Genomic DNA, 57,671 nt, shown 5'->3' with positions numbered 1-57,671 from the left:
CTGGTTCTTCCACATCTTGGTGTGAGCGCTCGGGATCTGGTCCCAGGGGAACACTTCGGACATATACGGGTCGATGCGCCGTTCGATCATCAGCTTGTTGGCTGCAGCCGCCTGTTTCAAATGGGCGAAATGCGAGCCCTGCAGGCGCTTCTGGTGCATCCACATGTAGCGGACGTCGAAGGTGCAGTTGAAGCCGGACGTTCCCGCGCAGATCACGACCATGCCGCCCTTCTTGCAGACGAAGGTCGAGATCGGGAAGGTCGCCTCTCCCGGGTGTTCAAAGACGATGTCGACATTGTTGCCCTTGCCGGTGAACTCCCAGATCGCCTTGCCGAACTTGCGGGCTTCCTTGAACCACTCGCCGTACTCGGGCGAGCCGACCGTCGGTAACTGGCCCCAGCAGTTGAAGTCCTTGCGGTTGATGACGCCTTTTGCACCGAGGTCCATGACGAACTGGCGCTTGTCCTCGTCGGAAATCACGCCGATCGCATTGGCGCCGGCCGCCGTGATCAACTGGATCGCATAGGAGCCGAGGCCTCCGGAGGCCCCCCAGACGAGCACGTTCTGGCCCGGTTTCAGTTCGTGCGGATGGTGCCCGAACAACATGCGGTAGGCGGTGGCGAGCGTCAGCGTGTAGCAGGCGGCCTCTTCCCAGGTCAGATGCTTGGGCCGCGGCATCAGCTGCTGGGCCTGCGCCCGGGTGAACTGCGCGAAGGAACCATCCGGTGTCTCGTAGCCCCAGATGCGCTGGGTGTTGGAGAACATCGGGTCGCCGCCGTTGCATTCCTCGTCGTCGCCGTCGTCCTGGTTACAGTGAATGACAACCTCGTCGCCGACCTTCCAGCGCTTCACCTTGTCACCGACGGCCCAGACGATCCCCGACGCGTCGGACCCGGCGATGTGATAGGGAGCGCCATGGCCGTCAAACGGGCTGATCGGTTCGCCGAGACCGGCCCAGATGCCGTTGTAGTTGACACCTGCCGCCATCACGAGGACGAGCACTTCGTGGCTGTCGAGTTCCCAGGTCGGCACGACCTCCAGCTGCATGGCATCTTCCGGCGCGCCGTGACGCTCGCGCCGGATCGCCCAGGCGTACATGTTTTTCGGGACGTGACCGAGCGGCGGAATTTCACCGATTTCGTAAAGGTCTTTCACCGGAGCATCCTCAAATGTTCGGTTGTCATTGGCTTCAGCGGTTGCAGTCATTCATCCCCTCCCAGGGTTTTGCTTGGCTCGCGATTTCGCAACTGCACAAGGCATGTTTGGCTCAAATTCCTATTTTGCGCAACTATTGTTCAAAATGGCGCTTCGATCTATACGACTATTGCTTAACTTGCGTTTTGATGCCAAGCATATTTTGCATTGCACAGAGAGATTTCGCATGCGCGTAATGTCAGGCAAGCTCCACCGGACCGGGAGATCCGGGTAAAATGGGGATCAAAGAAGAAGAATAAGACTGTCAGAAGAACGTCTTAGGAGGACTATCGGCATGAGCCAGACGGGTGAAAATGGCAAGGAACGGGACCGCCCGTGGATTTTCCGGACCTATGCGGGTCATTCCACGGCGGCGGAATCGAACAAGCTTTACCGCGGAAACCTTGCCAAGGGTCAGACCGGATTGTCCGTTGCCTTCGATCTGCCGACGCAGACAGGCTACGATCCGGACGACATGCTGGCGCGCGGCGAGGTCGGCAAGGTCGGCGTGCCGGTCACGCATCTGGGTGACATGCGCACGCTGTTTGACGAGATCCCGCTTGAGCGCATGAACACGTCCATGACGATCAACGCGACCGCGCCATGGCTGTTGTCGCTCTATGTAGCGGCGGCTGACGGGCAAGGGGCCGACCGGAAACTTCTCTCCGGCACCACCCAGAACGACATCATCAAGGAATACCTGTCCCGGGGCACCTATGTTTTCCCGCCGGCGCCTTCGCTGAAACTGACGACGGACGTCATCGCCTGGACCTATTCCAACATGCCGAAATGGAACCCGATGAATGTCTGCTCCTATCATTTGCAGGAAGCAGGTGCGACGCCGGTTCAGGAACTGTCCTTCGCGCTCGCGACCGCGGTTGCCATTCTGGATTCCATGAAAGCGAGCGGGGCGATCCCGGAAGAGGACTTTCCGAAGGCCGTCGGGCGGATTTCCTTTTTCGTCAATGCCGGCATGCGCTTCATTACCGAAATGTGCAAGATGCGCGCCTTCACCGAACTCTGGGACGAAATCTGCCGCGAGCGTTATGGCGTCGAAGAAGAGAAGTACCGGCGCTTCCGCTACGGCGTTCAGGTCAATTCCCTCGGGCTGACGGAGCAGCAGCCGGAAAACAACGTCTACCGGATCCTGGTGGAAATGCTCGCCGTCGTGCTGTCGAAGAACGCCCGTGCACGGGCGGTGCAGCTCCCGGCATGGAACGAGGCGCTGGGTCTTCCACGGCCGTTCGACCAGCAATGGTCGCTGCGGATGCAGCAGATCATGGCCTACGAAACCGACCTTCTGGACTATGCCGACATCTTCGATGGATCGGTGGAAATCACCAAAAAGGTCGAGGCGCTCAAGGCGGAAGCCCGCGAGGAGCTTGCCAGGATCGATGCCATGGGCGGCGCCGTTGCCGCGGTCGATTCAAGCTACATGAAACGGCAGCTCGTGGAGTCCAATTCCGCGCGTCTTGCCGCCATCGAAGCCGGTGATCAGGTCGTTGTCGGGGTGAACCGCTGGACGGAAACGGAAGCATCACCCCTTGCTGCCGGAGAAGACGGCGCGATCCTGACCGTGCCCGAGCATGTCGAGGCCGAGGCGATCGAAAAGGTCAAGGCCTGGCGCGATGCCCGTGACGACGCGGCCGTTGCCGCCGCGCTGTCAGAGTTGAAATCAGCAGCGCAGGAAGGCCGCAACATCATGGAACCCTCCATCGCGGCGGCCAAGGCAGGTGTCACGACCGGGGAATGGGGCAGGACGCTGCGCGAGGTTTTCGGAGAATACCGGGCCCCGACCGGTGTCGGACAGTCCGCGCGCGATGATGCGGGCGATCTCGCCGCGGTGCGGGCCGACGTCAACGCCGTTTCCGAAACACTCGGACGCCGGTTGAAGTTCCTTGTCGGGAAGCCGGGTCTCGACGGCCATTCCAACGGCGCGGAACAGATTGCCGTGCGGGCGCGCGACTGCGGTATGGAAGTCGTTTATGAAGGCATCCGCCTGACACCGGCCCAGATCGTCAATGCGGCGGTGGAAGAAGATGTCCACGTGATCGGTCTTTCGATCCTGTCCGGGTCCCACCTGGCGCTGGTGCGCGATGTCATGGACCGTCTGAGGGCGGCCGGCGCCGATGATATTCCCGTCGTTGTTGGTGGCATCATACCGGACGAGGATGCGGCGCAACTGAAGGCCATGGGTGTTGCCGCAGTCTATACCCCAAAAGACTTCCAGCTGACGGATATCATGGCCGATGTTGTCCGGATCGTCGGGGCGAAAGGAGCGCGTGCGGCCTAGATCATACGCGGCAACGTGCACACGGCAGTGATTCGGGGGTCCATTTCCTGAAGTGATGCAAGAGGTTAACGGATCGTAAAGATTTGTTAACGCTTCCTTGAGACCCTTGACGAAGTCCTGCCAGAAGGCGGGGATTCTCTGATGGCCAGGAGGCCGGAATGGCGACGACGATCGAAAGGCCGCAATCGGCCCAGGTCGTGGCGCATGCGACAGAGTATCCTGCGGACAGGGACGGTGACGGCACCGGCTATGATCGCAGAGGCAAGCGTAACGACGCAGAGCGGCACGACACCGACACTGACACCGGTTACTCTACGGACGAACCGGCCGTCCTCATTGATGCACATCACCTGGAAAATCACGCCCTAGATGGTGTGGCCGCCTATCGTGCAGCCGCGTTGCAGGCGCTGGAGCCGCTCGTAGACCACGGGCCTGTGCATCCGCTCCGGGGTGTCCAGGAAGGGATTGGGCCCGACAATATCCGTCACGCTTACGAAGATCACGGCGAGGCGGACGAGTGGCACGAGATTAACGTGGCAACGTGAACATTGCCACTTGTTGCCGGCTACCCCGCAGGTGTTGGTTCCAAGGCCAATCAGACCCTGAATGGCAGCGTAACAAGTGTGCCTTCGACGCGTCCGCTGTCCCTGACCACCTCGACTGTCTCACCCGCCCGGACCTCAACCGATACCAGTGCGTAGCCGATCATGCGCTTGAGCCGGTAGGACCAGGCCTTGTGCGTCATGTGTCCGACCTTCTTGCCGTGTTTCAGGATATCCAGCCAGATTGACTGGTCTTCATTTTCCTCGACATCTCCCAGCATGATCCCGAGCTGGTGTCTTTTCACGCCATTGGCCTTGATCCGTTGCAGAGCCTTGATACCGATCACGTCATCCTCGACGCCCAGATCGACGAACTTTTCCAGCCGGACCTCGAAAGGGTTGGTGGTTTCGTCCGTGTCCGTACCGAAATTCAACAGCCCGCTTTCGGTGCGCTCCGACGGATTCGGATACCCCGGTCCGATGCCGAACGGCTTGCCCGCTTCCCTGACGATTTGCCAGAGCCGGTCGCCCTTGGTGCCCTCCATCAGGTAAAGTTCGAAGCCTCCCTGCTTGGACCAGCCCGACCTGGCAACCTTGAGTGGAATTCCCTCGATTTCGGCGTCGCCAAACCAGAAATACTTCAGCTTGCGCACCCAGTCGCCGAACAGGGCGGCGACAACGTCTTCGGCCTTTGGTCCCTGCACGGCGAGCGGAGACACATCCGGTTCGCTTACGGTCACATTCAGCCCGCGCTCGCCGGCAACGCACCGCGCCCAGAACCATATGTCCGAGTTGCCGATGGACAGCCAATAGCAGTCTTCGTCGATCTTGAGCGCAATCGGATCGTTGATCAGAACGCCATTGTGATCGCAGACCGCAACGTATTTGCCCTGGTTGACCTCCTGAGCTGACAGATCTCGCGTACACAGAACCTGGGCAAGGCGCGCTGCGTCGGGTCCCTTCAGCTGCACCTGACGCTGCGCTGCCACGTCCCACATCGACACACCGTTGAGCAAGCGCCAGTACTCGGCCTCCCGGTCACCATAGCCGCGCGGGATCAGCATGCGGTTGTAGGTGAGCAGCGTTTCTGCGCCCTCCGCAATGGTCGAAAAGTAATAGGGCGATTTCCTGAACCGGCCTGCTGAGACGATTTCGGCCATGCATCCTCCCGTCATGTATGGGGCGAGATCGCAGTATTGCCGAGCCCAGAGACAGGCGCCATGACGTTTTCGCCCCGTTGGCGCACAGGGCCTGTCTTGAAAACACGCATATGCCGATTTGCCTATGCAGGGTCCGTCGATTTTGCTTGAACCGCTTGCCGGAATGCCCCATATCCGCCCGAATACGTATTGTTACGTATCTCGTTGCAAGCTGGCAAATGGCGGGATGCGCGTGGGTTAAGGGCAAGACGGTCTTGGCAGACACAATTCTCTCATTGGCGGCGGAAAACCTGCTGTCGCCGATCATCCTCTTTTTTGCGCTTGGTCTCGGTGCGGCGCTGGTGCGCTCGGACCTGTCGGTGCCCGAGGCGGCGGCAAAGGCACTGTCAATCTATCTGCTTTTTGCGATCGGCTTCAAAGGCGGCGTCAGCGTGAGCGCGCATGGGGTCGATTCAACACTCCTGCTTGCGCTCGTTGCCGGCCTGATCCTGTCCTTTGCAATCCCCTTTACCGCGTTCGGTCTTCTGAAGGTCATGACGCGCCTCAGTGCCGTTGATGCCGCCGCAGTCGCCGGGCACTACGGGTCGATCTCGATCGTCACGTTCGTCGCCGCGACATCGGTGCTACAAAGCCAGGGCATTGCCAGCGAAGGGTATCTTGTCGCCGTTGCAGCGGCCATGGAAGCGCCAGCGATCCTGTCCGCGCTCTGGCTGGCCGCCAAGTTTTCCTCGCCCGACACCAATGCGGAGCGGGCGAAAGGAACCAAGGGCCTGTTACGCGAGATTCTCCTGAACGGGTCCATCGTCCTGCTTGTCGGGTCGTTCTTCATCGGCTTCCTGTCCGGTCCGAAGGGCCTCACCGAGATCGAAAGCTTCATCGTGTCGCCCTTCAAGGGGGTTTTGTGTCTGTTCCTGCTCGACATGGGGCTGGTTGCCGGGCGCGGCCTGCGCAGCAGTGCCGGGCTCCTCAGACCGGGCCTGATCCTTTTCGGGGTGCTGATGCCGATGATCGGGGCGGTTGCGGGTCTAGCGGCGGGAAGCCTGATCGGTCTGTCGGTCGGCGGAACCATGCTGCTCATGACCTTGAGCGCGTCGGCATCCTATATCGCGGTGCCGGCGGCGATGCGGGTCGCGTTACCGGAAGCCAATCCGTCGATCTATCTGACAATGTCGCTCGGGATTACGTTCCCGTTCAACCTGACCCTCGGAATTCCGCTTTATTTGAGCATTGCCCAGGCTACGGGAGGATAAGCCCATGGAGATGAAAGACGCGAAACGGGTGGAAATCATCATTGAAGCGCCAATGGAAACCCGGCTGACAGACACGCTCGACGAAGCCGGCGTCACCGGATACACGATCCTGCCGGTGATGGGCGGCAGCGGTCGATCCGGAAGATGGAGCCGTGAAGGACAGGTTTCCCGGGCCGGGGGCATGGTGGCCATCATCTGCATCATTCGACCCGAGAGGCTGGACGAGCTGCTTCAGGCGGCGTTTGAAGTGGTTGAGCGCCATATCGGCGTCGTGACCGTTTCGGACTGTTCTGTGCTGCGCGCGGAACGCTTCTAGCGTGCCGCAGCAGAACAGGGCCTGAAGGCTTACACCGTTTCGGGCAATTTGCATTCGCAGGCCCAAGTGATAAGAACCTCCTGACAGGCGACAAGACCTGTTTGCAGTTCAGGAGGCTTCAAAATTGACTTTTCCCGCATCCCTTCTGGAAGGTTATGGCCACTACCTGAACAAGGGCTTCGTCCGCTACAAGGAAACCCATGAGCGCCTTGCGGTCTACGGTCAGAAACCGGATGTCCTTGTCATTTCCTGCTGCGACAGCCGGGTAACACCCGAAGGCATCTTTCACGCCGGTCCGGGCGAGTTGTTCGTCATCCGCAATGTCGCAAATATCGTGCCTCCTTACGAGGAAACCGAAGGTCAGCACGGCACCAGCGCAGCGATCGAATTCGCGGTGAACGGCCTGAAAGTCGGGCATATCGTCGTCATGGGCCATGGCCAGTGCGGGGGGGTGAAGGCGTTCCGCGAGCACGCCAACGACCCGATGGCGACGGGGGAATTCATCGGCCGCTGGATCAAGCTTCTTGAGCCGGCCGCGATTTCCATGGCCTGCATGCCCATCGACAAGGCCGACGATCCGCAACTCGCAATGGAATATGCCGGCATCCGCCATTCTCTCAAGAACCTGCTCACCTTTCCGTTTATCGAAAAGGCGGTCACGGATGGCGGTCTGCTGCTGCACGGTGCCTGGTTCGATATCGGCTCCGGCGAACTCCGCCTGATGGACCCGGAGAGCGAGCGGTTCGAAGCCGCCCTGCCGGACGCACTGCCTGCCGGTGCGTGACAGTCAACGGGAGTTTCCGATGCAGATTGACCCGGGTCTTTACCAGCGCCTTGCGGCCTACAACAGCTGGATGACGGATAAAGCTTATCTGGCCGCGGCGAAGATGAGCGATGAAGAGCGCAAGGCCGACAAGGGTGCGTTTTTCAAGTCGGTCCATTCGACGCTCAATCACATCCTCTTTGCGGACCGGGTCTGGATGAACCGGTTCTCCGGGTCGTCCCACGTCGTGAACGGCATGGGCGTCGATATCTTCGATGATTTCGAGGCGCTACAGACCGCGCATCTTGAGATGTGCGGTGAGATTTCGGCCTTTGCCGATGCGCTCACCGCCGAGTGGCTCGCCGAGCCGATGACCTGGACGCGCAGCACCGACAATGTCACGCGCTCGCGGCCCCGCTGGCTGCTGGTGACGCACATGTTCAATCATCAGACCCATCACCGCGGCCAGCTGTCGACCCTTCTGATGCAGTCCGGGATCGACATCGGTGTCACGGATCTGCCGTTCATGCCGGACCTGCTCGAGGCATCCGGTATCTGAGCCTCTCCCGAACCTCGGATTCAAGCCGACTTTCCGCTGACTTATGTCCAGCTTGCGACCGGATCGCCGAGTTCCGCGCGGTTGACCGTCAGTCCAAGGCCGGGGGCGTCCGGAGCAAGCACGCCGCCATCGGCAACGGGTGCCTCAAATTCCGCGAGCTGCGTCGTGACCATGTCGCGGCAGTCGAGGATGCATCTGAGATGTCTTTCCGGAACCGTTTGACCGAGATGCGCGATCGCGGCGAACGCGATGGTCGAACCGACGGTATCCTGGACGCTGAGCGTCAGACCTGCCGCCCGGGCCATGTCCCGCTGACGCCGGCCGGGTGTGAGACCGCCCGCCTTGGAAATCTTCAGACCGATGCCGTCGCAGGCATCCAGCGCGATGGCCTGGGCAAGGTCGGTGTCGGCCTGCATGAGCTCATCCAGGATGACCGGGACGCGGCAACGGGACCGCAGCGACAGCGTTTCCCGCCAGCTTGCGCAAGGGGCTTCCAGCACGAAGTCGAGACCGGTCGGCAGAAGGGTCAGTAGCCTGAGGGCTGTTTCCGGAGTAAGGCCGCCATTGGCATCCACCAGATAAAACTCTCCCGGCTGCCGGTCGGCCAGGGACGCCTCGATTCGCGCCGCGTCGAGGGCCGGTCCGCCCTCTCTGTCCAGGGCGCCGATCTTGACGGAATGCCCGCGATATCCCCTGTCCCGATGGCGCGAAACGTTCTGCCGCATCCTCTCCGGCGTATCGGCGGGGATGGAGGACATCACAGGCATGCGCCGGCCTGTGGACCCGCCCAGAAGCATCCAGCAGGGCAATGCCGTGGCCTTGCCGAGGATATCCCAGGCCGCGACGTCGAGAGCCGTCCTTGCGTGAAGGTGACCGGCAAGGACCGTGTCCATGACGTCGTAGAGCCGCTCGACCTGCCTCGGATCCTCACCGATAAGATGCGGCGCGATCTCGGCAATTCCCGCACGCACACCAAGGGCGTGGGCCGCGATGTAGCTTGACCCGAACGGTGTGCTTTCGCCCCAGCCCTCAAGGCCGCAAGCTGTTTCCATCCGCACGATACTGGCATCGAAGGCGTGAAATTCGCGCCCGCCGGACAACGTGTAGATGCCCCCGGAATACGGCAAATCCGCCTGAAAGAGATCGATGCGTTCGATTTTCATGCTTGTTCCGCCACGCGAAGGGTTGCCCCGGATTGCAGCACATTTCCAGGCGCGATGTCAGGCCGGTATCTTCTGGAGATGAGGATAACTCTCGACGAAACGCCCGTATTTGTGTGCGCCGCAGGTCACGGCTTCGTAGCGGGCCGGATTGTCGGCATCGATGCAGGAGGCGAGCGGTGCGAACTCCGCGTCATAGTCGGCATCGATGAAAAACGGGATGGAATACCGTTCGCGCCCGCTCGTGTTGACGACACGGTGAAGGTTGGCAAGGTAGCGGTCGTTGGTCAGCCTTTGCAGCAGGTCGCCGATATTGATCACGAAGGTGCCGGGGATCGGCGTTCCCTCGACCCATTGCCCGTCCCGGTTCAGGACCTGCAGCCCGCCGACATCGTCCTGCGCCAGGATCGTCAGATTGCCATAATCGGTGTGCGCCCCGATGCCGATAATGCTTTCATCGACAATGCCGGTCTGCGGCGGGTAATGCAGCAGACGCTGAATGCTGATCGGCTTCTTCAGCTTGGCCTCGAAGTAATCAGGGGCAAGGTCAAGGCTGCGCGCAATCCCGGACAGGATCGTCATGGAAAGGCGTTTCATCTCCTCGTGGTAGTGATAGACCGCGCCACGAAAGCCGGGAAGTCTGGCTTCGTCGGGCCAGAGATTTGGTCCGAAGAAGGGGCAATCGGCTTCCGACTCCGGACCGAGGTCGAAACACTCCTTCAGGTCCCTTGTCTTTTCCGGATCCGTGTTTTCGCCGAACGGCTCGATATAGCCGCGAAGTGTCTGACCCGACCGGGACACATGCAGCGCCATCTTTTCGGCGTCCGGCAAATCGAAAAACGCTCGTGTCTGACTGAAGGCGTTGTCGACAACCGTATCGGCAATGCCGTGGTTCTTCACATACATGAACCCGGCATTCGCAAGTGCCCAGTTGATTTCGCCGGCAACCTTGTCCGGGTCGCTTCCATCCAGGAGCGGTGCAAGGTCGACAACCGGTATCTTGTCGAAGGACTGGCGTTTGGCGTGCAAGGCATCGTCGAGTTGCGGGATCTGGTCGTTCGGCATCGGGTTTCCTGACAGGGGACGCTTGAGATTGGCCATGGTTTCCGGAAACAGGTGCCTTGGCAACGTCAATAAATTTTCTGCTGGCTTAGAAAAAGTAATGCAATTGAGACAGCTAAGTCTTACGATCAATGTGATTTGCAATTGCTTTGCATGAGGTCAGTTTGCCAAAGCGTCCCTATGATCTGCCGCCCTTGAATGCGCTTCTGAGTTTCGAGGCTGCCGCGCGCCATGTCAGTTTCAAGGCGGCGGCGGCAGAGTTGAACGTGACGCCTGCTGCTGTCAGTCACCAGGTGAAATCGCTGGAACATGACCTGAAATGTGCGCTTTTTCACCGGCATCACCGGGGCGTGGAACTCACGGAAATCGGCGCTTATCTGTTCGTGGCGCTGCAGCGGGGGTTCGAGGAAATCGGAGATGCGCTCGATCAGCTTCGTGCCAGGGTCTCAAGAGCATCTGTTACCGTGGGGGCCACCACGGCAATGAGTGCGCTATGGCTGACGCCGCGCCTGGCGCAGTTCTGGAAATCTCATCCGCACATATCCGTCTCTCAAATCGTCAGTGACACCGGTGAGGGCGGCGGCGACTGCGATTTGAGCATTCACTATGGAGACATGTCCCGCGAAACCGGGCCGTGCCGGGCTCTGTTCCATGACCGGATTTCGGCCTTGGGGAGCCCGCGTTTCGCCGAGCAGAACCGGCTGGAAACGGTTGCGGACCTTGCCGCGCTCCCGCTGATCCACCTGGATTCGGCGGGGACCGACTGGACGGACTGGCAGGACTGGTTTGCCGCGCTTGGCTATTGCGGAACGTTGCGCAACGCACATCGGGTCAACAACTACGTCATCGCCTTGCAGGCGGCGCAGGACGATATGGGTGCGGTTCTGGGCTGGGAGGGGCTTACAAGGCCGTTCGTGGAAAGCGGCAGGCTGGTGAAGCTTGTGCCCGAAACGGTGTCCTCGCCGCGCGTATACTTCGTCAAGCTGCACCCGCACGCGTCGGAACAGGCCAGGCTTGTGTTCAAGTGGCTGGCGGACGGGCCCGGCTCCTGAAGAGTCAAAAAAAACACGGGGGCAAAGTGCCCCCGTGCCGGATCTGCGTCTGCGGACGTTTCCTAGGCAGCAGCCACGTTGCGCAGGAAGGTCTCGACTTCCTGCTTCAGCTCTTCGGTCCGCGAGTTCAGCATCTCGGAGGCATCCAGAACCGATTGCGAGGACTCCGATGTCTCGTTCACCGTGCCGGACAATTCGGACATGCGCGAGGATACGAAGGTCGTTCCCTCGGCCGCCTTTTGTGCGTTCTGGGAGATCTCACCGGTCGCCGATCCCTGTTCGTTGACGGCGGCGGCAATGGTGCTGGTGTAGGAGTTGACCTCTTCCATGATGGTGGTGATTTCGGCAATCGCGCTGACGGATTCCTTGGTGGCATCCTGAATTGCAGTGATCTGTGCTCCGATTTCTTCCGTCGCCTTGGAGGTCTGCGTGGCGAGTTCCTTCACCTCGGCGGCAACAACCGCAAAGCCCTTGCCGGCCTCACCGGCGCGGGCCGCTTCGATCGTCGCGTTGAGCGCCAGCAGGTTGGTCTGCTCGGCAATCGCCTGAATAAGCGTGACGACTTCCCCGATCTTGGACGCGGAAGACGCCAGCCCCTCGACCTTCTCGTTGGTGACGCGGGTCCCCTCGGTCGCCCGGCTGACGACTTCCGTGGTCTGTGCAACCTGGCGCGAGATTTCACCGATCGATGCCGATAGTTCTTCCGCGGCACTTGCGACTGTCTGAACGCTGGACGTTGCATCGTCCGCCGAATTGAGTGTCTCGATCGCACCGGACGCGCTCTGGCCGGAGAGGTCGGACAGACGGCCGGCGGTGCCGCCGAGGTTCTGGACGGTATCGTTGACCGAGTTCAACACGTTGGAAACGTTGTTGCGGAAGTCCTCGATCAGGGTCTGAACGACGTTCTGGCGGTCGAGAGTTGCAGAGTCGTTTTCGCGCTGCTGCGCCGCGAGCGAAAGGCGCTCCGCCGCGCGGTTCTTGAGCCCGTTGACGGCCTGCGCCAGCATGCCGATCTGGTCGGTCCGGTCCTTGAAGGGAACTTCGTCATCGAGATTGTCCTGGGCGATCTGCGACGTGATTTCCGCAAGCGCGGTAACCGGGCGCAGTTGCCGGCGGATCGCGAAGATCAGCAGCAGAACGGAAATGACGACCACGGGCAGTGCCAGCATAGTGTAGTCACCCATCAGTTCCCAGACATTGGCCTCAACGGCGGCTTTCTCCACCCCGGCGTAAAGAATACCTGTGATCTTGCCGGTGCTGTCAAAGATCGGCTGGTAGACGGTGAAGTAATCCTTGCCGAGAATGGTCGCCTGTCCGTGGAACGTGTTACCGCTCATGATCACGGGGTAAACCGCGCCGTTCTGGCCAAGCGGGGTTCCGACCGCTCTTTTGCCGTCGCCCTTGATGATATTGGTGGTCTTGCGCCAGAAGTCCTTCGTTTCCGGGTCCCACTGGAAAACAGTTGCGGTTTCACCGGTCATCCGACCGATGGAATCGATCATGGTGTGATCGTCTTTGAAAACCGGAAACTCGGCCAATTCGATGCGTGTCACGTCACCGGTGCTTGTCCAGTTGACCTTTGCACCCTCGACGCGGTCCTGGAAGATCGTCGCCGCAACCCGGAGGTTGACGTCCTGTTTCTTGATGGCGGCGGTCTCGGCCTGACCGAGCGCGACCTGGTACAGGATGATGCCGACGACGAACATGGAAATTGTCAGGACACCGGCGGAAACAATAGCCAGCGTCGACGTCACGCTCAGGCGAGCGAAAAGACTTTTCATGGAATACCCCTTTTGCCTCTCCTTAGGGGATGTACGTAATTAAAGTAAATTTTGAGCAAACGTATTCAGCTCTAAGTCATTAATTTCAAAGGTCTGTGGAAAAAATTCATGCCGACTTTCATGAAATTTTCTCGTGAAAAATACTGATGTGCCAGGCGAAGGAAATCAGCGTCGACCGTCGCGCAAGCCTTTCAAAACGCAAATAGAAGAGCGCTGCCGGCAACGACGAGAAACGCACCGGCCCAGGCACCCAGCGCCGGAAATTCCCCGGTCCGCCACCACATCATCGGCAGCATAATTGCAGGTGTCGTTGCCGAGAGCGTCGCAATGATGCCGACTTCGCCGCCCGACAGTGCGAACAGCAGCAGCGTCATTCCGAGGCCCATTCCGAGCATGCCGGAGAACGCGATGATGCCGACGATGGGAACCGTGAAGCGGCCCGCCGGTTTGACCCAGTTGAAGGGAAGCCGCATGAGAATCACAAGTCCCATTGCCGCGACACCAACCCGGATACTTGATGCGGCCACCGGGTCCACTCCCGCTTCCATCACAGGCCGGGCAATGAGGGAGCCGATAGATTGCGACAGGGCTGCGACGAACCCAAGCGCGATGCCGATCCAGACCGGCCCTCTGATCGTTTCCCACTTGTGTAGCTGCGATTTGCGTTTGCCGAAACGAATCGCAAGCAGGACGCCGGCGAAGATCGTCATGATCCCGATGGATTGCATGCCTGTCAGCGTCTCATCAAGTATCAGCCAGCCGAGGATCGCGGACAGCGGCGCATTCAGGGAAAAGAGCATCGCTGTGCGGCGCGGACCCATCCGGTTCAAGGTCAGGAAAAGGGCCGTGTCTCCGGCAAAAATGCCGATAAAGCCGGACAGGACCAGGGGTATCAGATGGTCGTTTCCGATCGTGCCCCAGCCACCTGCGACCGCAACCCACAGGCACAGCATGAGTGTCACCATGACCATGCGCACGCAATTGAACGCGATCGCGCCCAGATGCTGTGCAGGGCCGGCGGAGAGCAGTCCCGTCAATGCCCAAAGCGTGGCCGCGCCGAGCGCAGCGGCTTCGTAGATATACATGGCTTTGTTCTTTTACGCTGCGCCAGGGTGCGCAGGAGGTTGCCCGGTCCAGGCTGTTTCGAAAAAGTCCCGCTCCAACACGCTCATTTGCCTGAAGAGGCCGGCCAATCGCTCTTGCATTTCACCGGTCAGGGACGGGCCGATCCGGTCCAGTTCCAGCCGGATCCAGTTGACGAAGTCCTCGAAGCCCGCGACCGCGTGGAGGTCGATCCATTCAGCGAGATAGAATTGCGCCGGCTTTGGCTTTTGTGCTTCGCGCTTGCCCCAGGTGAGATAGCACCATTCCGCGCACAAGAGGCACGTCAGCCCTTCCGGATAGGTGCCGTCGCCCGACGACTTGAGAAGCAGGTCCGCGAAGGATCGGGTCACCGGTCCCTGCGCCGCACGCATATAGGTTTTCTGAGCAACGCCAAGCGCTTCGAAAGAGCGCAGGAAGTAGTCGTTTTCCTCCGACGTCAACAAGGCGAGAAAGGCCGACAGGCGAGACTTGGCCGGCATGTCCGGAGCCTTGGCGACGAGGAAACCCAGGGTCGAGGCCAGATCCGTGATGAACGTATAGTCCTCTATCAGATAGCGGGCATAGGCCTCATCCGGCATGGTCCCGTCACCGATCGCATGTGTGAACACATGACCGGTGGCCTCGGACCAGAAGGGTTCGGCCCGCAGCGCGAGCCAGTCGGTGAACCGGGCTTCGGATACGCTGGTCCTATAGTCGTCAAACGACCGGGTGAATGGCGCAGGCATGGGCAAGCGGCGCTTTCTGAAATGTCGGCGGGAAACTGGCGGGCGCTTCGCGGCGCCCGCCGAAAGAGATCACGCGGCAGCTTTTTTCGGAGTGATCAGGCCGCGGTTCACGAGGACTTCGGCGATCTGGATCGTGTTCAAAGCCGCACCCTTGCGCAGGTTGTCGGAGACGACCCAGATGTTCAGACCGTTTTCGACTGTCGCGTCTTCGCGGATGCGCGAGATATAGGTCGCGTCTTCACCAGCGGCTTCGTACGGCGTCATGTAGCCGCCGTCTTCATGCTTGTCGATCACGAGGCAGCCCGGCGCTTCACGCAGGATGCTGCGCGCCTCGTCGGCGGAAATCTCGTTTTCGAATTCGATGTTGACGCTCTCGGAATGGCCGATGAAGACGGGAACGCGGACGGCCGTGCAGGTGACCTTGATGCCCGGGTCGAGCATTTTCTTGGTTTCCGCCAGAACTTTCCATTCTTCCTTGGTGTAGCCATCTTCCATGAAGGTGTCGCAGTGCGGAATGACGTTGAAGGCGATCCGCTTCGGGTACTTGTTCGGCTCGATCGGGTCGTTCACGAAGACAGCGCGGGTCTGGTTGAACAGCTCTTCCATCGCTTCCTTGCCGGTGCCGGACACTGCCTGGTAGGTCGACACGACGATCCGCTTGATCTTCGCATGCTCGTGCAGCGGCTTCAGCGCCACGACCAGCTGTGCCGTCGAGCAGTTCGGATTGGCAATGATGTTCTTCTTGGTGAAGCCGGTGATGGCATCGGCATTCACTTCCGGAACGATCAGCGGCACGTCGGCGTCGTAACGCCACGCCGAGGAGTTGTCGATCACGACACAGCCCTTGGCGGCGATCCTCGGTGCCCATTCCTTGGAAACGGAGCCGCCGGCGGACATCAGGCAGATGTCGGTGTCGGAGAAGTCGAAATTCTCCATCGCCTGAACCTTCAGCGTCTTGTCGCCGAAGGATACTTCCGTGCCCTGGGAACGGCGCGAAGCGAGGGCGACGACGTCATCGGCCGGAAAGCCGCGCTCGTCCAGAATGTCCAGCAGTTCCCGGCCAACATTGCCCGTAGCGCCTGCAATTGCGATCTTGAAACCCATTTTCGGTCTAGTCCTTGTCCGTCTCCCCGCTTCACCGGCTGCCCGGAAGAGGGCTCGCCGGCTCTCGGCGCCTCCCATCCCCGGGGAGGCGGGATGAGCGGCACCGTCAAGCGGTGGTCTTGGTTGTCTTTGTTGTGTGTTTGAAAGCGGTTACGGCAGCCGAACGGGTCTCGCCGCGCAGGAATGTCGCGCTGGCAAGAGCCTTGGTCATCATATCCAGAATGTCGGCGCTGAGCCGGTTCATCGGGTGCTCGCAATCGTCAAAACTTGAGACGGCGGTGTTTTTGCCCGGAAATCAGCCGAAGTCAACACGCAAACCTGCGAATCGGAAAGATGACGGTCGAATTGTTGCCCAAACGCTGCGATTGGCGTGGCCGGGTCAGCTTTCGAACAGTTTTCCGGGGCCGGACCCTGCAGTTTTCAGGCCTGCCAGGGTCATCATGTGCCAGGCAAGAGCGAGGTTCGAGCTGATCACCGGCTTGCCCAGTCTTTTCTCGCACGCTTCAATTACCGGAAAGGTGCGCAGGTTGGTGCAGGAGGCGAACACGGCCTCCACTCCGGTGTCTTCCCCGATCGCCTGAACGGCCTGCTCGACGGATTGCGGGGAAATGCGCGCGACTGTCGCTTCCTCGGACTGACCGAATGACCCCACCTTGAGCGGATCCAGACCCGCATTTCGCAGGAGATCAACGACCGCTTCCGAGATTTCGGCGATATAGGGCGTTACAACGCCGACCCTGGTCACGCCGAGATGCTTCAGCGCGGTGATGACCGCTGTCGCGGGATTGGTCACGCGCGCAGTGGGATGTGCCTTCCGGATGGCGGTTTCAACGGCTTCTGAGCCAATCACCGTCGATGCGGAGGTACAGGCATAGCCGATCACGTCGAGGGGGCGGTTGCCGGGAAGCAGGGCGGCCGTGTCCGTGAGGCTGGCCTTCATGCGCATCAGCGTTTCCCCGTTGACTTCCGGGCCGCTCGGGATGCGCGCGTGGTAGAGCACCACGTCATTCAGATCGAAGAGCGGGCGGAACTCCTTTTCAATCGTCTCGTCGGCCTGAAGCACGATCAGGCCGAGCGCCGCCCGTGAGCCAAGACCCTCGTCGCATTCGAATTGCAGTTGCAAGCGCTTCTCCCGGTGTGTTTTCCCTAAATGAGCGGTATGTCTTCCGGTGCCGGCGTGCTGAGGAACTCGGGCGGCCCGTCCCGCACGACAATGTTCTCCTCATGCACCATCATCTTGCCGTTTCCAAGATCGATGCTCGGCTCCAGCGTCATCACCATGTTTTCCGTCAAACCGGTCGTGTCAAATCCGGTGATGGACGGCATTTCGGTGAGTTGCATGCCAAGTCCGTGACCCAGTCTGCCGACGTCGCCGTCGTCCTGGCCAAGGACGGCGGTCATGGCGCTGAAAAGATCCGCGCAGGTTTGTCCCGGACGGGCGATGTCAGCGGCTGCCTTCACGGCGCGGACAAGTTTCTCATGGGCGGTACGGACCTCATCACTTGCGCTGCCGATCGCAAAGTTTCGGTCGAAGTCACAGAAATAGCCGTTCTTCGTCGCCCCGGTGTCCAGCATGAGGATGTCGCCTGCCTCAAGTTGCCGGTCCGTCGGCGGAGAAATGACGTCACCGTAGCCGCCCTGTCCCGCGCCTCCCACAAGATAGGGGACATCGTCAGCGCCCTGGCGCAGCAATTCGATCCGGAACGTGCGGAAGACCTCCTTGAGTGATTGTCCCTCGTGGAAAAGGGTTGCGGCATTGGCAAAGCCGGCCGACCCGATCCCGCAAATCTCCCGCAGCAGAGCGATCTCGCGTTCGGATTTCACCATGCGCAGCTTCATCATCAGGTCGGAGGCATCAACGAATTCCGGGTTTGCAAGGCGGGCGGTCAGTGCCCGGAAGTCGCGGAGCGGCATGCGCATTGCGCTTTCGCGGCCCATCGGCATGCCGATCTTGCCGTAACCCGACAGGCAGTCTGCCAGAAGCGAAACGCCATCGTCTGTCGGGTGAGGCGCTGAAAATGTCCGGATGTCATCGATCCAGGTCGATGCCATCAGGTGCGCGCCGATCTGGGGGATGACGGCAATCGGTTTCCCGGATGCAGGCACGACAAGAAACCATGGGCGAGTCGGGCTTTGCCAGAACAGCGTCCTGAACCCGGTGAAATACCGCACTTCCGCCTCGGTGGTGAAGAACAGCGCGTCGAGACCGTTTGCCCTCATCGCGCGCTGCGCCCGCTCCAGTCTTTCTTCAAACTCGGCTTCCGGAAAATCGGGTTCAGCCATGTTCCGGGCCTTCCGAAAGGTAGCAAAGGATACGAGACTGCGCGGTCAGGCCCAGGTCTTCGAATTGGCCCCTGGCATGATGAAGCGCCGCGACACCGGCTGCTCCCGACGGTGTGGTGGCGAGGTCGTGATCCTTCAGCCAGGCAACGGTCTCGTTCGCCTCTTCATCCGTGATGATGGCGAAGCGGTTCGCCTCCCGGGCGAGAAACTTCAAGGCCAGATGGGAAGGCTCCTTGCAATCCAGGCGGCCCATGTTCGAAACCGGGCCCGGAGCGAGGACAGGTTTGCCGGCTGCAATGCTCGCCTGTAGCGCGGGGGCAGCCTCCGGTTCCACGACCACAATGGTTACGTCATCTCCCCAGCTTGTGCGTGCGCTGGAGGCGCAGCCCGCGGCGAGGCCGCCAACACCAGCCTGCAGAAAAACGTGGGTCGGCGGCTCCGGGATCTGGTCTTCGATCTCGGTTCCCATGATCAGATAACCTTCCATCACGTCCCGTCCGGGCGCCGTCATGCCGGGCCATGTGCTGTCGGACAGAAGTTGCCAGCCGTTTTCGTCCGCCTGCCTTGCGGCCTCGGCCATGCTGTCTTCGTAGATCGCCCCGGCGCGGACGACCCGCGCGCCGCGCTCCCGTAGTCTGTCCGCAAAAGCCTCCGGCACGGTTTCAGAAACGAAGACCACTGCCGCAGCGCCGAACATCCTGGCTCCTTCGGCGAGAGACAGCCCGTGATTGCCCGCGCTGGCGCAGACGAAGGTCGTGCCGTTGAGCGCGGATGCCGGATCGCTGGCCGCACCCGTCTCGATTTTTGCGAAGGCCTGCTTGGCGATCGCGTAGGCTGCGCCAAGCGCCTTGAAACTGCCGAGACCCAGACGATTGCGTTCGTCCTTTATGTAAAGAGCGCCGATCCCGAGTTCCGCCGCGCGTTCGGGAAGGTTCAGCAGCGGAGACGGCGTGATGCCGGTGACGCCGGCAAAGAAGTAGCGCTCCGGACCCAAAGATCGCGAAATGTCGCCGGAGGCCAGCTCCGGATTGGTGCCCAGGCCCTTGCCGAGCCACGCGTTCGCGAATGTTTTCATGGGGTTCTTTCTCCGTCCGATAGCGCAGATCAACAGGTCGGACGGAGGAATACAAGAGCGCTTCAAAAAATGCGGCAATCTGAACAGGCCGCGTCTGAGCCCGTCCGAAAATCTTCCACTTGTAATATACCAAGAAATCAAGATATCATGAATTATGGATATAAATGATGCATTGAGCGCGTTTGGTGCGCTGAGCCAGAAAACCCGCCTGGATGTGTTCCGGCTTCTGATCAACGCCGGCCCGGAGGGCATGAGTGCGGGAGACGTTGGAGAGGTTCTTGGCGTTCGCCAGAACACCATGTCGGCCAATCTTTCGATTCTCCTGCAGGCCGGGCTGGTTCGAAACGAGCGCGACGGGCGTTCGATCCGATATTTTGCAGATCTGGATGGAACGAAAGATCTGCTGACTTTCCTCATGGCCGATTGTTGCGGCGGTCATCCCGAGCTGTGTGCCCAGGTGATGGAAACAGTCGAGTGCCGAAAGTAATCACGTATTTCGGGAGATTTTGATGTCCGGCGAAACCTATAATGTCCTGTTTCTGTGCACCGGCAATTCGGCGCGCTCGATCATCGCGGAAGCGATCCTGAACCGGGACGGGCGCGGCCGTTTCAAAGCGTTTTCGGCGGGGTCGCTCCCTGCCGGATATGTCCATCCGGAGGCGCTGGCGCTCTTGAAGAAGTTGAACTTCAAGACCGAGGATTTCCGGTCAAAGGACTGGTCCGAGTTCGCTGAGGCCGGTTCGCCGGTGATGGATTTTGTTTTTACCGTCTGTGACAATGCAGCCAAGGAAACCTGCCCTGTCTGGCCCGGGCAGCCGATGTCCGCGCATTGGGGGGTTCCCGATCCGGCTTCCGTCCACGGCAATGAGACAGAAAAACGACTGGCGTTCAGTGACACGTTCCGCATGCTGAACAACCGCATTTCGATCTTCATCAACTTGCCGCTGTCATCGCTCGACAGGCTTTCACTGCAGGAAAGGCTCGACGAAATCGGAAGCAAAGCGCCTGCCTGAAGATTTCCTCAGGCCGGCGCCTTGGCTTCCGGTTGTGGCCGGAGCGTGAGCAAAGCCAGAATGAACGCGATGAAGGCGCACGCGGCGACCGCCCCGACAAGGGGCAGTGCCGTCCTGTCGAAAAACGGGCTGCAGATCAGGATCATGACTCCGCCGGCCACCATCTGAAAGGTCCCGCCGAGGGAAGACGCCATTCCGGCATGCTCGCCGTGTTCTTCCAGAGCCATGACCATTGTCGGGGCGATCACGAGGCCGAGGCACGCGTTCCCAAGGAAGAACATCGCCATCAGGACCGGAAGGTCATCGAAGCCGAGCCAGACAAGTGCGAACAGGGACGATGTCGCCAGGGCAAAACCGCACACGGCCCAGAAGGCGACGCGGCCCATTCCGTATTTCTGGCCCAGGCCGGCGGCGAATTGGGAGGCTGCAAAGAATCCCACCGCATTGACCGCAAAGACAAAAGAGAATTCCGTCGGCGAGAGCGCATATTGTGTCATGTAGACCAAGGGCGCCGACGCGATGAAGACGAAGAAGCTCGACAGCGCAAAGCCGCCGATCATCGTCAGTCCCATGAACCTGAAGTCTTTCATGAGAAAGATGGAACTGCGCAGGAGAACCGCCGGTTTTACGGGTACCCGCCGGTCCTGCGGCAGCGTTTCGGGAAGGCGCAGGGCTGTGAAAATCATCGCGGCGAGTGCGATCAGACCCAGAGCGCCGAAAATCATGCGCCAACTGGCCACGGAAATGATCATGCTCCCGGTGAGGGGGGCGAGAAGCGGGGAGATGCTGATCACCAGCATCACCAGCGCCATCAGCCGTGTTGCTTCCGTGCCTGTATGCAGATCCCGCACCACGGCGCGGACGATTACCATGGGGGCTGCCGCTCCCAGCGCCTGCACGAACCGTCCGAGCGTGAGCATGGTTATGTCTGTTGCCATCGCGCAGATGACAGACCCGGCGATAAAGACCGTCAGTCCGATAAAGATCGGCGGTCTGCGTCCGGTCCAGTCCGCGATCGGGCCGTAGATGAGCTGTGCCAATCCGAAGGCGATGAAATAGACGGTGAACGTCATATGAGCGCCCGCGTCGTCGGTCCCGAGGTCGCGTACGATCTGGGGCGTTGCGGGCAGGTAAAGGTCAATGGCAAACGGCCCAACGGCTGCCAGCAGCCCAAGAACAAGGGCGGCACGGACGAATCCGATCTGCATGTGAGTTATCCGAGATTGAAATGCGCGCAATCCGCGCAAGAAATTTTTCGTGTTGCAACGTGAGAGAAATGACGGGTGTTGTCCAGTCAATTCTGAAAAGGCAGCCCGCCGGAAGGTGCATATTTTATTCGTGTGGCTGTCATGCAACCTTCATGGAAGTGTCACCGTTTCTGTAATTTCGCCGACTAGCTTGCGCCCACCTCACACCAAAAATACTGGGAGCTAGTGCAATGTCAGATCCTCGCGGATGTTTCCTGAAGAGCGTCAGCCTTGCCGTTCTGGCCGGTCTTGGAACCGTGTCGGCGGCACAGGCGGACTACTTCGAACGGATCAACACCTATCCGGTCTACAAGACCCTGCCGGAAGGTGCCGACAAGGCGACGGAGACCGTTGCGGAAATCATTTATGCTTCCAAGGACGGACGTACACTCGCCTTCACCGACAGCCCGGGCGATGCGATCGTGTTCGTCAACGCCGCGAACCCCCTGAACATCCAGCCCATGGCGCGGGTCGATCTGGGCGGTGAACCGACATCGGTTGCCATGGGCGAGAAGGCCGCCTACGCCGGTGTCAACACCAGCGAAGACTATGTGAACCCGGCCGGTCACCTGGCCGTGATCGCGCTTGACGGCATGGGCATCACCGCGACATGCGACGCCAAGGGACAACCGGACAGCGTTGCCGTTTCCCCGGATGGCAAGTTCGTTGCGATCGCGATTGAAAACGAGCGCGACGAAGATCTCAACGACGGTGTCATTCCGCAAATGCCGGCCGGTCATCTGGCGATCTTCGATCTCGATGAGACCGGTGCACCGACCAACTGCGATGCCGTGCGCATCGTGGACCTGACCGGTCTTGCCGAGGTGGCACCGTCCGATCCGGAGCCGGAATTCGTTTCCATCAATTCTGCCAACCAGGCCGTGGTCACGCTTCAGGAAAACAACCACATCGCTATCGTCGATCTTGCGTCCGGCGATGTCGTTGCCAGTTTCTCCGCAGGTGCCGCGACAGCGGAGAACGTTCCGGTCAAGAAGGCGCGCATGAGCGATGCCTCGGGCAGCAGCGAGAATGTCCTGCGCGAACCCGATGCCGTCGCCTGGATCGACAACGAGCGGTTCGTCACCGCCAATGAAGGTGATTATGAAGGCGGCTCGCGCGGCTTCACGATCTGGAACACGAAGGGCGAGGTCCTGTTCGACAGCGGCAATCAGATGGAACATCTGGGCATGTCGCATGGCCACTATCCGGCCAAGCGTGCCCACAAGAAGGGCACGGAGCCGGAAGGCGTTGCCGTCGGCACGTTTGGTGGTGATACGCTGATCTTCGTCAATTCGGAACGCGGCAACTTCGTGGCCGTCTACAAGGATACGGGCGGCGAGCCGGAATTCGTCCAGTTCCTGCCGACCCATGTCGGCCCGGAAGGCCTGCTGGCGATCCCGAACCGGGACCTGTTCGTCGTCGCCAATGAGGTCGACAGCGCGGAGGACAATGTCCGCTCGCATATCTCGCTCTACAAGTTCGGTGCCGATGCGCCGTCCTATCCGTCCGTCGTTTCAAGCGTCGACCCGGAGAAGGGCGCGCCGATCGGCTGGGGCGCGATCTCCGCGCTTGCGGCGGATCCTTCGGATGCCCACAAGCTTTACGCCGTCAGCGATAGTTTCTACGACGATGCCCGGATCTACACGATGGACATCTCGGCAACACCTGCGAAGATCACGTCCTACGTGACCGTCACCGGGTTCGACCAGGAGAAGCTGGACCTGGAAGGCATCTCGGTCGCCAGGGGCGGCGGTTTCTGGCTGGCTTCCGAAGGTCATCCGAAAAACGAGCGCGAGCACCTGCTTCTGAAGGTCGGCACCGACGGTGCGATCGAGGAGCAGATCACCCTGCCGCAAAGCCTGATCGATCAGGCGAAACGGTTCTCGTTCGAGGGCGTTGCGGAGTTCGAGATGAACGGCCAGTCTCTTGTTGCCGTCGCCGTTCAGCGCGAATGGAATGACGATCCGAAGGGACACACCAAGATCGGGATCTACAATCCTGCCGAAAAATCCTGGGGCTTTGTCCACTATCCGCTCGATGCTCCGAAGAGTGCCGCCGGTGGCTGGGTCGGCCTTTCCGAAATCGTTTCCATGGGCGGTGGCGACTTCGCCGTGCTGGAGCGGGACAACAAGGGCGGTGAGGATGCGGCGATCAAGCAGATCACGGTGATCTCGCTGAAGGATGTCGTTCCGGCTGCACATGGCGATACCCTGCCGGTCCTGAAGAAGCGCTACGCGATGGACATTCTTCCGGCAATGGCTGACGGCAAGGGCTGGATCCTCGACAAGCCCGAAGGACTCGCGATCACGGCTGGTGGTCAATTGATCCTGGTGACGGACAATGACGGTGTCGATGACGCTCCGGGAGAGACTCAGCTTTTCAACCTCGGCCCGGCATCGCGGCTGAATTAAGCCGGACATTCGGTTCCTTACCGGTGAACCCGGCTGCCGCGGCAGCCGGGTTTTTTTGTTGCGGGTGCCGGTCAGGAGAGGCTCATCCCCGACCGGAGAGCGTTACGGCTGCCCAACGACGCCGCGCTGGCCCTGAGCCGGGGCCTGCTGCGAAGCGCTGCCCGGTTCCCGGATCACGTGCGGGACGACGCAAACCTTTGCCGTCATCCTGCGGCCCGGCTCAGTCGGCGAGACGGCCTCCGATTTCCCTCTCCCTGGGGAGAGGGTCAGGGTGAGGGGGTAGATTTCTCGAATAAATGTCGGCGCCTTTCCCCTCACCCGGCCTTTCAGGCCGACCTCTCCCGGCGGGAGAGGTAACAGCATCGGCAGTAGGAGCGATTTTCAATCCACCAGCCTCATCCCGAGCAGCGCGAAAGCGCGTCTCGAAGAAAGGCCGTCAATACAGGAAGCAACGTGACGGCACCTGCTTGCTTTACCGCCGTCATCCCGGACGAACAACGTGAGATCCGGGATCGGTGAGCCGCAGCGTTGCCTGCTGATCAGAGAGACACCGGCCCCCCGGTCCCGGCTCGCGCTGCGCTTGGCCGGGATGACGGCGGTGAGGTGTTTGGAGATCACAAATACGGGCGCTCCATCTGGAGGAATAGCAAAGACCTGCCCCATCAGGAGAGGTAATTGCGCTGATGAGTGGTCCTGCGCTGACGCAACTCCTTCATTGCGAAGGAAGGGCAGGGCGATCCATCGGGCACCTTCGTTCGCCGCCCCGGACCTGAGCCGGGGCCTGCTGCGAAGCGGTGCACTGGTCCCGGATCACGTCCGGGACGGCGCAGTTACACAGGTCTGACCCCCGGGGGCATCGCGCCATGCAGACCAGCCCGGCAGGCGGGCGGTCTTAGCAAATCGGCGCGCTTTCGCCGGATTGGTGGCCGTTTCGAATTTATTGGTATTTTCGGACTAGGTTTTTTTTCAATGCGTTCCAACGCGATTCGGGAGACTTCCTTTGACCATCCGCAAACGGCTTTTTCTTCTGGTAGTTGTGCTGACGGTGCCGATCGTTGCCTGTGCCGGCTGGATCATCCTGTCGGCTTACAAGGACCTCGCGCGGGACGGCGCGAAGCTCGCAAGCCTGCCCGCCCTTCAGGCGCTATGGCAGGACTCCGTTCTGAGGGACGCCGAGAGCCTGCCACCCAGCGTCCTTGCCGACTACCCGGACTGCACGCCTGAAGAGCCTGCAGGTTCAGCCGCCGGAAGACTGAGGCAGGCGCACAGAGCCAGCGCCTGCATCGGCGAAAAGTCCGGTGTCGTGGCCAACAGATCCCAGGAGACCAATTTTCTGGCAGGCCTCGTTGCCGGCCAGCTATCAGACCTTGTCGTGCGCACCAGTGCCCTCGTGCGCAATGGTGAAAGGGTTGCCGAAAACGCACAGCTCAGACACGCCGACACCATGTCGGTTCTGGTCGGAGCGGGGCAGTTCAAGGTGCTCGCGGATACGATCAGCGCAGCAACGCGTGCGGACCAGGGCGCACTGACATCGAGCGAGGAGACGCCGTTCAGCAAGGCGGCGAAGGCTTACCGGCAGGCAAACGGCAAGTTTCAGGGAGAAATGGCGCGTGTGGCCAAGCAGGTCGGCCAGGGTGCCGACGGGACGCAAATCGATCTGTCACCGCTGCGTGCGCGTTTCGGCGAGTTCCTTGCCGCGATCGATGGATTGCAACAGGTCAGCACGGCGGAACTCGGAGCCAGACTGGAGACGATGGTCTGGCAATCGAAGCTGCGCATGTGGGGTGTAGCCATTGCCCTCGGTGTCGTCTTTCTGCTTGCGTTCGGCATTGCCTGGCATTTCAGCAAGTCCATTCTCTACTGCATTCATGCCCTTAACAGCGGAATCCGGAATCTTGCCGACTCTGACGGCCTCGACAACGAACTTCCATTTACGTATGGGCATACCGAGATTTCGGACATCGCCCGGGCGGTCGGATACTATCGCGACCGAACGATTGAGCTGACCGAAGAACGGCAGCGTCTCGAAGGGCAGGCCGCGGCGGAACGCCAGGAGCGTGTCGAAGCACTGATCGAAGGGTTCAGAACCCGAATGACCGATCTGCTGCGCGAGGTGAACGACGCGCTCGCAGACATGAAAAACACGTCCGGAACGCTTGAGGATGTTGCCCAGAACGCCGATCAGCGGGCACGGGACACGGCTGCCGCGTCCTCCGGCGCTTCACAGAATGTCGATGCGGTTGCCGAGGCGGCGGAAGTGCTGGCAAATGACATAACCGCCATCAGCCGTCAGGCGCAGGACGCGACGGATCTCGCGCAGGCGGCAAACCAGAATGCCGCCGCAGCGAACGCCGAAATCGAGAGCCTTTCGGAAATCTCCAGGTCAATCGGGGAAATCGTTTCCCTGATCAACGCGATCGCGGATCAGACAAACCTGCTGGCGCTCAACGCGACCATCGAGGCGGCACGTGCAGGCGACGCGGGCAAGGGGTTCGAAGTCGTCGCCGGCGAGGTCAAGACCCTCGCAGGTCAGACGGCTTCGGCGACGGAGCAGATCACCGGTCAGGTTGAACTGGTTCAGGAGCGCACCGACCGCGTCGTTGAGGCGATCGAGAAGATCATTTCCGATATTGGCGACGTCACGAACTGCACAACGCAGATCGCCGGCGATCTGGAAAGCAAGCGGCAGTCGACGGATGCGATCAAGGGCAACGTTCTTGAAGCGGCAGATCAGACACGTTCGGTTGTCGGCGACATGGCGCAGGTGGAGCAGATTGCTCAGCAGTCGAGTTCTGCGGCTGCCGACATGGGAAGCCGGACCAGCGATGTGGTCAAGCGGACCGAGGATCTGCGCAACGAGATCCGGGATTTCCTGAACGACGTCGCTGCAGCTTAGAGTATCGGGCACACGTACCGCCCGCTGCTCTAGCCGGGCTCTACGTTTCACCCAGTTCGCTTCGCAAGATAAAATCAGCGCATTCGCTCGTCAGATCCCGGAAGCGTGCGCGTTGCCGGACATAGAGCCAGACCTCGCGCTTGTCGGGCAGATCCGGGATCGATCGGAAGGCGGTCGAGTCCGGAATGAAACGGGCGACGGTTTCAGGGAGCACGGTGACCCAGTTTCCGGTCCTGACCATCGTGATCAGTGAATGGGTGTTGTGGATCGTGACTTCGGTGTTGCGGATCGCGTCCACGAGGCTCGGCGTCTTGATCAGGTCGCACAAGGCGTTGCGGATGAACGGGGCCCTCGTGACATCTGCAATCCGGGGTGGGATGCTGCGGGTCATCAACGGATGATCGGCGGCACAAACGAGACCGAACCTGTCCTCGAACAGCGGCGTTGACGTGACCCCGTTGAGTGGATGATGTCCCGACGCGATGCCGATATCGGCCTTGCCCTGGGCAAGCGCGTCCAGCACCTGTTGCGTGTCCGTGTCCCGGAGTTCGACCTTCACGCCCGGAAACATCCGTGTCATGTGTTCCAGAACGGACGGAAACAGGATAGCCGCGACCGAGGGAACAGAGACGATGCGGATCAGCCCCTGCGAGGCGTCCGCTGCCGCTTCAATGCTGCGAACGGTCTGTTCGAACTGGCGCACTTGCCTCAGGGAAAGCTCAAACACCTGCTCGCCGAGAGGAGACAGGCGGTTTTTGCGCTCGCCCTCGAACAGTCTCTTGCCGAGATGGTCTTCCAACTGCTTCAGCGTCATCGATACCGCAGACTGCGTCCGGCCGAGCCGGTCAGCTGCCTCTGCGAGACTGCCTGTCTGGGCCACGGTGCAAAAGCAGCGGAGCATTTCGATCTTGATGGACACAGTTCAGTTTTTCTGAAATCAGATTAAGTTCTTTGAGTTTGACTGATGTCACGCCGGATGTCCATGCTGATCTCGCAACAGATTTTCTGGACCTGGAACCCCACGTGACACACCTCAACCTGATTGCCGGCACCTGGCAGGCCGGGACAAGCGAAATCGAGAACCGCAATCCGTCCGACCTGAGCGATTTGATCGGATTGTTCGCGCAGGCAGGCCCGGATCAGCTTGATCTTACGCTGGAACGTGCGCGCAGCGCCCAAGCCGAATGGGCCTCTTATGGACTGGAGCGCAAGCAAGCGGTGCTGATGAAAATCGGAACCGAATTGATGAGCCGCGCCGAGGAGCTCGGGACGCTGCTCTCGCGCGAAGAAGGCAAGCCGCTTGCGGAAGGCAAAGGTGAGGTCTACCGGGCGGGGCAGTTTTTCACTTACTATGCGGGCGAATGCCTGCGCCAGATCGGCGAGAATGCCGACAGTGTCCGCGACGGGGTCGAAATCGATGTGCGGCGCGAACCCGTTGGTGTCGTGGCCATTATCTCTCCGTGGAATTTCCCGACCGCGACAGCCTCCTGGAAGATCGCTCCCGCGCTTTGCTACGGCAATGCGGTTGTCTGGAAGCCGGCAAACATAACGCCTGCCTCCGCCGTTGCGCTGACAGAGATCATCGAAAGACAGGACATTCCGAAAGGACTGTTCAGCCTAGTCATGGGATCAGGCCGCTCCGTCGGTCAGCGGCTCGTGGAAAGCCCTCTGGTGAACGCGATCTCGTTCACCGGGTCGGTCGCGGTCGGCAAGGGGATCGCGTCATCGGCCATCCAGAACCTGACCAAGGTGCAGATGGAAATGGGCTCGAAAAACGCTCTCGCCGTCATGGACGACGCGAATCTCGATCTTGCCGTCACCCTCGCGCTTGGCGGTGCTTTTGGCGGAAGCGGGCAAAAATGCACCGCTTCCTCGAGACTGGTTGTCCACGAGCGGGTGCACGATGCCTTCGTCGACAAACTGGTGGCAGGTGCCAGGGCGATGACCGTCGGCCATGCGCTTGAAGAGGGAACCCAGATGGGACCGGTCGTGAGCGGCGAGCAGCTGCAGGAGAATCTCGATTACGTGGCGCTGGGCAAGTCCGAGGGAGCCGAGCTCGCCTGTGGCGGTGTACGCCTGGAGCGCGCGCACGAAGGCTATTACATGTCTCCGGGCGTTTTCCTGAACACAAAGAACACCATGCGCATCAACCGCGAGGAAATGTTCGCACCGCTGACAAGCGTGATCAGGGTCGGCAGCTACGATGAGGCCCTGGCGACCGTAAACGACACGCATTTCGGGCTCACGTCCGGGATCGTCACGAAAAGCCTCGCCAGGGCCAACCACTTCCGCCGCAACGCGCGCACCGGGGTCGTCACCGTCAATCTGCCGACCGCCGGAACCGACTACCATGTGCCGTTCGGCGGCCGGGGCGAGAGTTCCTACGGTCCGAGAGAACAGGGCAAGGCCGCAGCGGAATTCTACACGACGGTCAAGACCGCCTATATCAGCGCGGGGGACCCGGACTGATGCGGATCGACGCGCTGCAATACGCCAACTGGTCGGAAAAGATCTTCCGGCAACTGCGCGAAGGCGGCGTCGACGCGATCCATGTGACGATCGCCTATCACGAAAACTTTCGGGAAACCGTGCTCAACTTCGAGAAGTGGAACCGCTGGTTCGAGCAGTTTCCCGATCTCATCATGAAAGGCGAATGGGCCTCGGATATCGACGAGGCGCGGCGCACCGGCCGCACGGCGGTCTTTTTCGGTTTCCAGAACCCGTCGCCGATCGAGGACGATATCGGACTGGTCGAGATCGTGCACACGCTGGGTGCCCGGTTCATGCAGCTCACCTACAACAACCAGTCGCTGCTCGCGACAGGATGCTACGAGAGCGAAGACACCGGCATCACCCGCATGGGGCGTCAGGTCATCAAGGAGATGAACCGCGTCGGGCTGGTTGTCGACATGAGCCATTCGGCCGACCGCTCAACCATAGAAGCCGCGGAGATTTCCGAGCGGCCGATCGCGATCACCCATGCCAATCCGCATGAATGGGCACCGGCGCTCAGGAACAAGCGAGACGACGTCATCCGGGCGGTCACCGGAAATGGCGGCATGCTCGGATTTTCGATCTACCCGCATCACCTGAAAGACAAGTCCGGCTGCAGCCTGGACAGCTTTTGCAGGATGATCGCCCGCACGGCCGACAAATTCGGCGTTGAGCATCTCGGTCTCGGCACGGACCTGTGTCAGGACCAGCCGGACAGCGTGGTCGAATGGATGCGGGTCGGGCGCTGGACGAAGGAAATCGATTATGGCGAAGGCTCCGCGGCGAAGCCCGGATTTCCCGACATGCCCGGCTGGTTCCGCGACAACAGGGACTTCGGCAATATCGAAGACGGGCTTCGCGCGGTCGGAATGAACGATGCCGAGATTGCCGGGATCATGGGGGACAACTGGTACCGGTTCTTCGCCGGAAGTTTCGGGAGGACGCCGCGGTGACACCGGTTCAGCCGCAAATTCCCCGCCGGGACCCTGCAACAATGATGCGGCTCAGCCGCCTCGGTTCACTGCACCAGTGCCGTCTCAGCTTCATGCGGATCCTGCTGCGCCGCATCGCGCGGGAAAACTGGCAGGTTTCACGCCCTGTTTTCGATATCGACCGCAATGGTGTCGGTCGGGCGGTCTATACCGCCAAGGGACCGGAACGGGCCTACTCGCTGGTCGTCTTCGCCCATGATCTGCCGGATGAAAAACGGTCGGACCGGGTCATTGCCGATGCCTGGGACGCGACCTTTACGCTCTTCGACGGTGTTCCGGCCGAAGCGGACCTGGAGCGCCTTGCCGAAAATGTCCCGCTGCAGGAGGCCGGGCGGATCAGCCGGCAGGAATTGTCTCTGTCGCGCGCCAATCGCTCGGTTCGGCTCTGGACACACGTGGTTGACCGGCTGGCATCGGGACAGCAGCCGGACCTTCAGCAGATTGAAGCCGTTGGTTATCTGATGCGCACGACCGCGGTCTATGGGTCAGGCAAATTCGGAGCGGCGGACCGGGACGTGATTGCGGATCGTCAGGAAATGCAGGTCCCGTTCCAGGCTGAAATGCTGTCCGTCTATCTGACAAGAACCTTTGTCCGCGATCTCGTGAACCACATGGCCGGAAATCTCGGCGGGACGCAGGCGGTGCGGCTCGACCCGGCAATCGCGCGGCGTCTGGGAATTGGCAACTCCACCGGTCTTGGCATGGCGCCCTTCATCGTCAATCACCCGATCCTCTTCAACAACTGGATGATGGTACGCGAGGAGGCGATCGCACGCGTGCGCGCCGTGGCGCAGGCCGCTCCCGAGGATGCGGAGATCTTCCGGCAGCTTGTGAAACGAAGCGTGGTTTCCACAGAGCGCTGGCAGTCCGCGCATCCGGTACAACTCAGGAAGCTGGCGGGGCTGAAGGCTGATCTCGAGGCCCTTTTGCAATATCTCCCCGACTGGGATGCGCACGCGCAGCGCCCCTGGAACACGCTGATCGAATGGTCGGAAACGTCTTTGAGCGAAGAAGGGCAGGAACTCGTCGCCTCGCTCATCCTGGAACCCTACGGCGCGCTTGTCGACGGACTGGCGAGTTGCATGGCAGACAGCAATGCGGATGCATTCCGCATCGATGGTTCGATGACCGTGAGCGCGGTCCGGGACCTCTTGCAGGAGAGTTTCGGATGGGCGCAGGCCCTCGACTGGAACGATCCTGCCAACTGCGCGCGCGCCTGGTACGTGTCGGAGGAAAAACTGGAACCGCGCATGGGGGAACGGTTCGAGGAACCGATTGCCGACTATGAACAACCCCTGGCACCTGCGCGTGATGCCGCTGCCGCGGTTCGCGCACTGGACGCATGGGACCCGAAAGACACGATCGCCCGATTTCTCCTGAACCATCCGGAACACCGTCACACCGTCAGGCGGGCCCAGATGGCGCGCGTCGCGCCCTATGGCGAAATCCGCGACAACACAATCAGCGCCTCGGTGATGCCGGTCGACATGCTGCGCGCGAAACTGTCGTTTTTCGGGGCGACGCATTTCGACCCCCGCTCCGATCGATGGGTGCGGATCTGTATGTATGCCGGCGCGCCTTATCCTGAAGACCTCACCCCGGACAATGCCGACCTCTGGGTCTATCCGGAGGCGGGAACATGAAGCTGTCGCTGAACGAAATCGAAGCGACGGCAAAGCGTGCGGCGCGCGGTGCCGGCTATTCCTGGGGTCTGGCGGAAGAAGCCTCCAAGGCGGCCCGCTGGCTCTCAAATCACGGGCAAGACGGCGTGGCCGCATTTGCGGTGCTGCTGGACAAGGGGTTTGCCCGATCGGTGGACCATCGGCCGCTCGCCACGGATGAAATCTGGCAGAGCGACGGGGACCTGTGTCCCCTCGTCACGGGCGCTTTCCTGTCAGACTGCGCACAGAACCTGCGTTGCGGACCGGTCGTCATGCAGCGCGTGGCCTTGCCCCTTTTGATTCTGCCTTTCGCTGCCAATGCGGCGTCGGAATTGAGGTGCTGCGTCAGGGTCGAGATGGACGGCCATGTCGCGATAACCGACGGCGATCACCTCCTTTGCCCCGACATGCTGCCTGAGCTGGCGGAGCGGATAACGGTTCAAACAAGCCAAACGACGCCATCCTGGCGGCAATGCGATGCGCTGATGTGCCCAGACCCGGACAGCTGGGACCGGCTTGCCATGCTTGCGCATCGCACCTACGCGCCGGCCACCGAAGAATCGCGTCTGCGCGGCGCAGGCGCAGGGCTCTCCGACAATGACTGACAGGGTACAATCATGACCGAAACCCGGACCCTTTCGCTTGCCGAAATCGAAGATCTTTCGTTTCGGGCGCTTGTGGCGGCAGGCACGTCTGAAAAGAGCGCCCGGGCGCTTGCTCTTGCCACTGCAGCGACGGAGGCGGACGGGGTCGCCAGCCACGGGCTGGCCTATATCCCGATCTATTGTGAACATGTTCGTTGCGGCAAGGTCGACGGCAAGGCGGAACCGGTCCTTGATCGCCCCAGACCCGGAGTGGTTGCCGCCGATGCCGCGACGGGTTTTGCACATGCGGCGATCGACCTCGGGTTCGAAACCCTCGTGCCTGCAGCACGCGAGCAGGGCATCGCCGTCCTGACAATCCGAAACAGCTACAATTGCGGTGTGCTCGGCTATCACACTTTCAGGCTGGCACAGGAAGGCCTGGTGGGGCTCGGGTTCACGAACGCACCGGCATCGATTGCGCCGTCAGGTGGCGCGAAACCGGTCGTGGGCACAAATCCGTTTTCCCTTGCGGTTCCAGGCACCGATGGTCAGCCCGCGCTGCTGATCGACCAGAGCGCCAGCACCATCGCCAAGAGCGAAGTCATGAAACATGCGCGTGAGGGCAAACCGATCCCGATCGGCTGGGCGCTGGACGGCGATGGAAATCCGACCACCGACCCGGAGGTCGGGCTGAAGGGGTCGATGGCACCGTCGGGCGGCTACAAGGGCGTCGGGGTCGCGCTTTTGACGGAAGTCATGGCCGCCGCGCTCACCGGAGCGACGCTCGGAATTAACGCGTCGCCGTTTTCGGGTACTGCCGGCGGTCCGCCGCGAACCGGACAGTGCTTCATCGCTATCGACCCGGCTGCAACGCCGGGCGGCGGTTTCAACGCCACTGTCTCAGAGCTGGTTGAAGCGATCCGGTCTCAGGAAGGGGCACATCTGCCCGGCGATGGCAGGCGTTCCAAGCGATTGTCGGCCCGGGGGGACGGCGTTGCCGTGAATGCCGCAACGCTCGCAAAGATCGAAGCCCTTCTCACCTGAATGGCCCGGCGGCCAACCGGGGAGCTGCCGGCAACACTCTACCCGGACAGTCACGGCACATGTGAACAGGAGGTCACACATGTCAATCAAGCAACCTTTCACCGATCTACAGATCAAGAAGTCCGCCGGAGGATTTTATGATGGTCACAGCGTTGAGATCGCCATCTTAAGCAAGGCGATCATGGTGGCACTGGTCATCTGGGCGCTGGTCTGGCCCGCGAACGCGAATGGCGTTCTCGGCAGCCTGAACTGGCGCCTGCTGGAGGATTTCAACGGCTTTTACATCGTCATTGTCGGACTGTTTTCGTTTTTCCTTCTGGTGATCGCCATTTTGCCGCGCACGGGCAGCCGTGTGATGGGAACTCCGGGCGAAGCTCCCGAGTTTTCAACCTTCTCCTGGTTTTCCATGATGTTCGGCGCTGGTCTCGGTGTCGGCCTCATGGTCTTCGCGACAGCGGAGCCTCTTGGCCTCTGGGGCTCGAACCCGGTCGTTCTGGCCGGTGATGTTGTTGCCAACAGCGAAAACGCGGTCCAGTCAGGATACCGCTACACATTCCTTCACTACGGCTTTCACGCCTGGGCAATCTACGTGGTGACGGGGCTTTCGCTGGCTTACTACGCCTATACACGTGGCATGCCGCTGACGATCCGGACCGCGCTGACACCCTTGTTCGGCCGTCTGATGAACGGCTTTCTCGGCCATGTCGTCGACGTCCTTGGCGTCGTTGCGACCATCCTCGGCGTCTCGGTGACAATCGGCTTCGGCGTGTCGCAGTTCATCGACGGTCTTTACGCCATCACCGGTATGGAGTGGATGATGGATACGTCCGGCGAAGCGCCTGCGCCGGGCACCGTCGGTTTGATCACCGGCCTTGTTGTCATCATGGGACTGTCGATCATCTCGGCTGTCTCCGGGGTCGGACGCGGTGTCAAGTATCTGTCCAACCTCAACCTGGTGCTGTCGATCATCCTGCTCCTGACGTTCGTTGTCTTCGGCTCGTTCCTGTTCGCGATGACAACCTACGCATCCGCGTTCGCCGACTACATTCTGCATTACGTGTCGCTGAGCTTCGGTGCATTCGGTCCGCAATCTGCCGCCGAATTCGCCGCGGCGCTGCCGCCGGAAGCCGCACCGTTCGCGGACGCCTTGCGAAGCGGGGCGACGAATGCCTGGGGATCTTTCGACGCTTTCAAGTCCGGGCTTGAGGGCGACGCCGCCGGGCTCCCCGAGAACGTGCTTGCGGCCGCCTACGCGGCCGGTGAACCCGGACGTCAATTCGGCTGGCAAGCCGGCTGGACCACTTTCTACTGGGCCTGGTGGATCGCGTTCTCACCCTTCGTGGGTCTGTTTCTCGCCCGCATCTCGAAGGGGCGCTCGGTGCGCGAATTCATCATCGGATGCGTGATCGCGCCGGCACTTGTCTGCTTCGCCTGGATGACGATCCTCGGAGGAACGGCCATTGACCTGGAACTGACAGGTGGTGCGGACGGCGCGATCATCGGCGCCTCCAACACGGCGAAACTGTTCGTCACGCTCGGGCAGATGCTCTCGGGAGGGTTCCTTGCCGCCATTACGGTGATGTGCGTTGTTCTGATCCTGACCTTCCTGGTGACGTCGGCGGACTCCGGCATCCTCGTGATGAACACGATCATGTCCGGCGGAGAGCAGCAGACCGGCATCAAGCACCGGATTGTCTGGGGTGTCATTCTGACACTTGTGATCGGGACCTTGCTGATCGCCGGCAAGACCAATGGCGGTGCTGATCCGATGGAAGCGCTGAAAAGCGCCATGATCATCGGTGCCCTGCCGTTCACGATGGTCATGGGCCTGATGTGTATCGCGCTCGGCAAGGCACTCTACCGCGATGGCCTGCGCGAAAGGGCTGTGGTTCCTGCAGAGTAAAACGTCTGAACCGGGCAGGCGGCACGATCCGTCTGCCCGGTCCTGTTTCACTTTAGGGCGTCGAGTGACATCGATCAGGAATGTTCGCGCAGGCCGGCCTTGCGCAGTCCTTCCATATAGGTTTCGATCTGGTCTTCCTTCTTCAGGTAGAACAGATGCTCCCTGGCAAAGTCGATCGAGAATTCCGGCTTGAGTCTGGTCAGGTCGCGAATGGCCCGAGTCGCCTGGTCTGTCTCGCCGAGCAGGCCGAGTGCGGCGACGAGATGGGCCTTGGCCCAGTATTGCGCATTCGGGATCTGGACGGACTTGCGCGCCCAGCTGACGGCATCTTCATACTCTCCCCGGAACAGATGCGCCAGGGACCGGTAGGAGTAAAACGCCCACCGGAACGGGTCGTGCGGGCTCAGGCGAATGGCGATCTCGAACTGCTCGATCGCCTCGTCCAGCCGTCCCTCGTAGGCGAGTGAATCCCCAAGGCCGCAATAGGTGACCGCGAGGTACGGATTGAGTTCAACCGCGTGTTCCAGAGCGTCGATCGCGAGATCATATTCGCGGCGCGCCAGATACACCCTGCCAATGGTGAAGAAACTGTTGGCATCCTGATCGTCAAGCTCCAATGCCCGCTTGGCAGCTATCAGAGCCTCGTCCATCCGGTCATCATCGGGAGCTGCATCGAAATAGACCATGCTGAGCACGATCGCATAGGCAAGCCTGGAGTGGGCGCTCGCAAAATCCGGATCGAGCTGGAGCGACTGGCGCAGCAGGTCCTGGCAGCGCATGTTGGCTTCGGGCGTGAACTTGTAGAATTCAGCGACACCCAATTGGTAGAGATCCCAGGCTCCGAGGTTCTTCCTCGGGCGGCGCTCCGCCTTGCGCTGTTCGGTCATGCCCAGTTCGGATTCAATGCGCGAGGCAACCAGCTCCGTGATCTCGTCCTGGAGGTCGAATATGTCCTTCATGTCCCGGTCGAAACGCTCCGACCAGACGCTGTTTTCCGTACCGGCATCGACCAGTTGAACGGTGATGCGTACGCGTTGCCCCGCCTTGCGGACGCTGCCGGTAACAATGTAACTGGCACCAAGTTTCTCGCCGATCACCCGGATGCCGTCCGCCGAATTGCGGAAGGAGAAGGTGGAGTTGCGGGCGATCACGGTGAGCCAGCGGTTCTTGGAAAGCGCTGTCGTGATGTCCTCGGTGATGCCATCGGCGAGATAGTCTTCGGAGGGCTCGGTGTTCAGATTGATGAAGGGCAGGATGGCGACCGACGGCTTCATCGTCGCCATCTTGTAGGTCACGGCTTCAGCCACCTGAACACCGGTTTGCGCCGGATTTTCCTGTGGCTGCTTGAGCTCGGCGACAAAGCGGAACCCGCGTCCATGGATCGTGCGAATGGTGTGCTGTGCGGTGCCGTCGTCTCCCAACACCTTCCGGGCCATCTTGATCTGGCTACTGAGCGCGGAATCGGACACGAACCGCTCACCCCAAAGCCTGGAAAAGATCTCTTCCTTGGTGACCGTGCGTTCGCTGTTCCGGGCGAGATAGGAAACGAGATCGAACACCTGAGGTTCGACGGCGACCGGTGTGCCGTTGCAGCGGAGCTCGAACCGGTCGGGATCAAGTTCATAGGCTCCGAAACGGAGTGTGCCGGGCGGAGTTTGCCTGTCCGACAGGTCGACGCTGTAGGCTTCGATCGGCCTGCTGATGTTTTTCACACGCTGTTCGCCGAGCGGGGTGAACTCGGCCTGAACGCGCCCGCCGATGTGATCGAAGACCTGCTTGGAAAGCACGATGCCGCCCGGTTGCGCCAGACTTTCAAGACGAGCTGCAACGTTGACGCCGTCGCCGTAGATATCCTCGCCCTCTGCGATGACATCGCCAAGATGAATGCCGATCCGGTAGTGGAGTTGGCTCTGTCCGCCCGGGCCGGTGCTTTTTTCCGCGAGGTCTTTCTGTATCTCGATCGCGCATTGGAGCGCGCTGACAACGCTTGAAAATTCCAGAAGGGCACCGTCTCCCATGGTCTTGACGGTCCGGCCGGAGTGACGCGCGACTGACGGTTCGACCACCCCGGCACGGATCTCGTTCAACCGGCGGAGCGTCCGTTCCTCGTCGCGCTCCATCATCCGGCTGTAGCCAACCACATCCATTGCAACGATTGTTATCAGCTTTCGTTCCATGTTCCGTGCTCTCAATGGCCGGCCTGCGGCCGTGGTCGATTCCTGTCCGGATGATTTCCAGCGATGCGCTTGCTGTGTTGGTCCGTGCGAATAAACCGGACTCATGTCGCTTGTGACAGGGGTAAGACTTCCACGTGGTATTACGTAGAGTCAAACGATGTCTGATCCCGATACACTTCCGTCTGGTTTAGCCAGTAGTTCATCTAGGAAGGCGGTCCTCAATCAATGAACTTGTCACTCCGGCTGAAGCGCAGCGGAAGGCCGGAACCCAGTAACCACCTATTTCTCCTTCATCTTTTAACCTTCAGCCACAGGGAGTACTGGTTCCCGGTCTTGCCGCGCGTGCGGCAAACCGGGACGACAAATCGGGGAAAAAATTCCGTATCGCGATTTGGCGGCGCACGGAATTATTTTGTTTTCTCAGAGACATAATTTCGACAGTACTTTGTAAACCGGACAGCAGTGAGTCCCGCTATTTGTCGAGCCAGGATTCCTGCTATTCGCCGATATCCTCAAAGAGGCCGGTCGACAGATACCGCTCTGCGCCACTCGGCAGCACGGTGACAATGGTTCTGCCCTTCATCTGCTCGCGCCGGCCAAGCTTTAGCGCGCAATACATGGCGGCCCCCGATGAGATGCCTGCGGGGATGCCTTCTTTCAACGCCAGCGACCGGGCGGTTTCCATGGCGCTTTGGTTGCTGACGGTCACGACTTCGTCGATCAGGTCCGTCTCCAGCACATCGGGAACAAAGCCGGCACCGATCCCCTGTATCTGGTGTGGCGTGTGCGGCCCTCCGGAAAGCACCGGGCTTTCTTCCGGTTCCACGGCGATGATCCGGATCTCCCCGTTGCGGCTCTTGAGCAGGTCCGCGACCCCGGTCAGCGTCCCGCCGGTGCCGACGCCCAAGACAACGGCGTCGACCACGCCGTTGGTGTCGTTCCAGATCTCTTCCGCAGTGGTTCTGCGATGAACGCCCGGGTTCGCCGGGTTGACGAATTGTCCCGGCATCACGGCGCCTTCGGTCTGTGCGGCGATCTCGTTTGCCTTTTCGATGGCGGCGTTCATACCGCCGTCACCGGGCGTCAGGACAAGCTCGGCGCCGAACGCCCTGATCATCTTGCGCCGTTCGAGTGAAAAACCATCCGGCATGGTCAGAATGCAGCGGTAGCCCTTGGCGGCACACGCAAATGCAAGCCCGATCCCGGTGTTGCCGGATGTCGGTTCGACAATGACACTGCCAGGCCCGATGGTGCCACCGGCTTCCATTGCCTCCAGCAAGGCCACCGCAATCCTGTCCTTGACGCTGGCAGCCGGGTTGAAGAATTCCAGCTTTGCCAGAAGTTCAGCCTTGCAGCCGGCCTCTGTTGCCAGGCGTGAGATCCGCACGAGCGGCGTGTTGCCGATCGTCTCCAAAATACTGTTGTAGACGCGGCCCCTGCCGGGCTTGTCGAAGGTGAGACGGGATCCTGGATAAGGGTGCATGTCGATTTCCTCTTGGCCGCGCTGGGCGGATTTGTTTGCGCTGATCGCGTAAGAGAATCTTCCCGTCCGAAGGTTTCTCTCTGCGGCAGTGTCTTGTGGATGTGACCCGGCAAAAAGTAGAGCAACGCGGGCCGCCGTGCTTGGGGCTCTCATGAGGAGAATCTGGAGATTTCATGAAGAGACGCAAATACCGGACAAAATGCGATTTTCGGAAGTTTATTCAGCAGGATAAAGGGTGGTGTTGATGCACCCGAAGAACCCTCTGCCGGATGCCCGGGTGTTTTGGCCGGAGCCTGTCTTGCAACCGTCCTGCGACGTTTGTGCCGCAAGTGGTTGCAATCGCCTGCAATGGCTTTATTGAAGGATCGAAAGATCGGTCTCCGTATCGGCTGACGCTTTGCCTTCGCCGCCTTTCGGGGCATCAGCGCCAAAGTTGCCGTTCTTCCCCGAAAGGTGTCCCCGGAATTGAACACTCAATCTGCTGCCGTTCAGAACCGCAATCTCGGGATTGCGAGTGCCGTCGGGGTCCTGTTCATCTGGTCGGGCTTCATCGTGTTCTCGCGGGCCGGCGTAACGACAAGCCTCACCCCGGCGGACATAACCGGTCTCAGATTTCTGGTTGCCGGCGCGATCACGCTTCCCTTCGTCTTCAAGTGGTGGCCGCGTAATCTGCCGTTTCACGCCGTTGCGCTGATGTCGCTCTGCGGACCGGGCGCGATTTATTCCATGTTGATGTACTGGGGATTAAGCGAGGCATCCGCAGCCTATGCGGGCGTTTTCGCGAACGGCGCGCTCCCGGTCTTTACGGTAGCCTTGGTTGCTGTCTTCGCGGCGAGCTTTCCCGACCGGCTGCAAGTCATCGGCATTGCCGTCATCGTGGCCGGGGCCGTGTTGCTCGGAAGCGCGGGTTTCCTCCAGGGTGGGAAGAACATTGCCGTCGGCATCGGCCTGTTCCTGTCCGCGTCGGCAGTTCTTTCGATCTATATTTTCGGAGTGCGTCAATGGCAGGTGACGCCGCGCCAGGCCCTGGTTCTGGTCAATGTCCCGAATGCGCTTTTCTTCGTGCCTGTCTGGCTGCTTTTTCTGCCTTCGGGTATTGCCGACGCAAGCCTTTCAACCATCGTGTTCCAGGCCGCCTATCAGGGTCTGGGCCCCGGTTTTGTTGCCGTGATCCTGTTTGCGCTCGCAGCAACGCATCTCGGGCCGACGGCAACGGCAGGGTTTTCCGCAGCCGTGCCGGCCTCAGCGGCCGTTCTGGCGATCCCCGTTCTTGGCGAAACACCCGGCTTTCAGGAGTGGATCGGGATCGGTATCGTCACGGTCGGCCTGTCCTTGCTGATCGTGAAGCGCGGCTAGGCCGCATCGCGTCTTGCGTTTAGCGGCGTTCGATCAGATCCCACTTGTTGCCGAACGGGTCGCGGAAGACGGCGACCTTGCCGTAAGACTCCTCGCGCGGGTTTTCCAGGAATTCGACATTGTTTGCGAGCATCTGCCCGTGGTCACGATCGAAATCGTCCGTATGCAGGAACAGGAATACCCGTCCGCCTGTCTGATTGCCGATCGCGTTCGCCTGGTCTTCATCGTCCGCCTGTGCAAGCAACAGCCGGGTTTCGCTGCTGCCCCTGGGCGCGACAAGCACCCAGCGCTTGGTCTCCGACAGGCGTGTGTCCTCGATCAGGTCGAACCCGAGCTTGCCGACATAAAAGGCGATGGCGTCGTCGTAGTCCGGGACAAGAAGCGCAATCGCGCCGATGGTCTGTTGCATCTGACTATTGTGCCTTGCGATAGACGGAGGTGTTCGTGAAGCTCGCGACATCTACGAGATGGACAGTTTGCGTTACCGTCAGCGTGCGGCCATCGTCGGAAAGCTCCCGGTCCGCCTTCATGATGGTCAGGCCACCGCGGCGGGCTTCTGACACAAGGTTCCTGTCGCCCTGGAACACCAGCCGCATCGCATCGACAAGCCCGCTTTTGCCCAGCTTGACCTCCGGACCATCGGGGACGGCTTCGAATGTATCGCTGCTTTCTTCGCCCTCGGCGGAAATCTGGTTCATGGTGAAGGAGACCATGCCGAAATTATCCTCGATCCGGAGCGTGGCGCTCTGTGGCGGTTCGCCCTGGTCGAATTCGCTTTCATCGGAGTCCAGGATCCATGTGCCGAGGAAAGGTGCGATTTTGTCGTCGATCATGTGAGCGGCCATAGCCCCGTGTGACTAGACGCCGGTGATGTTTTGCCCGGCAACAAACTTACCATCGTCTTCCCGGACGCAGCATAGCGGAGATCCGGGATCGGTGAGCCAAAGGTGCCGGGCGCTCCGATCCCGGGCAGCGTTCCACTTGGCCGGGATGACGAAGACAAGCATTTCCAGCAGTGCGACCGCCCACGGGATACCCGCAGGCGGTCTTTATTGCAATCTCGTTGCCGGATCAGGCGCTGAGTGCGTTCAGTTCCGCGAGGATGACATCGCCCATTTCGGACGTGGTGACGATCGTGTCGCCATCCTTGGCGATGTCCTTGGTGCGAATACCTTTTTCAAGTGCGGCCTCGATTGCCTTTTCAACCTTGTTCGCGGCTTCCACTTCCTCGAAGGAATAGCGCAGCGCCATCGCGAAGCTGGCGATCATGGCAATCGGGTTGGCAGCACCGGTGCCGGCGATGTCGGGCGCAGAGCCGTGGACCGGCTCGTAGAGCGCCTTGCGCTTGCCGGTGACCGGGTCCGGTGCGCCGAGCGAGGCCGACGGCAGCATGCCGAGTGAACCGGTCAGCATGGCGGCCACGTCGGACAGCATGTCGCCAAACAGGTTGTCTGTGACAATCACGTCGAACTGCTTCGGCCAGCGGACGAGCTGCATGCCGCCGGCGTCGGCCAGCATGTGGTCCAGCTCAACATCCTCATAGCCGTTCTTGTGGGTGTCGGTGACAACCTCGTTCCACAATACGCCGGATTTCATCACGTTCCGCTTTTCCATGGACGTGACCTTGTTGTTGCGCGTGCGCGCAAGCTCGAAGGCAACCTTGGAAATGCGCTCGATCTCGTAGGTGTCGTAAACCTGGGTGTCGACACCGCGCTTCTGGCCGTTGCCGAGGTCGGTGATCTCCTTCGGTTCGCCGAAATAGACACCGCCGGTCAGTTCGCGGACGATCAGGATATCGAGACCTTCAACCACTTCGGGTTTCAGCGACGATGCGTCAGCGAGCGCGGGATAGCAAATGGCAGGGCGCAGGTTCGCAAACAGCTGCATTTCCTTGCGCAGACGGAGCAGACCGGCTTCCGGGCGGACATCATAGGGAACCTTGTCCCATTTCGGACCGCCGACGGCACCGAAGATCACGGCATCCGCTGCAAGCGCCTTGGCCATGTCCTCGTCGGAAATCGCCTGTCCGTGCTTGTCGTAGGCGGCACCGCCCACATGGCCCTCGGTCGTGTCGAAAGTCATGTCGGTGTTGGTATTGAACCAGTCGATTACCTTTTCCACTTCCTTCATGATTTCGGCACCGATGCCGTCACCCGGCAGAAGCAGAAGACTGTGAGAAGCCATGAACGTTCCATCCCGCATTGTTGAAAACAGTTGCGCTCAGTTACCGCGTCGAGCTCCGCGTTTCAAGGCATGGCGAGTTGCGAATAACTCAAGCGAGGGGTCTCGAACGGTCAAGCGTTGGCGCATTCGGACTGTGGTTTTCAGAACAAACCGCGTGCTGCCTGCCAGAAGAGGTTCAGCGCCAGGGCGGTCATGACCCATTTGAAGCCGGTCTTGAACGTTTTCTCGTCCATCCTGCCCAGGAGACGTGAGCCTGCCAGCGTTCCGAGAAATCCGCTGAAGATCATCAGCACGATCAACCCGGCCCAGGGCGCGAAGGCAAAACCCAGCGCACCGAAAGCAAGGATCTTGAAAACGTGCATGACAAGCGCGGTGACGGCCTGGTTGGCGACATAACCGTGCCGGGTGAGGCCGAGCGTTGACAGAACCGCCCCGCCGATCGGACCGGCGGCGCCGAAAAACATGGACAGGAACGTGGAGGCGAACCCCGCAGCCGCCATGGCTCTTTTCTGGACCTTGTCGAATTTGGGCGGCTTGACCCAGATCACCCAGAGCACGAAACAGCCGATCCCGGCCCTGAGAATGGAAGACGGCAGCTCGACCGCAATCGCGCCACCGAGTGCTGCACCGAAGATTGCGCCAATCGTAAACCAGGCGAAAATCGACCAGTCGACATGCTTCAGCTGAACGAGCGCGCGTCCGCCGTTGGAGCCGATCTGCACAGCACCGTGGACCGGCACCAAAGCGCTTGCCGGCATTAGGTTGGCCATGATCGCAATCAGGGCGATGCCGCCGCCAAGGCCCACCGCGGCAGTGAGGCCGGATGTGAAAAAGCTTGCAAGGATCAGGGTGACGATGGAAAGGGAGCCGAGTTCATCTGGGAGGACCGCTGCCAGGAATTCCATCGGATCAGGCCCACCGCGATCTTGCGTAGTTCAGGGCCTCGCGCACATCGAGCTGGCGGGTGGAGTTGCCGCTTCGGACGTAGAAGACCGAGGATTTGCCGTCTTCCATGTAAACCGCGCGGGGAGCCGGACGAATGATGATCATGGCGACATCCTTGCCGTCGACATCTGCAAACACCGTGTGAATGGACGGGCAGAGGTCGCCGCCAAGGTTCCTGGAGACGATATCGTTGACCGTGCGCTCAAATGAGTCGAGATCCGCGCTCTTGAGCGTGGAGAGGTCCTTTTCAAGACCGAGCGCATTTCCATTGTCGTCGACGCCAACCAGCAGATACCCGCCATCGGCGTTGAAAAATCCGGCAATCGTCTTGGCGATGACTTTTTCCAGTCCGCGGTTGATGCGGTTTTCCCGCATGTCCCAGCGCAGCGAGGACTTGAATTCGACGCCGTCGGTTTCGCCGCCCTGCATGATGCTGGGAATATGCGCCGTCTGTTCCTGCCGCAGGGACCGGTAAGCCTCCGACGTGCGCATGTAGTTGCGGCTGAAGATGCCGAAGGCAAGCCCGACGACCGCGCCCAGCAACGTATAGGCAATCGCGACATCAAGGTGGCGCGGCAACAGCAGCAGCCAAAGCCGCGCAGACAGGAACTCGATCAGATCGGGGGCGGTTTCGGAAAAACGGGCAAGTTCCCACCAGACAACCACGAGATTGAGAGGATGGATGACAAGGACACCAACCACCGCACCGACCAGCACGTAGGACGCGAGGAAAGGAAGCTTGAAGGGTTGAGGTGTCATGTCGAAATGCCCAAAACAATAGTCCGGCCGGGACCGGCGTCAGTCATATAGCGATTTCCGGCTGTCGTCATCCCGTTGAGCGTTGATTAGGACGTGTCTGCCAAAAGCGACCCGTTTGCCGTGGTCCCGTCTCCGTTGGCATACGGTCAGACAAGTCCCTGGTCGTTTTGGACGGGCAACTGCATGGATTGCAGGGTCGCGCCCACTGCTGTCCGGTTTAACCCGGCAATGATCTATTGCGGCGATCCCTGGTCGATAAACTTGTCATCCCTGCTGAAGCGGAGCGGAAGGCAGGGAACCAGTACCCTCTTGTTTCTCCGTCGTCATCTAACCTCCAGCGACACGGCGTACTGGATCCCGGTCTTGCCGCACATGCGTCAAACCGGGACGACAAATCCGGGAAGCAAGTCTGTTTCCCGACTTGGTGTCGATCGGAATTATGGCGCTTTCTCAACGACATAAGTTCGATCGCAACTTCTAAACCGGACAGCAGTGGATTTGATCATGGCGTCCCGCAGACCCGGCCGGCGCTGTCAGGCGGCCTTTGCGGGAAGGGCTGTTTCCACCAGCTTCACCCAGTAGGAGCAGCCGACCGGAATAAGGTCGTCGTTGAAGTCATATTCAGGATGATGCAGACCGGCGGTGTCGCCGTTTCCGGCAAAGATGAATGCCCCCGGCCGTTCCTCGAGCATATAGGAGAAATCCTCGCCGCCCATCATCGGCTCAATGCTGCGGTTGACCTTGCCGTCACCGGCAATGCCCTCAGCGATCTCAGCCGCAAAATCCGTCTGTTCGTCGTGGTTCCGTGTTACGGGGTAGCCACGGCGGAATTCGAGCTTGGCAGTTGCGTCGAAGGCGGCAGCGATCGACGTGACGATGTCGCCCATGCGTTTTTCGGCCATGTCTCTCATGTCCGCGTTCAGGCTGCGCACGGTGCCGCGCAGGACCGCATCCTGCGGGATCACGTTGAACGCACTGCCTGCGTTGAAGACTGTCACCGAGACCACGACGGAATCGAGCGGGTTGGCGTTGCGGCTGGCGATGGTCTGAAGTGCGGAAACGATCTTTGAACCGACAACGACCGGATCGACGGTCTGGTGTGGCTTGGCAGCGTGGCCGCCCTTGCCGGTGACCGTGATGCGGAACTCGTCGGTCGCGGCCATGATCGGGCCCTTGCAGATCGCAAATTCGCCGACCGGCATACCCGGGTAATTGTGCATGCCGTAGACTTCGTCCATCGGCCAGCGGGTCATCAAGCCATCGTCGATCATGGCCTTCGCACCCGCGCCACCTTCTTCGGCGGGCTGGAATATCACCACGACAGTGCCGTCGAAATTCCGGGTCTCGGACAGATACTTCGCCGCGCCGAGCAGCATGGCGGTGTGGCCGTCATGGCCGCAGGCGTGCATCTTTCCCGGAACCTTCGAGGCGTAGGGCTTCTGGGTTTCCTCTTCGATCGGCAGGGCGTCCATATCGGCGCGCAGACCCACGGTCCTGCCCGCACCGCCATTGCGGCCCTTGATCACGCCGACGACACCCGTCTTGCCGATGCCTGTCGTTACCTCGTCGACGCCGAAGCTCTCCAGGAGTTCGGCGACCTTCCCGGCGGTCCTGACGGTTTCATAAAGAACTTCCGGGTTCTCGTGGAAGTCACGGCGCCAGGCCGTGATCTCGTCAGCGAGGTCGGCAAGTCGGTTTACGATGGGCATGGGGGGCTCCTGGGAGGACTTCTTTGAACACTTTGTGCCGCTAACCTATCGCAAGAACCGGAAAGGGGAAGACCTCAACGGCAAAAACTTCTGTAGATCGTTGTGGGAAAAGAACTCTCACAGCGAAATTGCAACGGGAGCCGTCATTTTTTACCGACGCGGTAGACACAGGTTTTCTTGATTTCATTGTCTTCCAGAGCACCGACAACAGGGACCTTGTAGACGCCGAGTTCCGTCAGGCGATCAGTCGGAAGGTAGGACCGGCCCGGATCACCAACCAGGACGTCGATACCGGCGCCGGTCAGACGGTCCAGGAAACCGGTGACGGCATCGGCCATCTGCCGGTCGTAGAAAACATCACCGCAAAAAACGATGTCTGCGGAAGGTATGGCGTGCCGGGTCAGGTCGGCAAGTTCAACCTCGAGCCGGACGCCGTTCAGCCCTGCATTAAGACCTGCTGCGGCGATTGCGAAGGGATCGATATCAACGGCTCGGCAGCTTCTTGCGCCCGCCAGCATCGCGGCAATCCCAACCAGTCCGGAGCCGCAGGCGAAATCGATCACGTTCTTTCCGGCCACCAGCGATGGCGTGTCCAGAATGTAGCGCGCCAGGCCCTGGCCCCCGGCCCATGCGAACGCCCAGAAAGGCGGATCGAGGCCGAGCGCGCCCAGATCCTCCTCCGTCTTCTGCCAGAGTTCCATTGCTTCGTCCGCGACGTGAAGCCTGATTTCCTCCGCATGAGGAACCGGCTTGACCGTCGTTTCCCGGCGGATGAAATCAGCTGGGTCCTCGATGGGCGGCATGGATGTTACCGTTTCAGGTTTGCGCCGAACACCTCTTCCAAAGCGAGAGGGAACCAGGCCGCGTGCATTGACCGGATGCGCGTTCGCTCAGGCCGGACCCTTCAGCCCGCCCATTTCGCAGACGATTTTCCATTCCTCTTCCGTGACCGGCTGAACGGACAGGCGCGTGTTGGCGACAAGCGCCATTTTCTCAAGGCGCGGTTCACCTTTCACGTCGGCCAGGGTGACCGGCGTCGGCATGTCGCAAACGGCCTTGAAATCCACGCATTCCCATCGCGGGTCGTCGGTCGTGGTGTCCGGGTGAATGTCACTGCAGACCTCGACGATGCCGACAACTTCCTTGCCGATGTTGGAGTGATAGAAGAACGCCTTGTCTCCGATTTCCATGGCGCGCATGTTGTTGCGTGCCTGGTAGTTCCTGATGCCGTCCCATTGCTCGCCGGCATCGCCCTTGGCTTTCTGCTGATCCCATGACCATTTGTCGGGTTCGGACTTGATCAACCAGTACTGCACTTAACGGACCTCCGGATTCTTGATCACCCAGTTCCACGGGCGGATCTCGACGCTTTCGAACAGACCGGCGATGGCGTAGGGATCTTCCTGCGAAATGGCGAGCGCCTCGTCCCTGTTTGCCGCTTCAATCACGACAAGCGAGCCGGACATGTTGCCGTCGTCATCAAGGAACGGGCCGGCCGCCTTGAGGCCGTCACCGAGGCCCTTGAGAAAGGCGATGTGGTTGTCGCGGTTGTCGAGACGTGTTTGCAGAGCACCGGGCTTGTCGGTGCAGATCAGGGCATAGAGCATGGCTGAAGTTCCTGGTTGAAGAGACTTTTGCGAACCTGGGGTACGACCCATAAATGAGGCCGTACCCTAGGGCCGAGTTGTCATAAACTCAATGCCGGATTGTGCGTGTCAAAGGCTTTCCGCTTCCGCCTTGAGCGGACGCGCCATCAGGGTGTTGAGCGCGTCGTCGATCGAGAGGTCTTCGTCGATCATACGCGCCACCGTTTCGCAGATCGGGACGTCGATCTCGTGTTTTTGCGCCAGCTTCACGGCGACCCGTGCCGAATAGGCACCTTCCGCAAGCTTGCCGCCGGCAGAGATCAGTTCGGAGGCCATGAAACCTTCGCCCAGCCTCAGTCCGAATGAAAAGTTCCGCGACTGGGTCGATGAGCAGGTCAGCACCAGATCGCCGAGACCGGACAGGCCGGTCAGGGTTTCACCCTGTGCGCCCATTGCGGTGCCCAGCCGGGTCAGTTCCGCAAAGCCGCGCGCGGTCAGGGCGGCCTGTGCACTCGCTCCCAGTTTCCGGCCGACGACGGCACCGCAGGCGATCGCCAGAACGTTCTTCAGCGACCCGCCGATCTGGGCGCCCAGAATATCGATCGAGGCATAGGGCCGGAAACACGCGGACTGGAGCGCTTCGCACAGGCTGAGGGCGGTCTTGGCGGAGTTCGCGGCAACCGTGACCGCCGTCGGCAGACCGCGTGCGACATCGTCGGCGAAGCTCGGTCCGGACAGGACACCCGGCTCCACGCCCGGCAATTCCTCGTTCATGACACGGGACAGAAGCTTGCCCGAGGTCTGCTCGATGCCCTTTGCGCACAGAACCACCGGGCCGGTGACGGCACCGGTCTGCTTCAGGGCAGCCAGCATGGCGCGTGTTGTCTGCGCCGGGGTGACGAGCAATATGGCATCCGCGCCTGCAATGTCTTCCAGCGATTCCGTCGCGTTGAGATCTTCGTCAAAGGTGATGCCGGGAAGGTAGCGCGTGTTCTGACGCCGCGAGCGAATCGTGGAAACCGTCTCCGGGTCTCGTGCCCAGAGCCGGACATCTCGGCCCGCGCGGGCCGCCGTCAGGGCCAGGGCCGTTCCCCAGGCTCCACCGCCGATAACGCCTATTGTCTTAATGGCGCCCATTGCTCTGCCTTTCCATGCGCGACCGTAGTGTCTCAAGCTGTTCTCCAAAGCCTTCGAAAAACCGGGCCTCCCGGGTCACGTCGCTTGCGAACAGGTCGATCCAGAACAGGCGGAACCGGATCGGGGGGCCGCCTGCGCTCGGAGAGGATTCGAAATGCTCCCATTCCTCGGCTGCCTTTTCCCGGACCGAGCCGTGAAAATGCCGCCGCCGATGCAATCCATCGAGGCAATCGGGAACATTCTTGAGGATCCGATCCTGATCGGCGAACGATTCGAGCGCGATATCCAATGAAAGTCCGGTCTCTTCGCAAAACTCACGGCGGGCCGCCTGCAGGTAGCTTTCGCCCGGGTCGAGGGTGCCACCTGGCACCTGCAGTCCGACATGCGGGAAGTCCGGTTCCGAAAAGACCAGCAGGTCCGTGCCGCAAGTCAGATAAACGTAAGCCTTGTGGTAGACGTCCATGCCGCCGGGTTCCTTTTGCGATGGGAAGCGTTGTGCAGAGCATCTGTCAACGCGATCAGAATTCGCATGTCCGATCGAGTGCAAACGGACATCCGTTGATCTAGCAGGCTCCCTGCATGTTCAAAAGGGCAAGTTTGTGGTGGCGGCGAGATTTCGCGAAGGTGCCGGACCGGTCAGACCTTTGCACCCTTCTTGCCGGCACCCAGCTTGCCGGCGCGTTCGGAATCCAGCGGCCAGCGGGGACGGGGAGACAGGTGCATGTCGTCGACGGGACCGGCGCACAGGCGTTCTATGCCGGCCCAGGCGATCATGGCCGCGTTGTCGGTGCACAGCCGCATCGGCGGCGCAACGAACCTGGCGCCCGCGTCTTCTGCGGCGGCAGTAAGGGCCTTGCGAATCTGCTGATTGGCGGCCACACCTCCGGCGACAACAATCACCGGAGCGGTGCCGGGGTGGCGGGCCCGGAACAGATCGAGAGCCGATTTCGTGCGCGCCGCCAGAACATCCGCGACAGCCAGCTGAAATGCGGCACACAGATCGGCAACCGTCTGATCGTCCACCGGTTCAAGTTTCTTTGCCTGGGTGCGCAGCGCCGTCTTCAAGCCTGCAAAGGACATGTCAAGTCCGGGCCTGTCGAGCAGCGGACGCGGCAGGCGAAAGCGGCCGGCATCGCCCTTCAAGGCCATTTTCTCGACATGCGGACCGCCCGGATAGGGAAGCCCGAGCAGTTTCGCTGTTTTGTCAAAGGCCTCGCCGATGGCATCGTCGATCGTCGTGCCGAGCCGTTCGTAGTCTCCAACACCTCGCACAAGCAGGAACTGGCTGTGGCCACCGGAGACAAGAAGCAGGAGGAACGGGAAATCCAGATCGTCCGTAAGACGGGCCGTCAGGGCGTGACCTTCCAGGTGATTGACGCCGATGAGGGTCTTGCCTGCGGCCATCGCGATGGCCTTGGCGGTCATGAAGCCGACGATGACGCCGCCGATCAGACCCGGTCCCGCCGTCGCCGCGACCGCGTCAATGTCGTCCCAGCCGCAGTCTGCCTCGCGCATGGCCTCAGCGACAATCCGGTCGAGGATCTCGATATGAGCGCGCGCGGCGATTTCGGGTACGACGCCGCCGAATTCCGTATGCTCGTCGATCTGTGAACGAATTGTGTTGGACAGAATCTTCCTGGCCTGCGGTCCGCGGACAACGGCGGCCGCCGTTTCGTCGCAGCTTGTTTCAATGCCAAGGACGGTCAGATTCGTCGCATTGCTATTTGAATTGACTGAAGTCATTGGTTTACTGATCACGGCCTGTGCTAGGACTGGGGGCAGAAAACTGACACCGCGTCCAGCTGAATTGTGCCGGGCGTAACATCTGGACGGATAACCTTGCAATCAAATCCTTTGCGAATCGGAACCCGGGGCAGTGCGCTTGCGCTGGCACAGGCCCACGAAACCAGAGACCGGCTCAAGGCCGCGCACGGCCTAAGCGACGACGCTTTCGAGATCGTTGTGATCAAGACGTCCGGTGACCGCATTCAGGACAGGCCACTGTCCGAGGTCGGTGGAAAGGGGCTGTTCACAAAGGAGATCGAGGAAGCGCTGCTTGATGAACGCATCGATATCGCCGTGCATTCCTCCAAGGACATGCCGACGGTTCTGCCGGACGGCCTTGCCCTGACAGCATTCCTCCCGCGCGAGGATGTCAGGGACGCCTTTCTGTCTCCCAAGGCAAAGTCGCTGCAGGAGCTGCCGCACGGTGCAGTGGTCGGGTCCAGCTCACTGCGCCGCCAGGCCATGATCAAGCGGCTCAGGCCGGATATCGACGTGGTGATGTATCGCGGCAATCTGCAGACCCGTCTGAAGAAACTGGCTGATGGCGCGGTCGATGCAACGCTTTTGGCGGCGGCCGGTCTGAAACGGCTGGGGCTGGAAGCCGAAATTACCAGCATGCTCGCAACGGACGAATTTCTGCCCGCCGTCGGGCAGGGCGCAATCTGCATCGAGAGCCGGGAAGACGACGCGGCGACACTTGAAAGACTGACTCCCATTCACGATCCGGAAACGCAGATCCGCCTCGATGCCGAGCGCGCTTTTCTCGGTGTTCTTGACGGCTCGTGCCGGACACCGATCGGTGGTCTTGCGACGATTTCGAACGGGGATCTCCATTTCAAGGGCATTGTTCTCAAACCGGATGGCAGCGCATGTCACGAAGCAGAGGCCAATGGACCGGTGGAAAAAGCGGTCTCCATTGGCGTTTCGGTCGCAGAAGCCCTCAAGGACCGCATGGGCCCCGGCTTTCTCACCGGTCACTGACCCGATGCGCTTTCTGGTGACACGGCCGCAACCCGAGTGCAGACGAACAGCCGACCAGATCCGGGCTGCCGGTCACATTGCCGACGAGGCGCCTCTGCTGGAGTTCCGGGCCGAGGCTCCGGCGCAACTTGATCTCGAGGCCGTTTCCGCGCTTGTCTTTACCAGCGGCAGGGCGCTGGAGGCTCTTGCAGGGCACCGGCAACCGGATCAGTTGTTCGAACTTCCGGTCTTTACCGTTGGCGATCGGACGGCTGCAGCCTGTCGTCAGGCCGGGTTCAAGTCGGTGTCATCGGCAAATGGCGATGCCGCTGCGCTTGCCAGGCTCGTTGCCGCCAATCGTCATGTGGTTGAGGGCGGCAAGGTTCTCTATCCGGCCGCAAGGGACCGGAGCGCGGATTTCGAGGCGTTGCTGGATGAGCGCGGCATCAAGTGCGAAACCGTGGTGGTCTACCGGATGGAGGCTGTGGCAGCGCTTGCCGGTGATGTCCGGAAAACGGTATGCGAAGGCGGCTACGACGGAATTCTGGTTTACTCCCGCAGAACGGCCGAGACTTTGCTGCAACTGCTCAGATCCGGTTGTTCCGACCCCATTTTTTCAAGGCTTTGTGTCTATGCGATCTCGCAACAGGCGGCAGAACCCTTATCTGGGTATATGAGCGTTGAAGCGGCTGACGCACCGAGTGAAAAGGCATTAATGGAACTGGTCTTAGGCGCTTGTTAACCAGATCCGGTGGAGTCGTTGTTTTGCAGCGCGCAAAAGTCTTTGGCGAGGCGCTACCGCTTCGTCATCAGGTGTGTATAGTGTGACCGTTAGGTTCAGGAGGAGAGCGGATGGCGACGGACAATAAATCTTCTGGCGGTGCATCCTCATCAGGCGGAAGCGGTTCCGATTCAGCCGGCAAGCCTGGCAGCGCTGACAAGCCGTCGACAGCTTCGGGTGCCGGTGCCAAGCGGCCGGTGACGATCGATCTCAAGGCTGAAAAAGTGGACGAAAAACCCGGAAGCGCGGGGACGAGCTCTCCATCTTCAACACCGTCTTCTTCGCCGTCTTCCGGCATTCCCAAGACCGGCAGCACGGCCTCTGCCGATAAAAAACCTGCCGACACCCGGCAGGACAGCCAGCGCGCCGCAGCTGCGAAACCCGGTGCTGCGAGCGCAACGCCGTCAACCGGCGGCAAAGGTGCAGCGAGCACGGCCGCATCGGCGAGATCCACGACTGCTTCCAAGGCGCCCGGAGCGGGCGCATCCGCGCAATCCGGGGCGGCCAGGACATCTGCGGGCGCATCAGGCGCTCCGAAATCAGGGGCAGCTTCGTCGTCGTCCGCCTCGGCTTCCGGTTCGGGCAAGAGCGCGCCGGCAACGTCATCAACATCTCCGTCTTCTCAAAAATCATCGGGATCGTCCTTTTCGGCTCCGCCAGCGGCTGAGGAGCAGGGCGGCGTCGGTGCCTTTGGCGTGTTGATCGCGGCCGTGATCGGCGGCATCATTGTGCTCGGCGGTGGCTTCGGTCTTCACCAGGCAGGCATCCTGAAGCTGACGCCGGAACAGGACCAGCAAGTCTCCAGTGCGCTTTCTGCTGCAGAACAAAAGATCGCGGAACTTGAGCAGAAACTCGGCGATCTCAGTGCAAGCGCGACGGACCAGTCAGCGGGACAGGCGCTTGCCGCGCTAGAGACAAAGGTGTCGTCGCTGGAAAGCTCTTTGGAAAGCGCTGCGTCTGCCGCCTCTTCGGATGTGACCCCGGCAATCGACGCGCTGAAACAGGATTTTGAAAACCTGCGCAGCGAGGTTGCGTCGACCGGAAGCGCAGCGTCGGGAAGCATGCCGGTTGATCTGAAACCGCTGGAAAGCCGGCTGGACGCGCTCGAAGGTGCGACTGGGCAGCAGGCCGCGGTCGATCTGAGCCCGCTCGAAGACCGCCTTTCCAAACTTGAGACCGAAGCGGCGGCGTCAACAAGCGAAACAGGCGCGCTGACGGGTTCGGTTTCCGGGCTCGAAACAGAGCTTGGCGGTCTGAAAACGCAATTTGCGGATGTCGAGAACCGTCTCCAGAACGCGGAAGCCACGGCAAAAGCAGCGCAGACGGCCGTCTCGACATCGGACGTTTCGCTGAAGACACTCGCCGACAGCCAGGCGCGCGCGACCGAGACGCTGTCCAGCCTGTCATCCGATATCAGTTCGGTCGGCGCAGCCAACACGGCCGCGCTTGAATCCATCCGGGCTGAGCTGGATTCCCTGTCAAAGAGACTGCAGCAGGTCGAAGGCACCATGGGCGATGCGACCGCACGTGAAGTTGCCGCCCGGGCCCTGTCGGTCTCGGCGCTGAAGTCGGCGGTCGACTCGGGCCGCCCCTATGAAACCGAACTCGCAGCGGTGAAGGCAGGGCTGCCGGCCGATATTGACGTCAAGGCGCTTGAGTCGCATGCCAAAACCGGTGTTGAGCCGGTGTCCGTGCTGATTGCCCAGTTTCCGCCGGTGGCCCGGAGCATCTACCAGACCTTCTCGGAACCGGATCACTCGGACGACGTTCTCGACAGCCTGCTGGCGAGTGCAAGGTCCATCGTCGCCGTGCGCGGCCCGGGCGATGCGGACGGCACGGGACCGGAGGCGGCCTTGCGGCGGATGGAAAATGCTGTTTCCAATGGGAACCTTTCAGGGGCGATTGCCGCGTATCAGGACCTTCCCGAAGCCGCAAAGGCTGCCGGAAGCGAATGGGTCGCCCGTGCCGAGGCCCGTGTCCAGGTGGACGGGCTGACGGAAAAGGCTTCACAGGAAGTGCTCAATGCGCTTGCTGCGAAGGACAGTTAAGCGGTGACCGCTGGTCGGCCGTCCGCGCAGTTGTTGTTTTGAGCCGGATTCGCCCGGCGACGCTTGGGAGCGAGCTATATGATCCGCGTCTTTTTGTTCTTCCTCCTGCTGTTTGGCCTTGCTGCCGGTTTCGCCTGGCTGGCGGACGTGCCGGGAACCATTTCCATCAGCTGGAACGGATATGTCTGGGAACAGCCGCCAGTCGTGGTCGCGCTTGTTGCCGGCGCCGCGCTCGTTGCTTTCCTGCTCGTCGTCTGGGTGATCCGCACGATCCTTCAATCGCCGCAGATCGCCGGCAGGTTCTTTCGCCGCCGCCGCAAGGACAAGGGCTATACGGCGCTGTCCCACGGTCTGATCGCGCTCGGCACCGGCAACGCAAAACTGGCAAGGCGCTACGGACTGGATGCGGACAAGCTGTTGCCCGAGGAGCCTGCCGCCAAGCTTCTGCTAGCCCAGACCGCACAGCTTGCCGGCAAGGACGAGGAGGCACGCCAGCGTTTCGAGGCGATGCTGGACGAACCGGAAACCAAGGCACTCGGGCTCCACGGTCTTTTCGTCGAGGCGGAACGCCAGGGAGAGCCGATTGCCGCCCGCCACTACGCGGAAGAAGCAGCCCGGACATCGCCGGGCCTGGAGTGGGCCGGTAAAGCCGTTCTCGGCTACCAGGCTGTTTCCCATCACTGGGACGAAGCGCTCAAGACGCTGGAAAGCAATTATGCCGCCAAGCTTGTCGACAAGAAGTCCTATCGCCGTCAGCGTGCCGTGATCCTGACAGCACTGGCACAGAAACTGGAGGGTGGCGAACCGGAGCGCGCATTCTCGCTGGCGAAGGAAGCCCATGGACTTGCGCTTGATCTCGTGCCCGCCGCCGTTCTGACCTCGCGTCTCGCGACGCGCCGGGGGGATATCCGCAAGGCGGCGAAGGTGCTGGAAGCGACCTGGCGCCTGTCGCCCCATCCGGAGCTTGCGGAAACCTACGCGCATGTGCGCACCGGCGATTCGGCCGTCGACAGGCTGAAGCGGGTGAAGTCCCTTTCGGCGCAGCGCACCAACACCCCGGAAGGCGCACTGGCGATTGCAAGGGCAGCCATAGAGGCGCGGGAATTCGAGGAGGCGCGCGCGCAGTTGAAAAAGCTGCTGCAGTCCGAGCCGACGCGGGCGGCCTTCCTGCTGATGGCCGAAGTCGAGGAAGCCGAACATGGCGACCGGGGCCGCATGCGGGACTGGCTCGCGCGGGCGCTCAAGGCCCCGCAGGACAAGGCCTGGATTGCGGACGGCATCGTGTCGGCGGAATGGCAACCGGTCTCCCCGGTGACCGGCAAGCTGGATGCCTTCCAGTGGACGTCCCCCGGCAGCACGATCGAGGAAGAGGGTGAACTGATCGAAGACAGCCTCTTCGAAGCGCCTGCTCTTGCCGCCGCGGCGCCTGCCGCCGAACCTGCCCCGGTCGAACCGGCCGCGACGGAAACGGCGGCGGAGGCGGCGCCCACCGAAGCTGCTGCCGCGGACGAACCAAAAACCGTGGAACTCAAGGCTGAACCCGCCGCCGAACCGTCAGCACCGGCGCCGGCAGCCTCTGAAGCCGCCAAGACGGCACCCGCTGCCGCAGCGGCAGACGCGCCCGTGAAACACGGCTTCGAAGGGACAACGGACGACGTTCGCTACAGTCCTTCCATGAGCAACCTGCCCGATGCTGCGCCGAAAGCCGATGCCGAAGCCGCGGATGCCGGGAAAGCTGAGACGCCGGTCGAGCCTGTGGCCAAATCTGAACCGTCCGCGAAGGCCGGTGAGGCACCCGATACCGCGAAGGCGGAAGCAGCTGCAGACACCGAGGACAAGGGTGCTGAAAAGGGTGCGGACAAGAAGGACGCCCCGGCAGAGGCAGGAGCAGAAGCGGCAAGCTCAAAAGCGGACGACGCAAAAAAGACGGAAGCCGGTGCAAAGGAAGAGCCCGAGGAATCAAACGGGCCGATCCAGTTCCCGCTGAAGCGCATGCCGGACGACCCGGGCACGGACGAGGACGACAAGGACACGGGCGACAAGAACGCCCGGCCCCGTTTCTTCAACTGAGGGCGGGCCGGCCGCACCGTTCAAGGCGCGCGAACGGCAGCCTTTGAAAACAATATCGGGTGTCCCGCCAGGAACCTGCCAGATGCCTCTTGCATCTGACCGCAAGCTCCGGTAATTAGCGGCGCACCCGATCCTGATCGGGTCCGCGCGCACCACGCGCGCCTTCGCGTTACCGGGGAAAACGCCGCTGTAGCTCAGTTGGTAGAGCACGTCATTCGTAATGATGGGGTCGTAGGTTCGAGTCCTATCAGCGGCACCACTCTCAGACATTGATCCGGCTGTCTGACAGCTTCCTCGCGGAAGAATTCAATCGGACGCACCTGATTGCCGCGCATCTGAAAAAGCCGGTCCATGCCTGGCATCGATCAGGTCACATCCCGGCGGCCGGTCACCGTTCTGGTTTGATCATACGCCGCGCAGCGTTCCGAATGTTCTTGTGCAGACGACCGCGCGGTTGGGGTACGTCGAAACCTGCTTCGCGCATTCCGTCGAGTTGTTTCATCATCCCCAAGTGGGCCTCGGTGTGTGCAAAATCGACCAACAGCGACAAGAGACGCCGCCGTTCCCGCAAATAGAGATCGACATCGAACACTTCGCGAAAGGCATCCAGCCGGTCGTGCGTTTCAAGAACCAGAAGCGTCTGGATGCATTTCCAACACGTCGAACAGTTCAACTTGCTTGAGGAACTCTTCTGCCCCGCGACCCCTTTCAAACACACGTTCAGAGACATTTGGGCCTGGGGATCGTCCAGAAGAAGCGTTTGTTTCTGCGTCCGGGTAAGACCCGCGCCTGCGGCATGCACACCGAGCTTTTCAGTCGCGAGCAACGGCTGAAGCGCGGGGTCCAGGTTTTCCGTGCAGGAGTAGGGCCCATAGGTCGCTCCGTCGTAGCCAACAGATCCCGACGGCAGATAAGTTCTCACGCCATTTTGCAACAGCAGCGCTGCCGCCGCGTTTCGCAGACCGACCGTTCTGCGAAAATCAATAGGTCCGAAAGCTTTGGCCGGTTCATAGACTTCATCCAT

51 protein-coding genes and 1 tRNA gene (2 of these 52 only partly in view) are annotated in these 57,671 nt (G+C 60.9%); 23 read left to right on the top strand and 29 right to left on the bottom strand.

The window, feature by feature from the left end:
- Positions 1-1,206, bottom strand: partial view of a crotonyl-CoA carboxylase/reductase gene (gene ccrA, locus RBB49_RS06725; RefSeq protein ID WP_306141946.1) — the 5' portion only. The gene continues 90 nt to the left of window position 1, outside the view; the window shows 1,206 of its 1,296 coding nt (coding positions 1-1,206); it begins with the start codon at positions 1,204-1,206; its stop codon lies beyond the left edge, outside the window.
- 283 nt (positions 1,207-1,489) lie between these two features.
- On the opposite strand from ccrA, the gene RBB49_RS06720 reads away from it, so the two are divergent.
- Together RBB49_RS06720 and RBB49_RS06715 are read left to right on the top strand one after the other, a co-directional pair.
- A complete protein-coding gene (locus RBB49_RS06720) occupies positions 1,490-3,487 on the top strand; it encodes a protein meaA (protein ID WP_306141945.1) in 1,998 nt (665 codons plus the stop codon).
- A gap of 158 nt (positions 3,488-3,645) precedes the next feature.
- Complete coding sequence (locus RBB49_RS06715) at positions 3,646-4,032, top strand: hypothetical protein (RefSeq protein ID WP_306141944.1); 387 nt, start codon at positions 3,646-3,648, stop codon at positions 4,030-4,032.
- 50 nt (positions 4,033-4,082) lie between these two features.
- Here RBB49_RS06715 and RBB49_RS06710 read toward each other — a convergent pair whose 3' ends face one another.
- Positions 4,083-5,189 (bottom strand): glycine cleavage T C-terminal barrel domain-containing protein, encoded by a 1,107-nt coding sequence (locus tag RBB49_RS06710; protein WP_306141943.1) that lies wholly within the window; start codon positions 5,187-5,189, stop codon positions 4,083-4,085.
- A gap of 254 nt (positions 5,190-5,443) precedes the next feature.
- Here RBB49_RS06710 and RBB49_RS06705 point away from each other — a divergent pair, with 254 nt between their 5' ends.
- From RBB49_RS06705 to RBB49_RS06690, 4 genes are all read left to right on the top strand, one after another.
- Complete coding sequence (locus RBB49_RS06705; protein WP_306141942.1) at positions 5,444-6,439, top strand: sodium-dependent bicarbonate transport family permease; 996 nt, start codon at positions 5,444-5,446, stop codon at positions 6,437-6,439.
- A gap of 4 nt (positions 6,440-6,443) precedes the next feature.
- On the top strand, positions 6,444-6,755 hold the full coding sequence (locus tag RBB49_RS06700; RefSeq protein WP_306141941.1) for a transcriptional regulator: 312 nt from the start codon (positions 6,444-6,446) through the stop codon (positions 6,753-6,755).
- 124 nt (positions 6,756-6,879) lie between these two features.
- Positions 6,880-7,539: a carbonic anhydrase gene (locus RBB49_RS06695; protein WP_306141940.1), complete on the top strand. Its 660-nt coding sequence runs from the start codon at positions 6,880-6,882 to the stop codon at positions 7,537-7,539.
- Between the two features lie 19 nt (positions 7,540-7,558).
- Complete coding sequence (locus RBB49_RS06690) at positions 7,559-8,077, top strand: DinB family protein (protein ID WP_306141939.1); 519 nt, start codon at positions 7,559-7,561, stop codon at positions 8,075-8,077.
- A 41-nt stretch (positions 8,078-8,118) separates the two neighbouring features.
- On the opposite strand, the gene RBB49_RS06685 is transcribed toward RBB49_RS06690, so the two are convergent.
- Both RBB49_RS06685 and RBB49_RS06680 read right to left on the bottom strand, forming a co-directional pair.
- Entirely contained in the window at positions 8,119-9,240 is a 1,122-nt protein-coding gene (locus tag RBB49_RS06685) for a mandelate racemase/muconate lactonizing enzyme family protein (RefSeq protein WP_306141938.1), read from the bottom strand.
- 57 nt (positions 9,241-9,297) lie between these two features.
- The gene (locus tag RBB49_RS06680; protein ID WP_306141937.1) at positions 9,298-10,371 is read right to left on the bottom strand and encodes an isopenicillin N synthase family oxygenase; all 1,074 of its coding nucleotides are present in this window, start codon (positions 10,369-10,371) and stop codon (positions 9,298-9,300) included.
- 92 nt (positions 10,372-10,463) lie between these two features.
- Between RBB49_RS06680 and RBB49_RS06675 the strand changes: the two genes are divergently transcribed.
- Complete coding sequence (locus RBB49_RS06675; RefSeq protein ID WP_306141936.1) at positions 10,464-11,351, top strand: LysR substrate-binding domain-containing protein; 888 nt, start codon at positions 10,464-10,466, stop codon at positions 11,349-11,351.
- A gap of 62 nt (positions 11,352-11,413) precedes the next feature.
- Here RBB49_RS06675 and RBB49_RS06670 read toward each other — a convergent pair whose 3' ends face one another.
- The 8 genes from RBB49_RS06670 to RBB49_RS06635 all read right to left on the bottom strand — a co-directional run bounded on the left by RBB49_RS06670 (position 11,414) and on the right by RBB49_RS06635 (position 19,423).
- Positions 11,414-13,132 carry a methyl-accepting chemotaxis protein gene (locus tag RBB49_RS06670; RefSeq protein WP_306141935.1) on the bottom strand — a complete coding sequence of 573 codons (1,719 nt, stop codon included), beginning with the start codon at positions 13,130-13,132 and terminating at the stop codon, positions 11,414-11,416.
- Between the two features lie 191 nt (positions 13,133-13,323).
- Entirely contained in the window at positions 13,324-14,217 is an 894-nt protein-coding gene (locus RBB49_RS06665; RefSeq protein ID WP_306141934.1) for a DMT family transporter, read from the bottom strand.
- 12 nt (positions 14,218-14,229) lie between these two features.
- Positions 14,230-14,961, bottom strand: coding sequence for a TenA family protein (locus RBB49_RS06660; RefSeq protein WP_306141933.1), 732 nt, complete (start codon positions 14,959-14,961; stop codon positions 14,230-14,232).
- 69 nt (positions 14,962-15,030) lie between these two features.
- Positions 15,031-16,065, bottom strand: coding sequence for an aspartate-semialdehyde dehydrogenase (locus RBB49_RS06655; RefSeq protein WP_306141932.1), 1,035 nt, complete (start codon positions 16,063-16,065; stop codon positions 15,031-15,033).
- 106 nt (positions 16,066-16,171) lie between these two features.
- Positions 16,172-16,309 (bottom strand): hypothetical protein, encoded by a 138-nt coding sequence (locus RBB49_RS06650; RefSeq protein ID WP_306141931.1) that lies wholly within the window; start codon positions 16,307-16,309, stop codon positions 16,172-16,174.
- Between the two features lie 135 nt (positions 16,310-16,444).
- Positions 16,445-17,188, bottom strand: coding sequence for an aspartate/glutamate racemase family protein (locus RBB49_RS06645; RefSeq protein ID WP_306141930.1), 744 nt, complete (start codon positions 17,186-17,188; stop codon positions 16,445-16,447).
- A gap of 23 nt (positions 17,189-17,211) precedes the next feature.
- Entirely contained in the window at positions 17,212-18,348 is a 1,137-nt protein-coding gene (locus tag RBB49_RS06640; protein ID WP_306141929.1) for a Xaa-Pro peptidase family protein, read from the bottom strand.
- Positions 18,341-19,423: a pyridoxal-phosphate dependent enzyme gene (locus RBB49_RS06635; RefSeq protein ID WP_306141928.1), complete on the bottom strand. Its 1,083-nt coding sequence runs from the start codon at positions 19,421-19,423 to the stop codon at positions 18,341-18,343. Before RBB49_RS06635 ends, RBB49_RS06640 begins: the two co-directional genes overlap by 8 nt.
- Positions 19,424-19,577: 154 nt before the next feature.
- Between RBB49_RS06635 and RBB49_RS06630 the strand changes: the two genes are divergently transcribed.
- Entirely contained in the window at positions 19,578-19,910 is a 333-nt protein-coding gene (locus RBB49_RS06630; protein WP_306141927.1) for a helix-turn-helix transcriptional regulator, read from the top strand.
- A gap of 22 nt (positions 19,911-19,932) precedes the next feature.
- Entirely contained in the window at positions 19,933-20,436 is a 504-nt protein-coding gene (locus RBB49_RS06625) for an arsenate reductase ArsC (protein ID WP_306141926.1), read from the top strand.
- 8 nt (positions 20,437-20,444) lie between these two features.
- Here the strand turns inward: RBB49_RS06625 and RBB49_RS06620 are convergent, their stop codons facing one another.
- On the bottom strand, positions 20,445-21,644 hold the full coding sequence (locus RBB49_RS06620) for a multidrug effflux MFS transporter (protein ID WP_306141925.1): 1,200 nt from the start codon (positions 21,642-21,644) through the stop codon (positions 20,445-20,447).
- Between the two features lie 230 nt (positions 21,645-21,874).
- Between RBB49_RS06620 and RBB49_RS06615 the strand changes: the two genes are divergently transcribed.
- Together RBB49_RS06615 and RBB49_RS06610 are read left to right on the top strand one after the other, a co-directional pair.
- Positions 21,875-24,094 carry an esterase-like activity of phytase family protein gene (locus tag RBB49_RS06615; protein WP_306141924.1) on the top strand — a complete coding sequence of 740 codons (2,220 nt, stop codon included), beginning with the start codon at positions 21,875-21,877 and terminating at the stop codon, positions 24,092-24,094.
- A 1,000-nt stretch (positions 24,095-25,094) separates the two neighbouring features.
- The gene (locus RBB49_RS06610) at positions 25,095-26,990 is read left to right on the top strand and encodes a methyl-accepting chemotaxis protein (RefSeq protein WP_306141923.1); all 1,896 of its coding nucleotides are present in this window, start codon (positions 25,095-25,097) and stop codon (positions 26,988-26,990) included.
- Positions 26,991-27,030: 40 nt separating this feature from the next.
- Here the strand turns inward: RBB49_RS06610 and RBB49_RS06605 are convergent, their stop codons facing one another.
- Positions 27,031-27,909 (bottom strand): LysR family transcriptional regulator, encoded by an 879-nt coding sequence (locus tag RBB49_RS06605; protein ID WP_306141922.1) that lies wholly within the window; start codon positions 27,907-27,909, stop codon positions 27,031-27,033.
- 104 nt (positions 27,910-28,013) lie between these two features.
- On the opposite strand from RBB49_RS06605, the gene RBB49_RS06600 reads away from it, so the two are divergent.
- From RBB49_RS06600 to RBB49_RS06575, 6 genes are all read left to right on the top strand, one after another.
- Positions 28,014-29,459, top strand: a complete 1,446-nt coding sequence (locus RBB49_RS06600; protein ID WP_306141921.1) for an aldehyde dehydrogenase family protein — start codon at positions 28,014-28,016, stop codon at positions 29,457-29,459.
- Positions 29,459-30,436, top strand: a complete 978-nt coding sequence (locus RBB49_RS06595; protein ID WP_306141920.1) for a membrane dipeptidase — start codon at positions 29,459-29,461, stop codon at positions 30,434-30,436. The genes RBB49_RS06600 and RBB49_RS06595 overlap by 1 nt, the downstream gene beginning before the upstream one ends.
- 41 nt (positions 30,437-30,477) lie before the next feature.
- Complete coding sequence (locus RBB49_RS06590) at positions 30,478-32,118, top strand: hypothetical protein (protein ID WP_306141919.1); 1,641 nt, start codon at positions 30,478-30,480, stop codon at positions 32,116-32,118.
- Complete coding sequence (locus RBB49_RS06585) at positions 32,115-32,741, top strand: DUF3726 domain-containing protein (protein ID WP_306141918.1); 627 nt, start codon at positions 32,115-32,117, stop codon at positions 32,739-32,741. Before RBB49_RS06590 ends, RBB49_RS06585 begins: the two co-directional genes overlap by 4 nt.
- A gap of 12 nt (positions 32,742-32,753) precedes the next feature.
- Positions 32,754-33,764: an Ldh family oxidoreductase gene (locus RBB49_RS06580; protein ID WP_306141917.1), complete on the top strand. Its 1,011-nt coding sequence runs from the start codon at positions 32,754-32,756 to the stop codon at positions 33,762-33,764.
- A gap of 79 nt (positions 33,765-33,843) precedes the next feature.
- A complete protein-coding gene (locus tag RBB49_RS06575) occupies positions 33,844-35,667 on the top strand; it encodes a BCCT family transporter (RefSeq protein ID WP_306141916.1) in 1,824 nt (607 codons plus the stop codon).
- A 74-nt stretch (positions 35,668-35,741) separates the two neighbouring features.
- Here RBB49_RS06575 and RBB49_RS06570 read toward each other — a convergent pair whose 3' ends face one another.
- Together RBB49_RS06570 and cysK are read right to left on the bottom strand one after the other, a co-directional pair.
- Positions 35,742-37,844 carry a winged helix-turn-helix domain-containing protein gene (locus tag RBB49_RS06570; protein ID WP_306141915.1) on the bottom strand — a complete coding sequence of 701 codons (2,103 nt, stop codon included), beginning with the start codon at positions 37,842-37,844 and terminating at the stop codon, positions 35,742-35,744.
- A 496-nt stretch (positions 37,845-38,340) separates the two neighbouring features.
- Positions 38,341-39,327 (bottom strand): cysteine synthase A, encoded by a 987-nt coding sequence (gene cysK, locus RBB49_RS06565; protein WP_306141914.1) that lies wholly within the window; start codon positions 39,325-39,327, stop codon positions 38,341-38,343.
- 465 nt (positions 39,328-39,792) lie between these two features.
- Here cysK and RBB49_RS06560 point away from each other — a divergent pair, with 465 nt between their 5' ends.
- Positions 39,793-40,683, top strand: a complete 891-nt coding sequence (locus tag RBB49_RS06560) for a DMT family transporter (RefSeq protein ID WP_306141913.1) — start codon at positions 39,793-39,795, stop codon at positions 40,681-40,683.
- A 19-nt stretch (positions 40,684-40,702) separates the two neighbouring features.
- Here the strand turns inward: RBB49_RS06560 and RBB49_RS06555 are convergent, their stop codons facing one another.
- From RBB49_RS06555 to tsaD, 12 genes are all read right to left on the bottom strand, one after another.
- Positions 40,703-41,092, bottom strand: a complete 390-nt coding sequence (locus RBB49_RS06555; protein ID WP_306141912.1) for a VOC family protein — start codon at positions 41,090-41,092, stop codon at positions 40,703-40,705.
- A gap of 4 nt (positions 41,093-41,096) precedes the next feature.
- Positions 41,097-41,516, bottom strand: coding sequence for a hypothetical protein (locus RBB49_RS06550; RefSeq protein WP_306141911.1), 420 nt, complete (start codon positions 41,514-41,516; stop codon positions 41,097-41,099).
- Positions 41,517-41,754: 238 nt separating this feature from the next.
- Positions 41,755-42,867 (bottom strand): 3-isopropylmalate dehydrogenase, encoded by a 1,113-nt coding sequence (gene leuB / locus RBB49_RS06545; RefSeq protein ID WP_306141910.1) that lies wholly within the window; start codon positions 42,865-42,867, stop codon positions 41,755-41,757.
- 140 nt (positions 42,868-43,007) lie between these two features.
- Positions 43,008-43,772 carry a sulfite exporter TauE/SafE family protein gene (locus tag RBB49_RS06540; RefSeq protein ID WP_306141909.1) on the bottom strand — a complete coding sequence of 255 codons (765 nt, stop codon included), beginning with the start codon at positions 43,770-43,772 and terminating at the stop codon, positions 43,008-43,010.
- 4 nt (positions 43,773-43,776) lie between these two features.
- Positions 43,777-44,571 (bottom strand): helix-turn-helix domain-containing protein, encoded by a 795-nt coding sequence (locus tag RBB49_RS06535; protein WP_306141908.1) that lies wholly within the window; start codon positions 44,569-44,571, stop codon positions 43,777-43,779.
- A gap of 533 nt (positions 44,572-45,104) precedes the next feature.
- Positions 45,105-46,280 (bottom strand): M20 aminoacylase family protein, encoded by a 1,176-nt coding sequence (locus RBB49_RS06530; RefSeq protein ID WP_306141907.1) that lies wholly within the window; start codon positions 46,278-46,280, stop codon positions 45,105-45,107.
- 143 nt (positions 46,281-46,423) lie between these two features.
- Positions 46,424-47,083 (bottom strand): methyltransferase, encoded by a 660-nt coding sequence (locus RBB49_RS06525; protein WP_306141906.1) that lies wholly within the window; start codon positions 47,081-47,083, stop codon positions 46,424-46,426.
- 87 nt (positions 47,084-47,170) lie between these two features.
- Complete coding sequence (locus RBB49_RS06520; protein ID WP_306141905.1) at positions 47,171-47,596, bottom strand: EVE domain-containing protein; 426 nt, start codon at positions 47,594-47,596, stop codon at positions 47,171-47,173.
- Entirely contained in the window at positions 47,597-47,887 is a 291-nt protein-coding gene (locus RBB49_RS06515; RefSeq protein ID WP_306141904.1) for a YciI-like protein, read from the bottom strand.
- Between the two features lie 108 nt (positions 47,888-47,995).
- A complete protein-coding gene (locus RBB49_RS06510) occupies positions 47,996-49,003 on the bottom strand; it encodes an NAD(P)H-dependent glycerol-3-phosphate dehydrogenase (RefSeq protein WP_306141903.1) in 1,008 nt (335 codons plus the stop codon).
- Positions 48,990-49,466, bottom strand: coding sequence for an NUDIX domain-containing protein (locus RBB49_RS06505; protein ID WP_306141902.1), 477 nt, complete (start codon positions 49,464-49,466; stop codon positions 48,990-48,992). Before RBB49_RS06505 ends, RBB49_RS06510 begins: the two co-directional genes overlap by 14 nt.
- 173 nt (positions 49,467-49,639) lie before the next feature.
- The gene (tsaD, locus tag RBB49_RS06500; RefSeq protein ID WP_306142378.1) at positions 49,640-50,710 is read right to left on the bottom strand and encodes a tRNA (adenosine(37)-N6)-threonylcarbamoyltransferase complex transferase subunit TsaD; all 1,071 of its coding nucleotides are present in this window, start codon (positions 50,708-50,710) and stop codon (positions 49,640-49,642) included.
- Between the two features lie 132 nt (positions 50,711-50,842).
- Between tsaD and hemC the strand changes: the two genes are divergently transcribed.
- From hemC to RBB49_RS06475, 5 genes are all read left to right on the top strand, one after another.
- Entirely contained in the window at positions 50,843-51,769 is a 927-nt protein-coding gene (gene hemC / locus RBB49_RS06495; protein ID WP_306141901.1) for a hydroxymethylbilane synthase, read from the top strand.
- 4 nt (positions 51,770-51,773) lie between these two features.
- Positions 51,774-52,490 (top strand): uroporphyrinogen-III synthase, encoded by a 717-nt coding sequence (locus RBB49_RS06490; protein WP_306141900.1) that lies wholly within the window; start codon positions 51,774-51,776, stop codon positions 52,488-52,490.
- A gap of 110 nt (positions 52,491-52,600) precedes the next feature.
- Complete coding sequence (locus tag RBB49_RS06485; RefSeq protein ID WP_306141899.1) at positions 52,601-54,577, top strand: hypothetical protein; 1,977 nt, start codon at positions 52,601-52,603, stop codon at positions 54,575-54,577.
- A gap of 78 nt (positions 54,578-54,655) precedes the next feature.
- On the top strand, positions 54,656-56,647 hold the full coding sequence (locus tag RBB49_RS06480; RefSeq protein ID WP_306141898.1) for a heme biosynthesis protein HemY: 1,992 nt from the start codon (positions 54,656-54,658) through the stop codon (positions 56,645-56,647).
- A gap of 183 nt (positions 56,648-56,830) precedes the next feature.
- Positions 56,831-56,906 (top strand) — tRNA-Thr (locus RBB49_RS06475).
- Between the two features lie 129 nt (positions 56,907-57,035).
- Here the strand turns inward: RBB49_RS06475 and RBB49_RS06470 are convergent.
- Positions 57,036-57,671, bottom strand: the 3' portion of a protein-coding gene (locus RBB49_RS06470; protein WP_306141897.1) for a hypothetical protein. 570 nt of this gene lie beyond the right edge of the window; the window shows 636 of its 1,206 coding nt (coding positions 571-1,206); the start codon falls outside the window, past its right edge; it ends in the stop codon at positions 57,036-57,038.

It is taken from the genome of Roseibium sp. MMSF_3412, assembly GCF_030733265.1.
In the GTDB taxonomy this organism is placed as follows: Bacteria; Pseudomonadota; Alphaproteobacteria; order Rhizobiales; family Stappiaceae; genus Roseibium.
Note: the sequence above shows the minus strand (reverse complement) of the source record. Positions and strands in the feature narration are given on the sequence as shown.

What these genes read in the sequence shown, in the direction of transcription:
- cysK (WP_306141914.1), bottom strand. Translation starts at nt 39,327, where the DNA reads ATGCACCCTTATCCAGGATCCCGTCTCACCTTCGACAAGCCCGGCAGG.
- RBB49_RS06640 (WP_306141929.1), bottom strand. Translation starts at nt 18,348, where the DNA reads ATGGCTGAACCCGATTTTCCGGAAGCCGAGTTTGAAGAAAGACTGGAG.
- RBB49_RS06515 (WP_306141904.1), bottom strand. Translation starts at nt 47,887, where the DNA reads ATGCTCTATGCCCTGATCTGCACCGACAAGCCCGGTGCTCTGCAAACA.
- RBB49_RS06595 (WP_306141920.1), top strand. Translation starts at nt 29,459, where the DNA reads ATGCGGATCGACGCGCTGCAATACGCCAACTGGTCGGAAAAGATCTTC.
- RBB49_RS06540 (WP_306141909.1), bottom strand. Translation starts at nt 43,772, where the DNA reads ATGGAATTCCTGGCAGCGGTCCTCCCAGATGAACTCGGCTCCCTTTCC.
- RBB49_RS06490 (WP_306141900.1), top strand. Translation starts at nt 51,774, where the DNA reads ATGCGCTTTCTGGTGACACGGCCGCAACCCGAGTGCAGACGAACAGCC.
- RBB49_RS06625 (WP_306141926.1), top strand. Translation starts at nt 19,933, where the DNA reads ATGTCCGGCGAAACCTATAATGTCCTGTTTCTGTGCACCGGCAATTCG.
- RBB49_RS06720 (WP_306141945.1), top strand. Translation starts at nt 1,490, where the DNA reads ATGAGCCAGACGGGTGAAAATGGCAAGGAACGGGACCGCCCGTGGATT.
- RBB49_RS06580 (WP_306141917.1), top strand. Translation starts at nt 32,754, where the DNA reads ATGACCGAAACCCGGACCCTTTCGCTTGCCGAAATCGAAGATCTTTCG.
- RBB49_RS06585 (WP_306141918.1), top strand. Translation starts at nt 32,115, where the DNA reads ATGAAGCTGTCGCTGAACGAAATCGAAGCGACGGCAAAGCGTGCGGCG.
- RBB49_RS06530 (WP_306141907.1), bottom strand. Translation starts at nt 46,280, where the DNA reads ATGCCCATCGTAAACCGACTTGCCGACCTCGCTGACGAGATCACGGCC.
- RBB49_RS06630 (WP_306141927.1), top strand. Translation starts at nt 19,578, where the DNA reads ATGGATATAAATGATGCATTGAGCGCGTTTGGTGCGCTGAGCCAGAAA.
- RBB49_RS06655 (WP_306141932.1), bottom strand. Translation starts at nt 16,065, where the DNA reads ATGGGTTTCAAGATCGCAATTGCAGGCGCTACGGGCAATGTTGGCCGG.
- RBB49_RS06690 (WP_306141939.1), top strand. Translation starts at nt 7,559, where the DNA reads ATGCAGATTGACCCGGGTCTTTACCAGCGCCTTGCGGCCTACAACAGC.
- RBB49_RS06670 (WP_306141935.1), bottom strand. Translation starts at nt 13,132, where the DNA reads ATGAAAAGTCTTTTCGCTCGCCTGAGCGTGACGTCGACGCTGGCTATT.
- RBB49_RS06685 (WP_306141938.1), bottom strand. Translation starts at nt 9,240, where the DNA reads ATGAAAATCGAACGCATCGATCTCTTTCAGGCGGATTTGCCGTATTCC.
- RBB49_RS06590 (WP_306141919.1), top strand. Translation starts at nt 30,478, where the DNA reads ATGATGCGGCTCAGCCGCCTCGGTTCACTGCACCAGTGCCGTCTCAGC.
- RBB49_RS06700 (WP_306141941.1), top strand. Translation starts at nt 6,444, where the DNA reads ATGGAGATGAAAGACGCGAAACGGGTGGAAATCATCATTGAAGCGCCA.
- RBB49_RS06615 (WP_306141924.1), top strand. Translation starts at nt 21,875, where the DNA reads ATGTCAGATCCTCGCGGATGTTTCCTGAAGAGCGTCAGCCTTGCCGTT.
- RBB49_RS06650 (WP_306141931.1), bottom strand. Translation starts at nt 16,309, where the DNA reads ATGAACCGGCTCAGCGCCGACATTCTGGATATGATGACCAAGGCTCTT.
- RBB49_RS06620 (WP_306141925.1), bottom strand. Translation starts at nt 21,644, where the DNA reads ATGCAGATCGGATTCGTCCGTGCCGCCCTTGTTCTTGGGCTGCTGGCA.
- RBB49_RS06485 (WP_306141899.1), top strand. Translation starts at nt 52,601, where the DNA reads ATGGCGACGGACAATAAATCTTCTGGCGGTGCATCCTCATCAGGCGGA.
- RBB49_RS06715 (WP_306141944.1), top strand. Translation starts at nt 3,646, where the DNA reads ATGGCGACGACGATCGAAAGGCCGCAATCGGCCCAGGTCGTGGCGCAT.
- leuB (WP_306141910.1), bottom strand. Translation starts at nt 42,867, where the DNA reads ATGGCTTCTCACAGTCTTCTGCTTCTGCCGGGTGACGGCATCGGTGCC.
- RBB49_RS06535 (WP_306141908.1), bottom strand. Translation starts at nt 44,571, where the DNA reads ATGACACCTCAACCCTTCAAGCTTCCTTTCCTCGCGTCCTACGTGCTG.
- RBB49_RS06575 (WP_306141916.1), top strand. Translation starts at nt 33,844, where the DNA reads ATGTCAATCAAGCAACCTTTCACCGATCTACAGATCAAGAAGTCCGCC.
- RBB49_RS06710 (WP_306141943.1), bottom strand. Translation starts at nt 5,189, where the DNA reads ATGGCCGAAATCGTCTCAGCAGGCCGGTTCAGGAAATCGCCCTATTAC.
- RBB49_RS06505 (WP_306141902.1), bottom strand. Translation starts at nt 49,466, where the DNA reads ATGGACGTCTACCACAAGGCTTACGTTTATCTGACTTGCGGCACGGAC.
- RBB49_RS06525 (WP_306141906.1), bottom strand. Translation starts at nt 47,083, where the DNA reads ATGCCGCCCATCGAGGACCCAGCTGATTTCATCCGCCGGGAAACGACG.
- RBB49_RS06665 (WP_306141934.1), bottom strand. Translation starts at nt 14,217, where the DNA reads ATGTATATCTACGAAGCCGCTGCGCTCGGCGCGGCCACGCTTTGGGCA.
- RBB49_RS06555 (WP_306141912.1), bottom strand. Translation starts at nt 41,092, where the DNA reads ATGCAACAGACCATCGGCGCGATTGCGCTTCTTGTCCCGGACTACGAC.
- RBB49_RS06510 (WP_306141903.1), bottom strand. Translation starts at nt 49,003, where the DNA reads ATGGGCGCCATTAAGACAATAGGCGTTATCGGCGGTGGAGCCTGGGGA.
- RBB49_RS06480 (WP_306141898.1), top strand. Translation starts at nt 54,656, where the DNA reads ATGATCCGCGTCTTTTTGTTCTTCCTCCTGCTGTTTGGCCTTGCTGCC.
- RBB49_RS06635 (WP_306141928.1), bottom strand. Translation starts at nt 19,423, where the DNA reads ATGAAAACATTCGCGAACGCGTGGCTCGGCAAGGGCCTGGGCACCAAT.
- RBB49_RS06570 (WP_306141915.1), bottom strand. Translation starts at nt 37,844, where the DNA reads ATGGAACGAAAGCTGATAACAATCGTTGCAATGGATGTGGTTGGCTAC.
- RBB49_RS06550 (WP_306141911.1), bottom strand. Translation starts at nt 41,516, where the DNA reads ATGATCGACGACAAAATCGCACCTTTCCTCGGCACATGGATCCTGGAC.
- RBB49_RS06660 (WP_306141933.1), bottom strand. Translation starts at nt 14,961, where the DNA reads ATGCCTGCGCCATTCACCCGGTCGTTTGACGACTATAGGACCAGCGTA.